Source organism: Streptomyces sp. NPDC015171 (assembly GCF_043079545.1).
Taxonomy (GTDB): domain Bacteria; phylum Actinomycetota; class Actinomycetes; order Streptomycetales; family Streptomycetaceae; genus Streptomyces.
Map to the genome: position 1 here is coordinate 905580 of NZ_JBIBUO010000001.1, position 55184 is coordinate 960763.

57 protein-coding genes and 3 pseudogenes (2 of these 60 cut by a window edge) are annotated in these 55184 nt (G+C 71.9%); 23 read left to right on the forward strand and 37 right to left on the reverse strand.

What is annotated here, in order from left to right:
- Nucleotides 1–298, forward strand: partial view of a class I SAM-dependent methyltransferase gene (locus ACF073_RS04150; protein ID WP_392066660.1) — the end only. The gene continues 335 nt to the left of window position 1, outside the view; 298 of the gene's 633 nt are visible here — the last part of the coding sequence; its start codon lies beyond the left edge, outside the window; the stop codon is at nucleotides 296–298.
- Here ACF073_RS04150 and ACF073_RS04155 read toward each other — a convergent pair.
- Together ACF073_RS04155 and ACF073_RS04160 are read right to left on the reverse strand one after the other, a co-directional pair.
- A complete protein-coding gene (locus ACF073_RS04155; protein ID WP_392066662.1) occupies nucleotides 254–511 on the reverse strand; it encodes a DUF397 domain-containing protein in 258 nt (85 codons plus the stop codon). The two genes, ACF073_RS04150 and ACF073_RS04155, sit on opposite strands and share 45 nt — an antisense overlap.
- Nucleotides 508–1365: a helix-turn-helix domain-containing protein gene (locus tag ACF073_RS04160; RefSeq protein ID WP_392066664.1), complete on the reverse strand. Its 858-nt coding sequence runs from the start codon at nucleotides 1363–1365 to the stop codon at nucleotides 508–510. Before ACF073_RS04160 ends, ACF073_RS04155 begins: the two co-directional genes overlap by 4 nt.
- A 107-nt stretch (nucleotides 1366–1472) precedes the next feature.
- Here ACF073_RS04160 and ACF073_RS04165 point away from each other — a divergent pair, with 107 nt between their 5' ends.
- On the forward strand, nucleotides 1473–1961 hold the full coding sequence (locus ACF073_RS04165) for an ATP-binding protein (protein ID WP_392066666.1): 489 nt from the start codon (nucleotides 1473–1475) through the stop codon (nucleotides 1959–1961).
- On the opposite strand, the gene ACF073_RS04170 is transcribed toward ACF073_RS04165, so the two are convergent.
- A complete protein-coding gene (locus tag ACF073_RS04170; RefSeq protein WP_392066668.1) occupies nucleotides 1888–2793 on the reverse strand; it encodes a LysR family transcriptional regulator in 906 nt (301 codons plus the stop codon). The genes ACF073_RS04165 and ACF073_RS04170 overlap by 74 nt on opposite strands.
- A 178-nt stretch (nucleotides 2794–2971) precedes the next feature.
- Entirely contained in the window at nucleotides 2972–4912 is a 1941-nt protein-coding gene (locus ACF073_RS04175; protein ID WP_392066670.1) for an AMP-dependent synthetase/ligase, read from the reverse strand.
- A gap of 355 nt (nucleotides 4913–5267) precedes the next feature.
- Between ACF073_RS04175 and ACF073_RS04180 the strand changes: the two are divergent.
- Both ACF073_RS04180 and ACF073_RS04185 read left to right on the forward strand, forming a co-directional pair.
- Nucleotides 5268–5780, forward strand: a pseudogene (locus ACF073_RS04180) (hypothetical protein); the annotation flags it as partial.
- A 405-nt stretch (nucleotides 5781–6185) separates the two neighbouring features.
- Nucleotides 6186–6533 (forward strand): annotated as a pseudogene (locus tag ACF073_RS04185) (MaoC family dehydratase); the annotation flags it as partial.
- Between the two features lie 12 nt (nucleotides 6534–6545).
- On the opposite strand, the gene ACF073_RS04190 reads toward ACF073_RS04185, so the two are convergent.
- The 8 genes from ACF073_RS04190 to ACF073_RS04225 all read right to left on the reverse strand — a co-directional run bounded on the left by ACF073_RS04190 (nucleotide 6546) and on the right by ACF073_RS04225 (nucleotide 13052).
- The gene (locus ACF073_RS04190; protein ID WP_392066672.1) at nucleotides 6546–7196 is read right to left on the reverse strand and encodes a TetR/AcrR family transcriptional regulator; all 651 of its coding nucleotides are present in this window, start codon (nucleotides 7194–7196) and stop codon (nucleotides 6546–6548) included.
- A 54-nt stretch (nucleotides 7197–7250) separates the two neighbouring features.
- On the reverse strand, nucleotides 7251–7559 hold the full coding sequence (locus ACF073_RS04195) for a DUF4229 domain-containing protein (protein ID WP_392066674.1): 309 nt from the start codon (nucleotides 7557–7559) through the stop codon (nucleotides 7251–7253).
- 75 nt (nucleotides 7560–7634) lie between these two features.
- On the reverse strand, nucleotides 7635–8159 hold the full coding sequence (locus ACF073_RS04200) for a GNAT family N-acetyltransferase (protein ID WP_392066676.1): 525 nt from the start codon (nucleotides 8157–8159) through the stop codon (nucleotides 7635–7637).
- Between the two features lie 56 nt (nucleotides 8160–8215).
- Nucleotides 8216–9379: an aminofutalosine synthase MqnE gene (gene mqnE / locus ACF073_RS04205; RefSeq protein WP_392066678.1), complete on the reverse strand. Its 1164-nt coding sequence runs from the start codon at nucleotides 9377–9379 to the stop codon at nucleotides 8216–8218.
- Nucleotides 9380–9461: 82 nt separating this feature from the next.
- Nucleotides 9462–9917 (reverse strand): Lrp/AsnC family transcriptional regulator, encoded by a 456-nt coding sequence (locus ACF073_RS04210; protein ID WP_392066680.1) that lies wholly within the window; start codon nucleotides 9915–9917, stop codon nucleotides 9462–9464.
- A 48-nt stretch (nucleotides 9918–9965) separates the two neighbouring features.
- Complete coding sequence (locus tag ACF073_RS04215; RefSeq protein WP_392066682.1) at nucleotides 9966–10622, reverse strand: UbiX family flavin prenyltransferase; 657 nt, start codon at nucleotides 10620–10622, stop codon at nucleotides 9966–9968.
- 79 nt (nucleotides 10623–10701) lie between these two features.
- A complete protein-coding gene (gene mqnP / locus ACF073_RS04220; RefSeq protein WP_392066684.1) occupies nucleotides 10702–11604 on the reverse strand; it encodes a menaquinone biosynthesis prenyltransferase MqnP in 903 nt (300 codons plus the stop codon).
- A complete protein-coding gene (locus tag ACF073_RS04225; RefSeq protein WP_392066686.1) occupies nucleotides 11601–13052 on the reverse strand; it encodes a menaquinone biosynthesis decarboxylase in 1452 nt (483 codons plus the stop codon). The genes mqnP and ACF073_RS04225 overlap by 4 nt, the downstream gene beginning before the upstream one ends.
- 76 nt (nucleotides 13053–13128) lie before the next feature.
- Between ACF073_RS04225 and ACF073_RS04230 the strand changes: the two genes are divergently transcribed.
- From ACF073_RS04230 to ACF073_RS04250, 5 genes are all read left to right on the forward strand, one after another.
- The gene (locus ACF073_RS04230) at nucleotides 13129–13464 is read left to right on the forward strand and encodes a PLD nuclease N-terminal domain-containing protein (RefSeq protein ID WP_392066688.1); all 336 of its coding nucleotides are present in this window, start codon (nucleotides 13129–13131) and stop codon (nucleotides 13462–13464) included.
- 93 nt (nucleotides 13465–13557) lie between these two features.
- A complete protein-coding gene (locus ACF073_RS04235) occupies nucleotides 13558–14523 on the forward strand; it encodes an isopenicillin N synthase family dioxygenase (protein WP_392066690.1) in 966 nt (321 codons plus the stop codon).
- Nucleotides 14524–14671: 148 nt separating this feature from the next.
- Nucleotides 14672–16078, forward strand: a complete 1407-nt coding sequence (locus ACF073_RS04240) for a condensation domain-containing protein (protein ID WP_392066692.1) — start codon at nucleotides 14672–14674, stop codon at nucleotides 16076–16078.
- A gap of 73 nt (nucleotides 16079–16151) precedes the next feature.
- Nucleotides 16152–18272: a hypothetical protein gene (locus tag ACF073_RS04245; RefSeq protein ID WP_392066694.1), complete on the forward strand. Its 2121-nt coding sequence runs from the start codon at nucleotides 16152–16154 to the stop codon at nucleotides 18270–18272.
- Complete coding sequence (locus ACF073_RS04250; protein ID WP_392066696.1) at nucleotides 18272–19819, forward strand: ABC transporter substrate-binding protein; 1548 nt, start codon at nucleotides 18272–18274, stop codon at nucleotides 19817–19819. The genes ACF073_RS04245 and ACF073_RS04250 overlap by 1 nt, the downstream gene beginning before the upstream one ends.
- Nucleotides 19820–19864: 45 nt before the next feature.
- On the opposite strand, the gene ACF073_RS04255 is transcribed toward ACF073_RS04250, so the two are convergent.
- The 8 genes from ACF073_RS04255 to hemL all read right to left on the reverse strand — a co-directional run bounded on the left by ACF073_RS04255 (nucleotide 19865) and on the right by hemL (nucleotide 28072).
- Entirely contained in the window at nucleotides 19865–20272 is a 408-nt protein-coding gene (locus tag ACF073_RS04255; RefSeq protein ID WP_392066698.1) for an SRPBCC domain-containing protein, read from the reverse strand.
- 43 nt (nucleotides 20273–20315) lie between these two features.
- Nucleotides 20316–21401 carry a c-type cytochrome biogenesis protein CcsB gene (ccsB, locus tag ACF073_RS04260; RefSeq protein ID WP_392066700.1) on the reverse strand — a complete coding sequence of 362 codons (1086 nt, stop codon included), beginning with the start codon at nucleotides 21399–21401 and terminating at the stop codon, nucleotides 20316–20318.
- A complete protein-coding gene (locus ACF073_RS04265) occupies nucleotides 21398–23107 on the reverse strand; it encodes a cytochrome c biogenesis protein ResB (RefSeq protein WP_392066702.1) in 1710 nt (569 codons plus the stop codon). The genes ccsB and ACF073_RS04265 overlap by 4 nt, the downstream gene beginning before the upstream one ends.
- Nucleotides 23108–23110: 3 nt before the next feature.
- A complete protein-coding gene (locus ACF073_RS04270; protein ID WP_392066704.1) occupies nucleotides 23111–23890 on the reverse strand; it encodes a cytochrome c biogenesis CcdA family protein in 780 nt (259 codons plus the stop codon).
- Nucleotide 23891: 1 nt separating this feature from the next.
- Complete coding sequence (locus ACF073_RS04275) at nucleotides 23892–24482, reverse strand: TlpA family protein disulfide reductase (protein ID WP_392066706.1); 591 nt, start codon at nucleotides 24480–24482, stop codon at nucleotides 23892–23894.
- Nucleotides 24483–24592: 110 nt separating this feature from the next.
- Nucleotides 24593–25885 (reverse strand): hypothetical protein, encoded by a 1293-nt coding sequence (locus tag ACF073_RS04280; RefSeq protein ID WP_392066708.1) that lies wholly within the window; start codon nucleotides 25883–25885, stop codon nucleotides 24593–24595.
- 187 nt (nucleotides 25886–26072) lie between these two features.
- A complete protein-coding gene (locus ACF073_RS04285; protein ID WP_392066710.1) occupies nucleotides 26073–26756 on the reverse strand; it encodes a histidine phosphatase family protein in 684 nt (227 codons plus the stop codon).
- Nucleotides 26753–28072 (reverse strand): glutamate-1-semialdehyde 2,1-aminomutase, encoded by a 1320-nt coding sequence (gene hemL, locus ACF073_RS04290; RefSeq protein WP_392066712.1) that lies wholly within the window; start codon nucleotides 28070–28072, stop codon nucleotides 26753–26755. Before hemL ends, ACF073_RS04285 begins: the two co-directional genes overlap by 4 nt.
- Before the next feature lie 623 nt (nucleotides 28073–28695).
- Here hemL and ACF073_RS04295 point away from each other — a divergent pair.
- A complete protein-coding gene (locus ACF073_RS04295; protein ID WP_003974483.1) occupies nucleotides 28696–29133 on the forward strand; it encodes a hypothetical protein in 438 nt (145 codons plus the stop codon).
- Nucleotides 29134–29632: 499 nt separating this feature from the next.
- Here the strand turns inward: ACF073_RS04295 and ACF073_RS04300 are convergent.
- The 6 genes and pseudogenes from ACF073_RS04300 to ACF073_RS04325 all read right to left on the reverse strand — a co-directional run.
- Nucleotides 29633–29991: pseudogene (locus ACF073_RS04300) on the reverse strand (mobilization protein); the annotation flags it as partial.
- Nucleotides 29992–30025: 34 nt separating this feature from the next.
- The gene (locus tag ACF073_RS04305; RefSeq protein WP_392066714.1) at nucleotides 30026–30469 is read right to left on the reverse strand and encodes an NUDIX domain-containing protein; all 444 of its coding nucleotides are present in this window, start codon (nucleotides 30467–30469) and stop codon (nucleotides 30026–30028) included.
- On the reverse strand, nucleotides 30466–31122 hold the full coding sequence (gene tmk, locus ACF073_RS04310; protein WP_392066716.1) for a dTMP kinase: 657 nt from the start codon (nucleotides 31120–31122) through the stop codon (nucleotides 30466–30468). The genes ACF073_RS04305 and tmk overlap by 4 nt, the downstream gene beginning before the upstream one ends.
- The gene (locus ACF073_RS04315) at nucleotides 31119–32600 is read right to left on the reverse strand and encodes a B12-binding domain-containing radical SAM protein (protein ID WP_392066718.1); all 1482 of its coding nucleotides are present in this window, start codon (nucleotides 32598–32600) and stop codon (nucleotides 31119–31121) included. The genes tmk and ACF073_RS04315 overlap by 4 nt, the downstream gene beginning before the upstream one ends.
- Before the next feature lie 72 nt (nucleotides 32601–32672).
- Nucleotides 32673–33476, reverse strand: coding sequence for a hypothetical protein (locus tag ACF073_RS04320; protein ID WP_392066720.1), 804 nt, complete (start codon nucleotides 33474–33476; stop codon nucleotides 32673–32675).
- Nucleotides 33477–34023: 547 nt separating this feature from the next.
- Nucleotides 34024–34470 (reverse strand): ATP-binding protein, encoded by a 447-nt coding sequence (locus ACF073_RS04325; RefSeq protein WP_392066722.1) that lies wholly within the window; start codon nucleotides 34468–34470, stop codon nucleotides 34024–34026.
- 242 nt (nucleotides 34471–34712) lie between these two features.
- Here ACF073_RS04325 and ACF073_RS04330 point away from each other — a divergent pair, with 242 nt between their 5' ends.
- The 3 genes from ACF073_RS04330 to ACF073_RS04340 all read left to right on the forward strand — a co-directional run bounded on the left by ACF073_RS04330 (nucleotide 34713) and on the right by ACF073_RS04340 (nucleotide 37430).
- Nucleotides 34713–35996, forward strand: a complete 1284-nt coding sequence (locus tag ACF073_RS04330) for an XRE family transcriptional regulator (protein WP_392066724.1) — start codon at nucleotides 34713–34715, stop codon at nucleotides 35994–35996.
- Nucleotides 35993–36532 (forward strand): GNAT family N-acetyltransferase, encoded by a 540-nt coding sequence (locus ACF073_RS04335; protein WP_392066726.1) that lies wholly within the window; start codon nucleotides 35993–35995, stop codon nucleotides 36530–36532. The genes ACF073_RS04330 and ACF073_RS04335 overlap by 4 nt, the downstream gene beginning before the upstream one ends.
- Before the next feature lie 328 nt (nucleotides 36533–36860).
- Nucleotides 36861–37430 (forward strand): GNAT family N-acetyltransferase, encoded by a 570-nt coding sequence (locus ACF073_RS04340; protein ID WP_392066728.1) that lies wholly within the window; start codon nucleotides 36861–36863, stop codon nucleotides 37428–37430.
- 145 nt (nucleotides 37431–37575) lie between these two features.
- Here the strand turns inward: ACF073_RS04340 and ACF073_RS04345 are convergent, their stop codons facing one another.
- Together ACF073_RS04345 and ACF073_RS04350 are read right to left on the reverse strand one after the other, a co-directional pair.
- Nucleotides 37576–38244, reverse strand: coding sequence for an NAD(P)-dependent oxidoreductase (locus tag ACF073_RS04345; protein ID WP_392066877.1), 669 nt, complete (start codon nucleotides 38242–38244; stop codon nucleotides 37576–37578).
- An 8-nt stretch (nucleotides 38245–38252) separates the two neighbouring features.
- Nucleotides 38253–39179 (reverse strand): EamA family transporter, encoded by a 927-nt coding sequence (locus tag ACF073_RS04350; protein WP_392066730.1) that lies wholly within the window; start codon nucleotides 39177–39179, stop codon nucleotides 38253–38255.
- A 78-nt stretch (nucleotides 39180–39257) separates the two neighbouring features.
- On the opposite strand from ACF073_RS04350, the gene ACF073_RS04355 reads away from it, so the two are divergent.
- Complete coding sequence (locus ACF073_RS04355) at nucleotides 39258–40148, forward strand: LysR family transcriptional regulator (RefSeq protein WP_392066732.1); 891 nt, start codon at nucleotides 39258–39260, stop codon at nucleotides 40146–40148.
- Nucleotides 40149–40227: 79 nt separating this feature from the next.
- Here the strand turns inward: ACF073_RS04355 and ACF073_RS04360 are convergent, their stop codons facing one another.
- Nucleotides 40228–41058 carry a M55 family metallopeptidase gene (locus ACF073_RS04360; RefSeq protein WP_392066733.1) on the reverse strand — a complete coding sequence of 277 codons (831 nt, stop codon included), beginning with the start codon at nucleotides 41056–41058 and terminating at the stop codon, nucleotides 40228–40230.
- Between the two features lie 88 nt (nucleotides 41059–41146).
- Between ACF073_RS04360 and ACF073_RS04365 the strand changes: the two genes are divergently transcribed.
- Nucleotides 41147–41419, forward strand: coding sequence for a hypothetical protein (locus tag ACF073_RS04365; protein ID WP_392066735.1), 273 nt, complete (start codon nucleotides 41147–41149; stop codon nucleotides 41417–41419).
- A gap of 124 nt (nucleotides 41420–41543) precedes the next feature.
- Nucleotides 41544–43328 carry a phosphatidylglycerol lysyltransferase domain-containing protein gene (locus tag ACF073_RS04370; RefSeq protein WP_392066737.1) on the forward strand — a complete coding sequence of 595 codons (1785 nt, stop codon included), beginning with the start codon at nucleotides 41544–41546 and terminating at the stop codon, nucleotides 43326–43328.
- A gap of 59 nt (nucleotides 43329–43387) precedes the next feature.
- On the opposite strand, the gene ACF073_RS04375 is transcribed toward ACF073_RS04370, so the two are convergent.
- The 5 genes from ACF073_RS04375 to ACF073_RS04395 all read right to left on the reverse strand — a co-directional run bounded on the left by ACF073_RS04375 (nucleotide 43388) and on the right by ACF073_RS04395 (nucleotide 48307).
- On the reverse strand, nucleotides 43388–44821 hold the full coding sequence (locus ACF073_RS04375; protein ID WP_392066739.1) for an ATP-binding protein: 1434 nt from the start codon (nucleotides 44819–44821) through the stop codon (nucleotides 43388–43390).
- A complete protein-coding gene (locus ACF073_RS04380; RefSeq protein ID WP_392066741.1) occupies nucleotides 44822–45547 on the reverse strand; it encodes a response regulator transcription factor in 726 nt (241 codons plus the stop codon).
- Between the two features lie 97 nt (nucleotides 45548–45644).
- Nucleotides 45645–46241: an FMN reductase gene (locus ACF073_RS04385; protein WP_392066743.1), complete on the reverse strand. Its 597-nt coding sequence runs from the start codon at nucleotides 46239–46241 to the stop codon at nucleotides 45645–45647.
- Nucleotides 46238–47326: an LLM class flavin-dependent oxidoreductase gene (locus ACF073_RS04390; protein ID WP_392066745.1), complete on the reverse strand. Its 1089-nt coding sequence runs from the start codon at nucleotides 47324–47326 to the stop codon at nucleotides 46238–46240. Before ACF073_RS04390 ends, ACF073_RS04385 begins: the two co-directional genes overlap by 4 nt.
- Before the next feature lie 90 nt (nucleotides 47327–47416).
- Nucleotides 47417–48307 carry an NADP-dependent oxidoreductase gene (locus ACF073_RS04395; protein WP_392066747.1) on the reverse strand — a complete coding sequence of 297 codons (891 nt, stop codon included), beginning with the start codon at nucleotides 48305–48307 and terminating at the stop codon, nucleotides 47417–47419.
- Nucleotides 48308–48441: 134 nt separating this feature from the next.
- On the opposite strand from ACF073_RS04395, the gene ACF073_RS04400 reads away from it, so the two are divergent.
- The gene (locus tag ACF073_RS04400; protein ID WP_392066749.1) at nucleotides 48442–48873 is read left to right on the forward strand and encodes a winged helix-turn-helix transcriptional regulator; all 432 of its coding nucleotides are present in this window, start codon (nucleotides 48442–48444) and stop codon (nucleotides 48871–48873) included.
- A gap of 28 nt (nucleotides 48874–48901) precedes the next feature.
- Here the strand turns inward: ACF073_RS04400 and ACF073_RS04405 are convergent, their stop codons facing one another.
- Nucleotides 48902–49375: a hypothetical protein gene (locus tag ACF073_RS04405; protein ID WP_392066751.1), complete on the reverse strand. Its 474-nt coding sequence runs from the start codon at nucleotides 49373–49375 to the stop codon at nucleotides 48902–48904.
- Between the two features lie 124 nt (nucleotides 49376–49499).
- Here ACF073_RS04405 and ACF073_RS04410 point away from each other — a divergent pair, with 124 nt between their 5' ends.
- From ACF073_RS04410 to ACF073_RS04420, 3 genes are read left to right on the forward strand one after another with little or no spacing between them, the layout of a single operon-like run.
- Nucleotides 49500–49838 carry a YnfA family protein gene (locus tag ACF073_RS04410; protein ID WP_392066753.1) on the forward strand — a complete coding sequence of 113 codons (339 nt, stop codon included), beginning with the start codon at nucleotides 49500–49502 and terminating at the stop codon, nucleotides 49836–49838.
- Between the two features lie 51 nt (nucleotides 49839–49889).
- Nucleotides 49890–50666: an SDR family NAD(P)-dependent oxidoreductase gene (locus ACF073_RS04415; protein ID WP_392066755.1), complete on the forward strand. Its 777-nt coding sequence runs from the start codon at nucleotides 49890–49892 to the stop codon at nucleotides 50664–50666.
- Nucleotides 50666–50866 carry a hypothetical protein gene (locus ACF073_RS04420; protein WP_392066757.1) on the forward strand — a complete coding sequence of 67 codons (201 nt, stop codon included), beginning with the start codon at nucleotides 50666–50668 and terminating at the stop codon, nucleotides 50864–50866. The genes ACF073_RS04415 and ACF073_RS04420 overlap by 1 nt, the downstream gene beginning before the upstream one ends.
- A gap of 15 nt (nucleotides 50867–50881) precedes the next feature.
- Here the strand turns inward: ACF073_RS04420 and ACF073_RS04425 are convergent, their stop codons facing one another.
- Nucleotides 50882–51727, reverse strand: a complete 846-nt coding sequence (locus ACF073_RS04425; RefSeq protein WP_392066759.1) for an SDR family oxidoreductase — start codon at nucleotides 51725–51727, stop codon at nucleotides 50882–50884.
- Between the two features lie 83 nt (nucleotides 51728–51810).
- Here ACF073_RS04425 and ACF073_RS04430 point away from each other — a divergent pair, with 83 nt between their 5' ends.
- Nucleotides 51811–52392 carry a TetR/AcrR family transcriptional regulator gene (locus ACF073_RS04430; protein WP_392066761.1) on the forward strand — a complete coding sequence of 194 codons (582 nt, stop codon included), beginning with the start codon at nucleotides 51811–51813 and terminating at the stop codon, nucleotides 52390–52392.
- A gap of 75 nt (nucleotides 52393–52467) precedes the next feature.
- Here the strand turns inward: ACF073_RS04430 and ACF073_RS04435 are convergent, their stop codons facing one another.
- The gene (locus ACF073_RS04435; RefSeq protein WP_392066763.1) at nucleotides 52468–53661 is read right to left on the reverse strand and encodes an RtcB family protein; all 1194 of its coding nucleotides are present in this window, start codon (nucleotides 53659–53661) and stop codon (nucleotides 52468–52470) included.
- A gap of 215 nt (nucleotides 53662–53876) precedes the next feature.
- On the opposite strand from ACF073_RS04435, the gene ACF073_RS04440 reads away from it, so the two are divergent.
- Entirely contained in the window at nucleotides 53877–54788 is a 912-nt protein-coding gene (locus tag ACF073_RS04440) for a DUF3558 domain-containing protein (RefSeq protein WP_392066765.1), read from the forward strand.
- A 126-nt stretch (nucleotides 54789–54914) separates the two neighbouring features.
- Nucleotides 54915–55184 carry the beginning of a DUF3558 family protein gene (locus tag ACF073_RS04445; RefSeq protein ID WP_392066767.1) on the forward strand. The gene runs 681 nt beyond the window's last position, so only the first 270 of its 951 coding nucleotides appear in the window; it begins with the start codon at nucleotides 54915–54917; the stop codon falls past the right edge of the window.

A 55184-nucleotide genomic window follows, 5' to 3' on the forward strand; every position in this document is an offset into this window, starting at 1 on the left:
CAGCATCCACACCCCTGTGGACCGGCTCCCGGACCTGTTCACCGAGTTCCACCGCGTCCTGGCCCCCGGCGGACGGCTCCTGCTCGCCTTCCAGGTCGGGGACGAGCCGCTCCGCCTCGACCGCCCCTGGGGCCGGGACGTGACGCTCGACTTCCACCGGCGCCGCCCCGAACAGATGGCGGAGCTGCTGTCCGGGGCGGGGTTCGTCGTTCGGTCCAGCACGGTGCGGGGGCCGGAGGAGGGGCGGGGCGAGTCACTCGTCCCGCAGGCGTTCCTGCTCGCCCAGAAGGAAGGCTGACCAGGCGGTGGGGCCGACGGTGAGGTGAGCGGCGGCCGGTCGCTTGGAGTCACGGATGTGGATGACGGCGGGGTGGGCGGCGACTTCCAGACACTGGCCGCCTTCGCCATCGCTGTAGCTGGACTTGCGCCAGTTGTAGGCGAGTTCGAGACACTGCCCGCCTTCGCCGCTGCTGTAGGTCGACTTGAACCAGCTCAGCTGCTCTATGTTCATCGTTCTTCCAGCACCTTCTCGATCAGGGCTAGGGACTCGTGCGGGTTGAGGGCCTGCGCCCGGATGATCCCATAGCGAGCAGCGAGGATGCGGACCTCTTCTCGGTCGGTGATCAACTTGGGGTGCCCCTGGACCTCCATGTACGCAACCTGCTCCTTGCCCTTCGGGATGAGCAAGGTGAAAGAGCCGCCAAGTGACGGGTGGATGTCACGCCCCGTGGGCATCACCTGTAGCTGGACATTCCGCATTCGACCGATGCGCAGTAACTGATCAAGTTGGTCCCGGTGCACCTTCGGCCCCCCGATGGGCCGTTCCAGTACGGCCTGTTCCATGACAAAGCTGAACTCCGGCGGAGGCCACTGTTCGAAGATCTGCTGGCGCGAGAGCCTGTCCGCCACTCGCTTCTCGATGGTCTCTTCGTCCAGAGGCGGGTGTCGCTGCGTGAATACCGCACGCGAGTAATCCTCGGTCTGCAGCAGTCCCAGCACACCCATGGTGCTGTAGTCGTGCAATGAGACCGCCTGCCCCTCCAGCTCGGCATACCCCCGGTACCACTCAGGATGCCTCGTCCGCGCCTTGGTCATCGCCTCCTCCACCTGCGGGATGACCGCCGTGAACAGCCCGTTCGCCGCCAGGAGTTCATCCGCCTTCTGCAGGAACTCCGGCCTCGGCGTCCGTACCCCCCGCTCCATGGCCGAGATCTGATCGGGGCCGTACCCCACCAGGTTGCCGAACTCCCTCTGGTTGAGCCCGGCCCGCTCCCGCAGCAACTTCAGCTGCCTCCCGAGGACGACGAAGACCGCCACCGCCCCGTTCTCCTCCGCCGGGGTCTCCGGCCGCCGCTCCTCCGTCACGCCACCCTCCGACTCTCTCGTACACACACCTGCCGCGCCCGTACGACTACGTACAGTCGCCAGGTCTCCCCTGGTCAGGGTAGGGAGGACTGGCCACGCTCGGTCACGTGAACGTAGAAATCTCCACCCCCGGAACCGAACTCGTCCAACGGTTGACCGCCACGCCCCACGGAGCCCGGCAGGCCCGGCGGCTCACCGGCAGCACGCTGGCCGCCTGGGGGCATCCGTACGACGGCGAGCTGAACCACACCGCCCAGCTCCTCGTGGCCGAACTCGCCGCCAACGCCGTCACCCACGGGCGCGTACCCGGGCGGGACTTCGAGCTGCGGCTCATCCTGCTGCGCGAGCGGGACACCCTGCGTATCGAGGTCAGCGACGCCCGGAAGGACCGCGCGCTGCGCTTCCTGGACGGGCGCCCCGAGGACGAGCACGGCCGGGGGCTCGTCATCGTCCAGGTGCTGGCGTCCCTGTGGGGCGTGTCCGAGCGGGACGTCGGCAAGACCGTCTGGGTGGAGCTGTCCCTCAGCCCGCGGCAGCGGCCCCCGCGGTCCGGCACTCCACGACCGTGTCCGCGAACGCCCGCGCCGGAGGGCTGAGCGCGTCCCAGCGGCGGACGGCCCAGCCGACGGGGAGGGGCCGCAGGCCCGGCAGCGGCACCAGCTTCAGCGGGCTCGCGCCGGGCAGCGGCAGCCCGGGTACGGCGGGCACGACCGCCCTGCCCAGCCCCAGCTCGGCCAGCTGCAACGCCGTGTCCCAGTCGGCCACGCTCGGCTCGTGGGCGAGCCGCACCCCGCGCTCCGCGCACGCCGCCTCCAGGTGGGCGGCGGAGGTGGAGTTCGGGGGGAGCCGGATGAGGCGGAGGCCGGCCAGCTCCCCGGGGTCGAGGTGCGGGCGGGCGGCCAGCGGGTCGTCCGCCCGGACGGCGAGCAGCCACGGCAGTTCCACGACCGTGCGCTGTTCGATGCCCCTCACCGGCGGGCCGACGGTGATCCAGGCGAGGTCGAGGGTGCCGTCGGCGAGGGCGTCGAAGGTGCCCCGGCCCGAACTGACCGTACGGAACTCCAGGTTGACCTCGGGGTGGCGGTGCCGGAACGTGACGACCGCGTCGGACATGAAGTGCCGTACGGTCGTGGCGCCGGTGGCCACCCTGACGTAGCCGCTGTGTCCGTCGACCAGGTCGCGCAGCCGCCGTACGGCGAGGTCGAGACCGGAGATGCCCTCGGCCGCCGCGGCCTCCAGGATCCGCCCGGCCTGGGTCGGGACGACACCGCGCGGCTGGCGTTCCAGCAGGGCCACCCCCGTCTCCCGCTCCAGGCGCTTGACGTGCTGGCTGACGGCGGACTGGGTGCAGCCGAGGTCGCGGGCGACCGAACTCAGGCTGCCCGCGCGGCACACGGCCACGAACACACGGAGGTCGTCCAAGGTCACAACACCCAAGTTAACACTTGGGTTTGGGGAGGAAACCCAAGGATTGACTGGCTGCTGGGGGCGTACGAGGATCGTGAGCGGGCCGCAACCGACCCAGGCGGCAACCCGCTCCCCGCTCCGCCGAGTCCGGACGACGTGGGGCAAGCGAGGAGCGGGTGCCGACCCCTCCCGGCTGCTGTCAGCCGGAGTACAGGTCCGCCACTTCCCGTGCGAAGTCCCGCATGATCTGGTCCCGGCGGAGTTTCATCGACGGGGTGAGGTGGCCCGCCTCCTCCGTGAAGTCGACGGGCAGGACGGCGAAGCGGCGGATGGACTCGGGGCGGGAGACCAGCCGGTTCGCCTCGTCCATCGCCCGCTGGAGGATCGCGTGCAACTCCTGGTCGTCCAGGAGGAGCTCCGGCGGCACCGGGTGCTTGCCGATCATCTGGCGCCAGTGGGTGATGCCGTCGGGGTCGAGGGTGACGAGGGCGCCGACGTAGGGGCGGCCGTCGCCCACCAGCATCACCTGGGAGATCAGCGGGTGCTGGCGCAGCCAGTTCTCCAGCGGGGCCGGGGCCACCGACTTGCCGCCCGCCGTGATCAGCAGCTCCTTCTTCCGGCCGGTGATGGTCAGATAGCCCTCGTCGTCCAGCTCGCCGATGTCGCCCGTCGGCAGCCAGCCGTCGCGGGTCGCGGGGACGACACCGCCCGCCTGCGGGTCCCAGTAGCCGCGCAGCACATGGTCGCCGGCGAGGAGGATCTCGCCGTCGGCCGCGATCCGCACCCGGGTGCCGGGCAGCGGCCAGCCGACCGTGCCGAGGCGGGGCTTGAGGGGCGGGGTGACCGTGGAGGCGCCGGTGGTCTCCGTGAGGCCGTAGCCCTCGAAGATCTCGATGCCCGCGCCCGCGTAGAACGCGGCCAGGCGGCGGCCGAGGGGGGAGCCGCCGCAGATGGCGTACCGGACCCGGCCGCCCATGGCGGCGCGGATGCGGCGGTAGACGAGGGGGTCGTAGAGGCCGCGCTGGGTCTTCAGGGCGCGGCCCGGGCCGTTCCCGGTGCCGGTCTGGCGGGCCTCCAGCGCCTCGCCGTAGCGCACGGCGATGCCCGCCGCCCGGTCGAAGGCCGCCACCCGGCCGCCCGTCTCCGCCTTGGCCCGCGCGGAGTTGTAGATCTTCTCCAGCATGTAGGGGATGGTCAGCAGGCAGGTCGGCCGGAAGGCGGCGAGGTCCGGGAGCAGGTCGTCGGGGGCGAGGCTGGGGGCGTGGCCGAGGCGGACCCGGGCGCGGACGCAGGCGATGGCCACCATCCGGCCGAAGACATGGGACATGGGCAGGAAGAGGAGGACCGAGGGCTCCTCGCCGCGCGCCTTGAAGACCGGGTGGAGCAGCTCGATCGCGTTGTCGACCTCGGCGAAGAAGTTGCCGTGCGAGAGGGCGCAGCCCTTGGGGCGTCCCGTGGTGCCCGAGGTGTAGATCAGGGTGGCGAGCGTGTCGGGGCCGAGCATGCCCCGGCGGACGCCCACCTCCCCGTCCGGCACCGGTGCGCCGGCCTCGGCCAGCAGGGCGATGTGGTCCTTGTCCATCACCCACAGGTGGCGCAGGTCGGGCAGGTGCGCGAGTTCGGGGCCGATGGCGGCGGCCTGCGCGGCGTCCTCGGTGACGAGGGCGACCGCGCCGGAGTCGTGCAGGATCCAGCGGGTCTGGAAGACGGAGGAGGTCGGATAGACCGGGACGGTGACCAGGCCGGCGGCCCAGGCCGCGAAGTCCAGCAGGGTCCAGTCGTACGTCGTACGGGCCATGACGGCGATCCGGTCGCCGGGCAGCAGGCCCTCGGCGATCAGGCCCCTGGCCACGGCCTGCACCTGGGCGGCGAACTCGGCGGCCGTCACGTCCGTCCAGCGGCCGTCGGGCAGCTTGCGGCTGAGCACGACCGCGCCGGGGGCCGCCTCCGCGTTGTCGTACGGGAGGTCGGCGAGGGATCCGTGGGTGACCGGCGGGGCGAACGGGGGGACCGACACCTCGCGCACCGCGCCGTCCAGCCGCTTCGTCTCGGGGGTGACGAGGACCGGGTGGCCGTCGTAGTCGGTGGCGGAGACCGGGGCGCCGGAGGAGACGGAGGTGTTCGGGTACGGGGTGGACACGGGCGGCTCCTCTGGCGTGCGTGCACCGGCGGCGGGTCCCGTGCGGGGGTTACCGCCGGTCAGGCGGCGATCGTACGGGTCCGCTGTGAGGGGGTTGTGCGGGTCCGGGGCGGGTCCGGGGCCGGGGATGTGCAGCCTCGGGGGTTATGTGACAGGCGCTCAACTTTGCTTGTACCGGGTGCGTCGGGGGTGCGGGGATCGCCGTCGTTCCTTGCCCGCCTGGGCCTTACCTCCGGTAACCTTACTCCAGAGTAGGCATTTCGGACCGAGTCGCGCGGGAGTTGCACATGGCCGATCGTCACCTGGGCTTCACCGGTACGGTGCGCGGGGGTCTCCCCGGTGGGCGGCCGGGCCGGTGAACGCCGTCACGCTCCGCGCGGCGCCGGCGCTGGGGCCGCTGCTGGCGCGGGGTGCGCTGCGGTCCCTCTTCAAACGGCCGTCGGCCGACGCGGACTTCCCCCGCACGCGGCTTGTGCTGCCCGGGCTGCGGATCGATCTCGCGCGGCTGGCGGCGTACGAGCGGGTGTGCGGGTTCGCCACCGGGGCGGCCGGTCTTCCGGTGACGTATCCGCACGTCCTCGGGTTTCCGCTGGCCATGCGGCTGATGAGCGGGCGGGACTTTCCGCTGCCGCTGCTGGGGCTTGTGCACACCTCGATCGAGATCGTGCGGGGTACGGCGCTGCCGGCCGACGGGGAGTACCAGCTCGCGGTGTGGATCGAGGGGCTGACGGCGCATCGGAGGGGGACCGAGGCGACGGTGGTGACGGAGTTGCGGCTGGGGGGTTCGCCGGCCTGGGAGTCCCGCAGCCGCTATCTCTCCCGCCATCCCGCCCACCCACCCACCCGACTCGCTCAGCCGGAAAGCGGCCCACACGGGGCTCCGCCCCGGACCCCGGGGGGCGGGGAGCGGCCAGCGGCCGGCGGGGAGCCGATGAACGCCGGAGGGGAGGGGGTGAGCGGCGGCGGGGAGACGGCAGCGGTCGGCGGGGCGCGGACGGCGGCCGGCGGACAGCCGACGAGCAGCGGCGGGCAGCCGACGAGCAGCGACGGGGAAACGGCAGCGGCCGACGGGGCGCGAATGACCGTCGGCGGACAGCCGACGAGCAGCGACGGGGAAACGGCAGCGGCCGACGGGGCGCGAATGACCGTCGGCGGACAGCCGATGAGCAGCGACGGGGAAACGGCAGCGGCCGGCGGGCAGCGGATGAGTGGCGGCAGGGAAACGGCAGCGGCCGACGGGGCGCGGATGAGTGGCGGTGGAAAGGCGATGAACGCCGGCGGGGAGTGGCGGATCGGGGAGGACGTGGGGCGGCGGTACGGGGTGGTGTCCGGGGACCGCAATCCCATTCACCTGTATCCCCTCACCGCCCGGCTCTTCGGGTTCCCGCGCGCCGTCGCGCACGGCATGTGGACCGTGGCCCGGTGCCTGGCCGCCCATGGCACCCCGGACGCGACCGAGGTCCGGGCCCGGTTCCGGGCGCCGGTGCTGCTGCCGGGGACGGTGGTCTACGGCGCGGACGGGGGCGGACGGTTCGAGCTGCGCGGGGCGGACGGGCGGCTGCACGTGGAGGGAGAGGTGCACGCCGGCCCGGGAGAGCGGGGCGGGGGCCGGACACCGTAGGGGGCCCGGGGGCTAGGGCTCTTCGGGGGGCGGGGTCCAGTTGCGGCCCGCCAGGAGGGTGCCCAGACCTGACCAGGCGAAGTTCATCAAGGTGGTCGCCGCCTGGCGGGCCGTGATGCCGGGGGTGGCGTTGGCCCACGCGGCGAGCGACTCGGCGGCGCCGACCAGGGCCTCGGCGAGGCCCGCCACCTCGTGCTCGGGCAGATCGGGATCCTGGTGGGCGTCCCGGGCCGCCACCGCGATCAGCCGGGTCACGAAGGCGACCAGCTCCGCGCGCATCGCGGCGATCTCCGCCGCGAACGGCTCCCCGTGCGTGCGGGCCTGCAGATGCAGCACCGACCAGCCGTCGGGATGCTCGGCGGTGTGCGCGAAGAACGCCCGCAGGCCGTCCCACAGCTGCCGGTCGGCCGGCAGTCCCGGAGCGGCCCCGGCGCGCACGGCCGCCGTGAGCGCGGCGGCCTCACGGCGGATGCACGCCGTGAACAGGTCTTCCTTCGAGTTCAGGTAGAGGTAGACCAACGGCTTGGACACACCGGCGAGTTCGGCGATCTCGTCCATCGAGGCGGCCATGTACCCGCGCTGCCCGAAGATCCGCACGGCGGCGTCGAGCATCTGCCGCTCCCGCACCGCCCTCGGCATCCGTTTGGTCTTGACGGCACCCATGGGGGCAAGCCTAGTTGGACCGCGCCCGGGGCCGGTGGGGCCGAACGGGCCGGATCAGCTGGACGCGGCGGCGCCGTCCTGCGTGCGGGAGGTGTCGTCGGCCAGGTCCTCCTGGCTGCGGTTGGCCTCCAGGTTGGCCTTCATCCGGTCCACCTTGTGCACGATCCGCACCGAGGCCCGCTCCCGCTCCTTGCGCAGCACCACCCAGCTGATCGGCGCCGAGAGGACCAGGGAGAGCAGCAGGACCCACAGGAGGTTGGAGTCGCCGAAGCCGCGCGGGAAGATGCCCGAGTAGACGGCTCCCCAGACGATCACGAGGCAGCCCGCGAAGATACCGAGGCGCATCAGCGTGTAGCGGAGCATCTCAATCCACTCGTCCGATTCCAAACAGGGTCATCGTCCAGTGAAGCACGCGCGCGGAGCGATCACACAGGGGGGTCAGCCGAGCGGCAGGAGCATGAAGATCTCGTCCCGGTCGTCACCGGGCGCGACCCGGATGGCGTCCGGGACGCGGCCGACCTCCTTGTAGCCGCAGGAGGCGTAGAACCGCTCCAGACCGTGGCCGCCCCGGCAGGTCAGCCGGATCGCCCCGATGCCCTCGGTCCCGCGCGCCGCGTCCGCCGCGGCGGCCAGCAGGTCGCGGCCGTAGCCCCGGCCCTGGTGCCGGGGATGGACCATCACCGTGTACAGCCACACCCAGTGGGTCATCAGCCGGTGGCTGTTGCGGGTGAGGAACGCGGCCGCTGCCACCCGGCCGTCCTCGTCGTGGCCGACGAGGAGCCGGGTGCGGCCCTCCGCCATCTGCACGAAGTGCCGCACCAGCTCCGGACGGATCTCCTCACGGCCCACCGGAGGCACGAAGCCGACGGCGCCGCCCGCGTTCGAGACGTCCGCCCACAGGTCGAGGATGCCGTCGCGCAGGGCCGGCGAGACGGCGGGGTCCAGGGTGAAGGTAAGAGGCACTCGGCCAGCTTATCCATTACCCGCAGGGCTCCGGAGAGGCTCCGGAGCGGCGCTGCTCACACCCGCATCGGCTGGGGGGACTCCCGGCGGCCCGGGTCCGAGCCCTCGTACTCGCGGATGATCTCGTAGCGCGTGTTGCGCTCCACCGGGCGGAATCCGGCGTCGCGGATCAGCTCCAGCAGGTCATCGCGGGTCAGCTTGTTCGGCGTGCCGTAGTTGTCCGCGTCGTGCGTGATCTTGTACTCGACGACCGAGCCGTCCATGTCGTCGGCGCCGTGCTGGAGGGCCAGCTGGGCGGTCTGCACACCGTGCATCACCCAGAAGACCTTCACGTGCGGCACGTTGTCGAAGAGGAGGCGGGACACGGCGAAGGTCTTCAGGGCCTCGGCGCCGGTCGCCATCTGGGTGCGCGCCTGGAGGCGGTTGCGGACCTTGCCGTCCTGCATGTCCACGAAGTCGTGCTGATAGCGCAGCGGGATGAAGACCTGGAAGCCGTTCGTCTCGTCCTGCAGCTCGCGCAGGCGCAGGACGTGGTCGACCCGGTGGCGCGGCTCCTCGATGTGGCCGTAGAGCATCGTGCAGGGGGTCTTGAGGCCCTTCTCGTGGGCCAGCCGGTGGATGCGGGACCAGTCTTCCCAGTGGGTCCGGTGGTCCACGATGTGCTGCCGGACCTCCCAGTCGAAGATCTCGGCGCCGCCGCCGGTCAGCGACTCCAGACCGGCGTCGATCAGCTCGTCCAGGATCTCCGACGCCGACAGGCCGGAGATCGTCTCGAAGTGGTGGATCTCCGTCGCCGTGAACGCCTTCAGCGAGACGTCCGGCAGGGCGGCCTTCAGCTCGCGCAGGGAACGCGGGTAGTAGCGCCACGGCAGGTTCGGGTGCAGGCCGTTGACGATGTGCAGCTCGGTGAGGTTCTCCGACTCCATCGCCTTGGCGAGCTTCACCGCCTCCTCGATGCGCATCGTGTACGCGTCCTTCTCGCCCGGCTTGCGCTGGAACGAGCAGTAGGCGCACGACGCGGTGCACACGTTCGTCATGTTGAGGTGCCGGTTCACGTTGAAGTGGACCACGTCACCGTTCTTGCGGGTGCGCACCTCGTGGGCGAGACCGCCCAGCCAGGCCAGGTCGTCCGACTCGTACAGCGCGATGCCGTCCTCGCGGGTCAGCCGCTCACCGGAACGGACCTTCTCCTCCAGCTCGCGCTTGAGCCCGACGTCCATGCCAACACCTTTCTCCGACAGCTCGACAACCGTAACTCCCCCGCCCGGCGGGCGGACGGCGCCCCCGTGCGCCGCAGCGCTCCTACACCTCTTCCGGCAGCTCCCCGACCCGGTTCTCCCACTTGGTGGAGAGCACGATCGTGGTCCGGGTCCGGGACACGCCCTTGGTCCCGCTGAGCCGGCGGATGGTCTTCTCCAGGCCGTCCACGTCACTGGAGCGCACCTTGAGCATGAAGGAGTCGTCGCCGGCGATGAACCAGCAGTCCTCGATCTCCGGCAGGTCCCGCAGCCGCTGCGCGACGTCCTCGTGGTCGGCCGCGTCGGACAGCGAGATGCCGATCAGCGCGGTGACACCGAGGCCGAGCGAGGCCGCGTCCACCGTCGCCCGGTACCCGGTGATGACACCGGCCGCCTCCAGCCGGTTGATGCGGTCGGTGACGCTCGGGCCCGACAGGCCGACAAGGCGTCCCAGCTCCGCGTACGAGGCCCGGCCGTTCTCCCTCAGGGCCTGGATGAGCTGCCTGTCCACCGCGTCCATGCGATCGAAGCCTTCCGGTGAAAGTTCCTGAAGTGATGAGAGGTACTGCTACTTGCCCGCCGAGCCGCTGCCGCCGCCCAGCTCGCCCCGCCACCGCCGGTACAGGCCGTGGCCGACGCCCGCCGCGTCCAGCACCCGGCCGGCCACGAAGTCCACCAGGTCCTGGATGTGGGTGGCGCCCGCGTAGAAGGCCGGCGAGGCCGGCACGACCGCGGCGCCGGCGTCGTCCAGGGCGACCAGATGCCGCAGCGTCTGCCCGTTCAGAGGGGCCTCCCGCACCGCCACGACCAGCGGCCTGCGCTCCTTCAGCGTGACACTCGCCGCGCGCTGCAGCAGATCCTTGGACAGCCCGAGCGCCACCCCCGCCACACAGGCGGTGGAGGCCGGCACGATCAGCATCCCCTTCGCCGCGTACGACCCCGAGGAGGGGCCCGCGGCGAGATCGCCCGCGTTCCAGTACCGCGTCGCGCCGAGGTCCACCTCGAAGGTGCCGGGCTTGCCGTCGGCCCCGCGGGCCAGCCATTCGCGCAGGTCGTCCTGCCAGTGGGCGTCCCGGAACGAGATCCCCGTCTCGTCCAGCAGCGTCAGCCGCGAGGCCCGGCTGACCACCAGGTCCACCGCTTCCCCGGCCGCCAGCAGCGCCCGCAGCACCGCAGCCGCGTACGGCGTTCCGGAGGCTCCGGACACCCCCACGATCCAAGGCACGCGCTGCGTTTCTCCTGCGTTCACACCTTGAGCGTACCGGCGGGTCGCCCAGGACTCAGGCCGGGTGGGGCCCGGCCCCTCAGACAGTCAGACCGCGCACGAGGAGATCGAGCAGCGCGCACACGAACAGGGCGATGCCGATGAACCCGTTGACACTGAAGAACGCCCTGTTCAGACGGGACAGGTCGTGCGGGCGCACGATGCGGTGCTCGTAGACGAAGGCGGCGGCCACGATCAGCAGGCCCAGCCAGAAGAACGCGCCGGCGTGGGTGGCCAGGGCGTACCAGACGAACAGGGCCGTCGTGATCGTGTGGCAGACGCGCGCGCCCCAGATCGCGGCCGGGATGCTGAAGCGGGCCGGGACCGACATGACGCCGATCTCGCGGTCGGTCTCGACGTCCTGGCAGGCGTAGATCAGGTCGAAGCCGCCGATCCAGACGCCCACGGCGAGCCCGAGGACCACCGCGTCCCAGGACCAGGAGCCCGAGACGGCGAGCCAGCCGCCGACCGGGCCCATCGCCTGGGCCAGGCCCAGGATGGCCTGCGGGAAGTTCGTGAACCGCTTGCCGTACGGATAGACCACCATCGGGATCACCGCGATGGGGGCCAGGGCCAGGCAGAGCGGGTTCAGCAGGGCCGCGGCGCCCAGGAAGACCACCAGGGCGATCAGGGCACCGGTCCAGGCGTGGCGTACCGACATCGCGCCGGTGACCAGCTCGCGGTGGGCCGTGCGGGGGTTGCGGGCGTCGATCTCGCGGTCGATGATCCGGTTGACCGCCATGGCGAACGTGCGCAGGCCGACCATGCAGACCGTGACCAGGAGCAGCCGGCCCCAGTGGATGTTCCGGTCCCACTCGTACATCGCCGTGAGGGCGGCGATGTAGGCGAAGGGGAGCGCGAAGACCGAGTGCTCGATCATCACCAGGCGCAGGAACGCCTTGGTGCGTCCCGGCCGCGGGAGTGCCGCGGAGGCGCTGCTCACAGGCCGTACTCCTTCCAGCGGCGGTCCACCAGGGCCGCCGTATCCGGGTCCGGCAGGACCATGTCCGGCCAGCCGCCGTCGCGGGTGTAGCCCTCCTCGGGCCACTTCTTCGTCGCGTCGATGCCCGCCTTGCCGCCCCAGAACTGCTGGTAGGAGGCGTGGTCGAGGTGGTCGACGGGGCCTTCCACGAGGGAGAGGTCGCGGGCGTAGTCGGTGTTGCCGAGGGCCCGCCAGGCGACCTCGTGCAGGTCGTGGACGTCGCAGTCGGAGTCCACGACCACGATCAGCTTGGTGAGGGACATCATGTGGGCCCCCCAGATCGCGTGCATGACCTTCTGCGCGTGCTTCGGGTACTTCTTGTCGATCGAGACGATCGCACAGTTGTGGAAGCCGCCGGCCTCCGGCAGGTGGTAGTCCACGATGTCCGGGACGATGATCTTGAGCAGCGGGAGGAAGAAGCGCTCCGTGGCGCGGCCGAGGGGGCCGTCCTCCGTGGGGGGCCTGCCCACCACGATCGACTGGAGCAGCGGGCGCTTGCGCATCGTCACGCAGTCGATCCGCAGGGCCGGGAACGGCTCCTGCGGGGTGTAGAAGCCGGTGTGGTCGCCGAAGGGGCCCTCGGGCAGCATCTCGCCCGGCTCCAGCCAGCCCTCCAGGACGACCTCCGCGTTCGCCGGGACCTGGAGCGGGACCGTCTTGCAGTCGACCATCTCGGTCCGCTTGCCGGCGAGGAAGCCGGCGAAGAGGTACTCGTCGATGTCACCGGGGAGCGGGGCCGTGGAGGCGTAGGTGACGGCCGGGGGGCAGCCGAAGGCGATGGCCACGGGCAGCCGCTCGCCGCGCCGCGCGGCCACCTGGTAGTGGTTCCGGCTGTCCTTGTGGATCTGCCAGTGCATGCCGATCGTGCGCTTGTCGTGGCGCTGGAGGCGGTAAAGGCCCAGGTTCCGGATGCCGGTCTCGGGGTCCTTGGTGTGGGTCAGGCCCAGGTTGAAGAAGGAGCCGCCGTCCTGCGGCCAGGTGAAGAGCGCCGGGAGCCGGTCGAGGTCGACGTCGTCACCGTGCAGGACGACCTCCTGCACCGGCGCCTCCTTGACCTTCTTCGGCGGGACGTGGGCCATCGCGCCCAGCTTGCCGAAGGCCTCGCGGACCCCGACGAAGCCGTGCGGCAGCTCGGGCCGCAGCAGACCGCCGATCTTCTCGGAGATCTCGCCGTACGACTTCAGGCCCAGCGCCTTCAGCAGGCGGCGGTCGGTGCCGAAGACGTTCATCGCGAGGGGCATCGCCGAGCCCTTCACGTTCTCGAAGAGCAGCGCGGGGCCCTGGGACTTCTGGACCCGGTCGACGATCTCCCCGACCTCCAGATACGGGTCGACCTCGGCCTTGATGCGCTTGAGGTCCCCCTCGCGCTCCAGTGCCCTGAGCAGGGAGCGAAGATCGTCGTAAGCCATGCGTCCCAGTATCGGCCACCCGCTAGTCTGGCCCGGTCACCGGGGCCGACTCACATCTCGGAGAGAGTGCGCGACGATGCTCAGGTATCTGCCGTTCCTGCTGGTCCTGGCGTTGTGGATCTACGCCTTCGTGGACTGCCTCAACACTCCCGAGGAAGAGGTGCGCCACCTGCCGAAGGTGGTGTGGGTGATCATCGTGCTGCTGTTCGGCGAGGTGCTGGTCGGGCCGGTCGCCTGGCTGGTCACCGGCAGGACGCGGCGGCGCCCGGCGGGCGGCGCCCCGGCCGGGCCCCAGCGCGGCGCCGGCGCGCACTGGGTCGCCCCGGACGACAACCCGGAGTTCCTGAAGTCCCTGGAGACCCAGGACGACCGGCGGGACGACGATCCCCGGCAGGACGGGCGCGGCAACTGAGGAGTCGCGCCCCGCGGTGCGTGGAAGCATGGCGGCAGAGGCCCTGACGCCCCGGCGCGAGGGGCGATCCGGCTCGGCGGCAGGAGACCAGCGGTGAGCGACGTACGGATCCCCACCATCGATCTGCGGCCCTGGACCGAGGGGGACGCGGCGACCCGCGCCGCCCTCGCCCGCACCGTCGACGAGGCCCTGAAGACCGCCGGGTTCCTGCTGGTCACCGGGCACGGCGTGGACCCCGGGCTGCGCGCCCGGATCCGGTCGGCCGCCCGGGAGTTCTTCCTGCTCCCCGCCGATGTCAAGCAGCGCTACGCGGCGAAGGTCGGCGGACGAGGCTGGCTCGGTCCGGGCGCCGAGGCCAACGGGTACGCGGAGGGCACCCAGACCCCGCCGGACCTGAAGGAGTCGCTCACCTTCGCGACCGACGAACCCTTCGAGGACCCGGTCGTCAACGCCGAGTGGTACGCGCCGAACGTGTGGCCGGCCGAGGTGCCCGCGCTGCGCGCGCCCTGCGAGGAGTACCTGGCCCGGATGGCCGCGCTGGAGAAGGAGCTGCTGGCCCTGCTGGGGTGCGCGCTCGGACCCGGACCCGGGTTCTTCGCCCGGCACATGGACCATCCCACCTACGGCTTCAACATCAACTGGTACCCCGGGACGGAGGTCGTCGGCCGGCCCCGGCCGGGCCAGTTCCGGATCGGGCCGCACACCGACTTCGGGACCGTGACCATCCTGGACCGGCAGACCGGCAAGGGCGGCCTCCAGGTCCACACGGACGAGGGCGGCTGGGCGGACGCGCCCTACGATCCGTCCGCCCTCACCGTCAACATCGGTGACCTGCTGGCCCGTTGGACCGGTGACCGGTGGCGGTCGGGGCGGCACCGGGTGCTGCCGCCGCCCGTGGACGCGCCCGCCGAGGAGCTGATGTCGCTCGTCTACTTCGGCGAGTGCACCCCGGGCACGCTGGTGGAGTCCGTACCGGCGCCGGTCGGCCGGGTGGCCTATCCGCCCGTCGACTCCCACGCCTACCTCCGCGGGAAACTCGACTCGATCACCGTCGGCTGACTCCCGGTCCCGGCGGGCGATCAACTTCGTGCGCGGGGGGCCACCCGATCCGTTGAATCGGCCCGGGTGGGCATGTCCCGGTCGCGTTCCACGGCATTGCCTTGCAGGGGGCCCGCCATCCAGGGGCCCCTTCTGCGAGGGGAGACGCGTGCGAATCACTGACATCCAGCGCTGCGAGGTCCGGCCGGGACGGCTCGTCGAGTGGACGCTGAGCCCGGCGACCGTCGCGGCGGCGACGGCGCTGCCGGAGGACTCCCGGCCACCCGCCTACATCCAGGAGTCGCACATCAGGACGGCCAAGGCGGTCCGGGAGCAGGGGCTGTCCGTGCCGACCTGGATCGGCATCGCCTTCGACCTGCCGGGACCGGTCGACCTGGACGCGCTGGAGCGGGCCCTGCACGCCTGGACGGTACGGCACGAGACGCTGCGCAGCGGCTTCCGCTGGGCCGGTGACGCACTGCGCCGCTTCACCCTCGACGCGGCCGAGGTGTCCCTGTGCCGCGCGGAGGTGGGCGACTTCCCCGAAGCGGACGGCCTGGTGCGCCACCTCCAGGACCGCTTCGACACGGTCGCCGACGCGCTGCGCTGGCCGAACCTCATCTACACGGCGGTCGTCCGGGACGACGGCGCCGGGGTGTACCTGGCCTTCGACCACAGCAACGTCGACGCCTACTCCGTGCAGCGCATCCCCGCCGAGATCCACGAGCTGTACACGGCGGCCCCGGCCGGCCCCGCACCCGGCGCCCGCACCCCGACCGCCAGTTACGTCGACTTCTGCGAGATCGAGCGGTCCCACGCGGACGGCATCGACGGCCGGCACGAGACCGTGGAGCGCTGGCGGGAGTTCATCCGCCGCTGCGACGGCACCCTGCCGGGCTTCCCGGCCGACCTGGGCCTGACGCCGGGCGGCCCGCTGCCCCGGCAGCGGATGCTGTGCGAACCGCTGGCGGACGCGGACGCGGCGGCGGCGTTCGAGGCGTACTGCCGGCCCTACGGCGGCAGCCTGGTCGGAATGCTCGCCGCGACCGGCCTCGTCCTGCACGAGCTGGGCGGGCAGCCGGTGTACCGGACGGTGGTGCCCTTCCACACCCGGGTGAAGTCGCGGTGGAGCGACTCGGTGGGCTGGTACGTGGGCGGCGCCCCGATCGAGGTGCCCGTGGGCCGCCTCCGCGGCTTCCCGGAGGTCCTGCGGGCGGTGCGGGCCGAGCTGGGCGCCAACCGGTCGCTGGCCCGGATGCCGCTGGCCCGGGTGCTCGAACTGCTCGGCACGGACTTCCGGCCGACCTCCCCCGACCTGCACTCGATCGTCTCCTACCTCGACACCCGCTCGCTCCCGGGCGCCGGGCGGTGGGCGGAGCTGAAGGCGTACGGGCTGCTCCGGGTGTCGTACGGGGACCAGGTGTGCGTCTGGGTGAACCGGCTGCCCGAGGGGCTGTGGCTGGCCAGCCGGTACCCGGACACGGACACCGCGGCGAAGACCATGCGGCTGTACACCGAGCGGCTGCGGGACCGGATCGCCTCGGTGGCCGGTGGCCGGCTCCCGGCGGTTTCGTGACCCAACGGGGACATCACGGACCCTGGTCCTGACCAACTCCCCCTTCTTACACTGCTGTTGAGGGGGAGATGCGGTGCACAGACGGTTGCACGGGCGCGGAGCGCTGTTCGACGTCGATCCGGCCGGCCTCGCGCCGCGGCTCGTGGGCCTGCGCCCGCACCAGCACCGCGCACATCCGTACGAGCATCCGGACGAACCACCGTTCGTGATCCTCAGCGGAGCGCGCGGTCTTGGCAAGAGCGCGGTCCTCGCCGAGCTGCGGGACGCCTATCGGGGACATACACCGGTCGCGCTGGCCGACTGCGCGGAGGACCAGTTCCGGGCGCCGCCCGCGGACCGGCCCGCCGACTCCTGGTCACCGCTCGGGCAGGCGCTGCTGGTGATCGCCGAGCAGCTCGCCGCGCCGGTGACGGGAGCCGGGCGGATCACCTTCCCGCGGCTGATGTCGGGCCTGGTCGCGGTGGCCGCCGGCGGCTGGGGCGACGCCGACTCGGAACGGATCCGCCGCGAGGTCGAACGGATCCTGCTGCTGAACGAGAGCGGCTCGTGGATCAGCGGTCTCGCCGGGCGCTGGGCCGGGAAGGTGGCGGCCAAGGTGGTCGCGGCGGCCACCGGCACCGGGCCGCTGGTGTCGGGCGCCATCGAGGCGACCCTGGAGTCCGTCGCCGAGGGGTTCACCAGCCGCCGGCACCAGAAGGCGTCGGTGTGGTACCGGACGTATCCGAACGCGGGCGGCAACGCCCAGCGCGGGCTGATCCTGCTGTCCCGGCACTTCCGCGACGGCGGCGGCTCCCGCGAGCACGCCGAACGCCATCTCGTACGGGCGCTGCTGGCCGATCTCGCCGAGGCGTACGCGGGGGTGCTGCCGCGGATGCAGCGCCTCGGCCGGCCGCTGGTGCTGCTGGACAACGCGCAGACGGCGCCGGGCCCGGGGCTGGTCGCGGCCGTGCTGCGGGACCGCGGCGAGGGCATCGCCGACCGGGTGGCGTTCGTCGCGGCCCGGCGCGGCGAGGGCCGCGAGGAGCTGCCGGGAGCGGTGCGGCGGGGGCTGCCGGAGGTGGCCAGGCGCTGCGACTGGGCGCCGGACACCACCCCCTCCTCGCGGGCGCTGCTGCTCTCGCTGCCGCCGCTGAGCGCGGACGACACCCTGCACATCGTCGGCGCGGTCTGCGAGGACACCGCCGTCCCGCCCCATCTGCCGCCCGCCGTGCACCGGTTGACCGGCGGGAACCCGATGGGCGTCGTGCTGCTCGCCGAATCGGCCGCGCGGGCCCTGCCCGGAGCCTGTTCGCTCGGCGAACTCCTCACGGCGGATCTGCGGCCCGCCGAGGACGGACCCGCCGTGCCCGCCCACGAGGCGCTGCTCGACCGGCTGGTGCCGGCCGAGCGGCTGGCGGAGCTGACCGTCCTGGCCGCCGCGCACGACCACGGCTCGGCCTGCGCACTGGCCGCCGCCCTGCTGCCGGACACCTTCGGCCCGGCGAGCGTGCGGGCGCTTCTGACGCTGCTCGCCGACGAGGGGCTGCCCGCCGTGCCGGGCCGGTTCGTCGGCGACCCGTTCGTGCGCACCCTGCTGCTGCTCCGGCTGCATCTGCGGGACGCCGACCACGCGTCCTGGCGTACCGCGCACGAGACCTTGATCGCGCACTACCCGGACGAGGCGCACGCCCGGTACCGGCTGCACCACGAACTCGCCCTCGGGGACACCGAGGCGGCGGTCGCCCATCTGCGCGACACCTTCTTCACGGCGGACCCCCGGGCCTGGCTGCGCACCCTGCGCTTCATCGCGTCCGCGCCCTACTTCCACGCGCACGACGCCGAGGGCCGCGACTTCACCGGCCGGGGCGACCGGCGGGAGGCGGTCGCACTCGGCCGCACGGACGCCGAGCACACCGTGCCCGAGGGCGCGGACGCCGTCCTGCACCTGCGGATACGCCGGCTGCTGCACGCGGTGTGGCTGCTGGCGGACCCGCTGGTGCTGCCCGACCCGCAGGTGTGCGACCGGCTCAGGTTCGAGCTGGAGCAGCTGTCCAACCTGCGGCCCGCGGGCAACGCGCTGCTGTGGCGGGCCTCCCGGGACTGGCCGGAGGCGGCGCTGGCCGGGCGTCCGATGGATGGTCCCGGCGACGCGGACGGCACCACCGGCGCCGGTGACAGCGACGACGGCCCGGACGACCACAGCGGGGAGACCTGATGGCGCGCAGGGGTGTGGGCACCTGGATACGCGAGGGCGTGTGGGAGATCCCGCTGCGCCGCTTCCTGGCCCTGCTGGTGACGGCGGCCCTGGTGGCCGGCGCGGTGTTCGCGGTCCGGGCCCTGCTGCACGAGGACCGCTCCTGCGCGCCCGGGGTGAGCCGGCCGGAGGGCAGCGACGAGTGCGTGGGCGTGGCGGCCGGCGCGTACGACTTCGGGCAGCCCCGGCTGCGGGACGTCGTCCGCGCGATCGGCCGGGAGAACGACCGCCTCGGACCCGGCGGCTTCGTGACGGTGGCGCTGATGCTGCCGTACTCCTCGACGTCGCCGACCAATCTGAACGACATCCGCCACCAGCTCCAGGGCGCCTATCTGGCCCAGTACCAGGCCAACCACGACGCCAACGGGGAGCGCCCGCAGATCCGGCTGGTGCTCGCCAATCCGGGGGCGACCGGGGCGCACTGGCGGCAGACGGTCGACCAGCTCACGGCGATGACGACGGGCGCGGACCGGCTGCGGGCGGTCGCGGGCATCGGGCAGAGCACCTACCCCAACAAACTGGCCGTCAGGGAGCTGACCCGGCGGGGCATCCCGGTGGTCGGCTCCACCATCACCGCCGACGACCTCGCCAACGGGCAGCGGGGCGAGGACCCCTTCCCCGGGCTCGCCCGGGTGGCGCCGACCAACACCGACGAGGCCCGCGCACTGGCCTCCTTCGCCAAGGTGGGCGCGGGCAAGGCGCTGCTGGTGTACGACAAGCCCGGCGACCCGTACACACGGACCCTCCAGGAGTCGTTCGCGGCGCTGATCAAGGGGTCGCCGTACGAGCCGCAGCCGTTCACGCCGCCCGACGACCGCAGCGAGGAGGGCACGACCGCGAACACCTTCCGGCAGATCACGCACCTGGTGTGCGACACCTCCCGGGAGACGGACACGATCCTGTTCGCCGGCCGGCACACCCAGCTGCGCCAGTTCATCAACGCCCTGGGCGGGCGCGGCTGCCAGGACCGGAAGTTCACGCTGCTGACCGGTGACGAGGCGTCGTACCTGACCCATGAGAAGGACCTGGACCGCGGCGCGCTGCGGCACAGCCTCTCGGTGCGCTACACCTCGCTGGCTCATCCGGACGCCTGGGCCCGTAACCCGGCCAGGACCGGTGGCTCGACGGCCGGCCTCGCGCAGCTGCGGCGGCTGCTGGCGGACGCGTCCCGGGCCCCGATGGGCCCGATCGGCCCGGCCGCCCTGGACGACGGGCAGCTGATCATCGGCTACGACGCGCTGCTGCTCGCGGTGCACGGCATCCGCGAGGCGGTGCCGGCCGGCCGGACCGTCCCGGCGCTCTCGGACGTCGGCCTGCAGTGGCCGCAGGTCAAGGGCTCGCTGCGGGTGGACGGGGCCAGCGGCTGGATCTGCCTGGACGTGCACGGCAACCCGTACGACAAGGCGGTGCCGATCGTGGAGCTGACCCCCGAGGGCGGCTCGCGCTTCGTACGGCTCGCCTGGCCGGAGGGAAAGCCCCCACGGGCGGAGTGCCTGCCGCCGTCATAGGCCGACGGGCGGGCCGGCGACGGGGTGGGCCAGCGACGGGGTGGGTCAGGGGCGGGGTGGCCCTATGTTTTCGATCAACCGTTCGAAGCGGGACCGCCAGCGCTGCTCCGTCTCCGTCTCGCCCTGGAACTCGTGCGTGAGGCGGAGCGCGCTGCCGTTCTCGCCGGCCCGTTCCAGGTGGAAGCGGATCCGTCCGCCGTCGGCCACCGTGTACTCGGCGACCCGGTCCACATCCCACGCGGTGACCTGCCCGCTGCCCAGGCCACGCAGGGTGACCGCGCCGCCTAGGCGCGGTTCGAGCACATCGGCGGGGGTGAACCAGGCCGCGAGGCCCTCGGGGGTGGCCACCGCGGGCCAGACGTCCTCCATGCGCCGCGGAAGCCGCACCACGAAGTGCAGGATGTGCATGTTCCCGTGCGTCTGGCTGGTGCCCTGTGCGATGGAACCGCTCATGACACCAGCCTGCCCCGGCCCCCGGGGAAACGCATGCGGTCCGCTACACGCCCGCGTAGGAGTGCTTGCCGGTGACGAAGATGTTGACGCCGTAGTAGTTGAAGAGCCAGCAGGCGAAGGCGATCATCGCCAGGTAGGCGGCCTTGCGGCCCTTCCAGCCGGCCGTGGCCCGCGCGTGCAGGTAGCAGGCGTAGGCGATCCAGGTGATGAAGGACCAGGTCTCCTTCGGGTCCCAGTTCCAGTAGCGGCCCCAGGCGTCGCCGGCCCAGATCGCGCCCGCGATGATCGTGAACGTCCACAGCGGGAAGACGGCCGCGTTGACCCGGTAGGCGAACTTGTCCAGCGAGGCGGAGGCGGGCAGCCGCTCCAGCACCGAGGTGGCGAACCTGCCGGGCTTGCCGCCGGTCTGCAGCTTGTTCTCGTACGAGTCCTTGAACAGGTACAGGATCGTGGCGACCGCGCCGACGTAGAACACCGCGCCGCAGAAGATCGCGGTGGAGACGTGGATGTACAGCCAGTACGAGTGCAGGGCCGGCACCAGCTGGTCGCTCGCCGTGTACAGGACGGTGACCGCGAGGCCCAGGTCGAGCAGGACCGTCGTGATCAGGAACAGGCCGAGCCAGCGCACGTTCTTCCGCAGCGCCAGCAGCCCCAGGTACACGCCGACGGCGACCGTGGAGAAGGTGATGTTGAACTCGTACATGTTGCCCCACGGCGCCCGCTGCACGGAGGCCGCGCGGGCGACGACACCGGCCAGTTCCACCAGGAACGCGAGCACGGTGAGGGAGACGGCGATCCGCCCGTACATGTCGCCCTGCGCGTCGCCGCCGTGGGCGCCGGGGCCGTCCGGCACGTCCCGCGCGCCGGAGGCCGAGCGGACGACGACCTTGGGACGCTCCAGCACGGTGGTGCCGCCGGCCCGCTGCACCGTGACGGCGGGGGCGCTCGCCTGCTGCCGCCCGGCGCCGGCGGTGAGCGCGGCGGCCGTACGGCCGACCTTGCTGCGGCTGCCGAACAGCCACTCGGCGATGTAGGCGAAGAAGGCGAGGGTGTAGACGGCCATCGACGAGTAGATCAGCGTGTTGCTGATGCTCGCGAGATGTTCGTTGGTGGCGGCGGCGAGAGTCACTTCTCAGCCCCTTCGGCAGGTACGACTGGGGGGTCGGGGACGGGTGCGGGAGGGTCGTCGGGGTCGGGGGCCCCGGGCGCCTGGTCGTAGAGGGTGCCGGCGAGATGACCCAGTTCCTCGGGCACCTTCGCGGATTCGCTGCGGCCGAGGCCGGCCATCTCGACCACCGTGACGCCGTCGGCGCCGCGCACCGCCCGCACCCACACGCGGCGGCGCTGGATGAACAGGGAGGCGGCGAGGCCGAAGATGGCGGAGAAGGCACCGCCGAGCGCCCAGACGCTGCCCGGCTCCTGGACGATCTCGAAGCCGGCCCACTCCTTGACCTCCTTCTCGAAGGTGAGGGACCCGGCGCCGTTCGGCAGGGTGAGCGTGTCGCCGGGCTGGAGCAGCTTCTTCAGCAGGCCGCCCTTGGAGTCCTTGAACGCCTTCATGTGCTTCTTGTCGAGCTGGTACACGCTCTGCGCGAAGCCCGCGTTCACCCCCAGGTCGCCGTGGTACGCGTTCACCGCGAGCAGCGGGTTCAGCAGCGCCGGGAACTGGGAGAGCATCGTGCCGCTCTTGGCGTCGAAGGTCGGCACGAAGAAGGCCTGGAAGCCGAGCTGGTCCTTCTTGCCCCGGGCGTCGCGGTAGTCGTCCATCACCTTGATCACGCCGTTGGAGGTGACGTTGCCGTCGAGCGGCAGCAGCGGCACGGCGTCGTGGAAGACGACCTTGCCCTTGCCGTCCCGGACGGTGATGACAGGCGCGTAGCCGTGGCTGACGAGGTAGACCTTGGCGTCGTCGATCTTCAGCGGCTCGTTGACCTTGACGGTGGTCGACTTCTCCTTGCCGTACGCGCCCTGGCTGTACCTGAGCTTCGCCTCGAAGGTGCGCGGCGTGCCCTTGTTCGGGCCGCTGGCCTCGTAGGTGCCCTCGAAGTCCTTGAGGTCGAAGCTGAACGGGGCCAGGTCGTCGGTGCGGAAGAGGCTGCCGGACTTGAAGTCGTCGTACTGCGGCAGCGCGTTCGCGAAGCCGTCGCCCTCCACCACCAGCTTGGTGCCGTCCGACTTGTACAGCTGGCCGGAGGCGAAGGCGACCAGCAGCACGATCAGGGCGATGTGGAAGACCAGGTTGCCCACCTCGCGCAGATAGCCCTTCTCGGCGGCGACGGCGTCACCGGCGACATGGGCGCGGAAGCGGCGCTTCTTCAGCAGCGCGAGCGCGGCCTCGCGGACCTCCTCCGGATCGGCCTCGGTGCGCCAGGTCGTGTAGGCGGGCAGCCGGGTCAGCCGCTTGGGCGCACCCGGCGGACGGCCGCGCAGCTGGCCGACGAACTGCCAGGTGCGCGGGATGATGCAGCCGATGAGGGAGACGAACAGCAGGATGTAGATCGCGGAGAACCACACCGAGCTGTAGACGTGGAACAGGCCGAGCTTGTCGTAGACGGGCGCCAGCGTCCGGTGGGCGGCGCGGAAGTCCTCGACCTTGCTCGCGTCCGCGCCGGTCTGCGGGATCAGCGAGCCGGGGATCGCGCCGAGCGAGAGCAGCAGGAGCAGCAGCAGCGCGACCCGCATGGAGGTCAGCTGCCGCCAGAACCAGCGCACCCAGCCGATGACACCGAGGCCCGGCAGGCTCGCCGGTTCCTCCTGGGGCGCGGTGGACAGCTGGGAGCCGGCCGCCCCCAGCTCCTCCTGGTCCCGGCTGTTGTCGGTGTCGGTCTTGCTCATCGGTCAGATCCCCACATTGAAACCGTCGGACCAGGTCTGCATCTGCTGGATCAGCGCGCTCCAGGCGCCCGTCAGCAGCAGCACACCGGTCACGATCATCATCGAGCCGCCGATGCGCATCACCCACACATAGTGGCGCTTGACCCACGCGAAGGCACCGAGCGCCTTGCGGAAGGCGAGCGCGGTGATGACGAAGGGGACACCGAGCCCCACGCAGTACACGAGCATCAGCAGCGAGCCGCGCGCGGCGCTCGACTCCTGGAAGGAGAGGAAGTTCACCGAGGAGAGCGTCGGGCCCATGCAGGGCGTCCAGCCGACGCCGAACAGGGCGCCGAGGAGCGGCGCCCCCGCCAGGCCGCCCGTCGGCCGCTTGTGGAAGCGGAACTCCCGCATGGTGAACCAGGGCATCAGCCCCATGAAGAACACGCCCATGGCGATCATGACCAGGCCGAGCACCTTGGACAGGGTGTCCTGGTACTCCAGCAGGTTGGAGCCGAAGTAGCCGAACAGGGCCCCGCTGGAGACGAACACGGCGCTGAAGCCGAGGACGAACAGGGAGGCGCCGGCGATCATCCGTCCCCGTCTGGCCTCGGCCAGGTCGGTGCCCGCGACGCCCGTCACATAGGAGAGGTAGCCGGGGACCAGGGGCAGCACGCAGGGCGAGAAGAAGGAGACGAGCCCGGCGAGCAGCGCGATCGGCAGGGCGACCAGCAGGGCGCCGTGCAGGACGGTCTGGTTGCGCCCCGGTCCCGCCTCCGCGGCCAGCGTCAGCAGTGCGCTCACGTCACTTCTCCGCGACGACCGGCTTGAGCATCTTCAGCAGGGTGGTGTCGTCGAGCGCCTCCAGGGCGCGCGCGGCCACCTTCCCCTTCCGGTCGATGATGAGCGTGGAGGGGACCAGCTGCGGGTTGAGGGTGCCCTTCTTGAAGCGGAGCATGAGCTTGCCCGTGGGGTCGTACAGGCTCGGGTAGGTGACGCCGTGCTCCTTCTCGAAGGCGACCGCGGGCGTGGTGCTGGTGTCCCGGGTGTTGATGCCGACGAACTGGACGCCCTTGCCCTCGTACTGCCGGGAGACCTTGGCGAAGTACTGCGCCTCTTCCCGGCAGGGCCCGCACCACGAGCCCCACACGTTGAGGACGACGACCTGCCCCTTGTAGGCGGCGACATCGAGGGACTTGCCGTCGATGGTCTTGCCCGACAGGTCCGGGGCGGCGGCGCGCTTGCCGTCCGGGACCGTGTCGATGCCGTTGTTGCCGGTGACGAAGTTGGTGTCGCCACCGCCACCGGAGATGCCGCCCTTTCCGCACGCGGACAGGGTCAGGGCCGCGGCGGCGGCCGCGGCGGCGAGCAGGACGGCGCGGCTACGGGTACTCATGTGAAAAGTTTCGCATGCCTGTTCCGGGGATTTCGCGCGCCCCCCTGCCGGGCGGAAAACCGCATTTCAGGGCGTACTTACACGGGACATTTCGGGTGCCCCGGGGCGGCTCAGGCGGCGTCGGAGGAGGCCGACTTGGTGTCCCGCAGGAACTCCTTCCAGCCCCCGGCGGGCTGCTGCCCGACGCCCAGCGTGCGCAGCTTGGCGAGCACCTCGGGCTTCTGTACGTCCATCCAGTCCACGTACTGCCGGAAGGAGACGAGGCGCACGTCGGCACCCTTCTCCTTCTCGCGCGCGATGTGCGTGAAGGCCTCCTCGACGGAGTCCATGTAGATGCCGCCGTTCCACTGCTCGAAGTGGTTGCCGACGAAGAAGGGCGCCCGGTTCGTCTCGTATGCCCGCTTGAAGCCCTGAATGTACGCCTGCGCGGACTGCTTGCGCCAGCCCGGGTAGTTGTGGGCGGGGGCCTTGGTCGAGTTCAGGGACTGGTTGGCGAGCATGTTGTAGTCCATGGAGAGGACCTCGAACGAACGTCCGGGGAAAGGTATCTGCTGCAAGGGCAGGTCCCAGATCCCCAGCTTCTTCTCCGGCCACACCTGCCGGCCGCCCGGCGAGGAGGCGTCGTAGCGCCAGCCCAGCTTCTTGGCGGTGGGCAGCAGGTTGTTCTGGCCGAGCAGGCAGGGCGTACGGCCGCCGACCAGCTCCTTGTCGTAGTCGAACGGCAGCGACGGCAGATCGGTCCAGCCGGTGTTGGTCCGCCACTCCTTCACGAACGCCTTCGCCTGCCGGATCTCGCTGTCCCACTGCTGCGGGGTCCAGTTGCCGACCGTGCCGGAGCCGGCGCAGAAGTGCCCGTTGAAGTGGGTGCCTATCTCGTGGCCCTCCAGCCAGGCCCGGCGCACGTTCTTCAGGGTGGCCTTGATGTGGTCGTCCGTGAGGTAGCCGATGTCGGAGGCACCGCGCGGGTTGTTCGGCGGCTCGTACATCCGCTTCTTCGACTCGGGCAGCAGATACAGCCCCGAGAGGAAGAAGGTCATGCTCGCGCCGTGCTCCTTGGCCAGATCGAGGAAGCGCGGGAAGAGGCCGTTGCCGACCTCGCCGGCGCCGTCCCAGGAGAAGATCACGAACTGCGGCGGGGTCTGCCCCGGCTCCAGCGGCTCGGGCTTGGCCGGCTGGTGCGGCTGCTTGCCGGTGAAGGAGGTGGAGCCGTCACCGATGGGCCGCGCCGGATGCGCGCCGCTCCCGGTGCCGCGCCCCTGCTCGTCCCGGCCGGAACCGTTCCGCTCCCCCTTGCCGTCCGAGGAGGTGTGGCTCCCGCAGCCGACGAGCGTGGCGGCGGCCGCCGCGCCCGCGCCGAGGCCGAGGGCCCCCCGCCGGGAGAGGGTCCGGGAGAAGGTGGGCATGGAAATCCCCGATCGTCGCTGCCTGCTGGTTCACCCAGTCAGAGGGCAGGATGATCGGGGAGGTTCCGATACTTTTTATGAATTTCGTAACGGATCTGGCAAAGGTGCGTGAAGCCCGGCCAAACGGACCATCAGGCGCGGCGGCCCGTCAGAAGCGGCGGCCCGTGCGGCGCGCGGCCCGGCGGCGTCAGGCGCCGAAGGCCTTGCCCTTCCCCTTCACCGGCTTGGCACCGGCACGGAGATGGGCCGGCACCAGATCGATGGCGGGCTCGCTGTAGCCCACGGACACCAGCTTGTCGCCCTGGTATGTGAAAGTCGTCAGGGAGGCGAGGGTGCACTGCCGCTTGCGCGGGTCGTGCCACAGCCGCCGCCGCTCGATGTACGAGCGCACGATCCAGATCGGCAGCTGATGGCTGACCAGCACCGCCTCGTGCCCGCGCGCCGCGTCCCTGGCCGCGTTCAGCGCGCCCGTCATCCGGACGACCTGGTCCACGTACGGCTCGCCCCAGGACGGCCGGAACGGGTTGACGAGGTACTTCCAGTTGTCCGGCTTGCGCAGCGCGCCGTCGCCGACGCCGAACGTCTTGCCCTGGAAGATGTTCTCGGCCTCGATCAGCCGCTCGTCGGTGCCGAGGTCGAGCCCGTGCGCCTTGGCGATCGGCGTGGCCGTCTCCTGCGCCCGCTCCAGCGGGGAGGCGCAGACGTGGGTCACGTCCCGCGAGGCGAGGTGCTCGGCGACCCGCTCGGCCATCTGCCGGCCCAGCTCGGACAGGTGGTAGCCGGGCAGCCGCCCGTACAGGATCCCGTCCGGGTTCTCCACCTCGCCGTGGCGCATGAGGTGGACGACGGTGATGTCCTTGGTGTCGCTCATTCCGCAGTGGCCTCCGCAGCCGCCCGGGCCGCCGCCGGAAGGGCGTCGGCGATCTTCTGGATGGCCCGCTCGTCGTGGGCCGTGGACACGAACCAGGACTCGAAGGACGACGGCGGCAGGTAGACGCCGTTCGCCAGCAGCGAGTGGAAGAACGCGGTGTAGCGGAACGACTCCTGCCGCTTGGCGTCCTCGTAGGTGCGTACCCTCCGGTCCGTGAAGAACACGGAGAACATGTTGGAGGCGGTCTGCACCCGGTGCGCGACGCCCTCCTTCGACAGCGCCTCGCCGACCAGGCCCTGGATCCGCGCCGAGACGGCGTCGACCTTCTCGTAGGCCGCGTCGTCGAGCAACCGCAGCTGGGCGAGGCCGGCCGCGGTGGCGACCGGGTTCCCGGAGAGGGTGCCGGCCTGGTAGACGGGCCCGGCGGGCGCGAGGTGCGCCATGACGTCGGCCCGGCCGCCGAAGGCCGCGGCCGGGAAGCCGCCGCCCATGACCTTGCCGAAGGTCATGAGGTCCGGCGTGACGCCGTCCACACCGAACCAGCCGGCGCGGCTGGTGCGGAAGCCGGTCATGACCTCGTCGGAGATGAAGAGGGCGCCGTTCTTCCGGCAGGCGTCCTTGAGGCCCTGGTTGAACCCGGGGTCCGGCGGCACGACGCCCATGTTGCCGGGCGAGGCCTCGGTGATCACGCACGCGATCTCACCCGGGTGCCGGTGGAAGGCCTCCTGCACGGCCTCCAGGTCGTTGTACGGCAGCACGATCGTGTCGCCCGCCTGCGCGCCGGTGACGCCCGGGGTGTCGGGCAGCGCGAAGGTCGCGACGCCGCTGCCCGCGGCGGCGAGCAGCGAGTCGACATGGCCGTGGTAGCACCCGGCGAACTTGATCACCTTCGTCCGCCGGGTGAAGCCGCGGGCGAGCCGGATGGCGGACATGGTCGCCTCGGTGCCGCTGCTGACGAGCCGCACCTGCTCCACGGGCCCGACCCGGGCGACGATCTCCTCGGCCAGCTCCACCTCGCCCTCGCCGGGCGTGCCGAAGGACGTACCGCGGGCGACGGCCGCCTGGACGGCGGCGATGACCTCGGGGTGGGAGTGCCCGAGGATCATGGGACCCCAGGAGCAGACCAGGTCGACGTACTCGCGCCCGTCGGCGTCGGTGAGGTAGGGCCCCTGGCCCGACACCATGAACCGGGGCGTGCCGCCGACGGCGCGGAAGGCGCGCACCGGGGAGTTCACTCCGCCCGGCGTGACGACGGAGGCGCGGTCGAAGAGCGCCTGTGAGGCGGGCGCGTCGTAGGGATAGGGCGTTTCGCTCATGACACTCATGACGTGCGGCTTCTCCGGCTTCTCGGACTCCGGTTGCGGGGTGACCCCCTCAGGGTAGGCCGCGCCCCGGCCGGACCGCGGTCCGCCTCAAGATCGAGGCGCCGCCATCCGCCGGGCATCTGCGAGACTGAGACCTGATACACAAAGCCCATACGCACGTAATCATCAAGACCGGATGATCAGGGGCCGGAAGTTCCTCGTGGACTGTTGTTCCACCGCACGTTTCGGCGGGCGGACGTGGGGGAGGTCACTGACACGATGATCGGGTTGCGCGGCGGGGGCCACGCGTCCTAGAAAAGCAGTCGGGTGGAGATATGCATCGCGGTGGCGGACTGGGCGAGGGGACTGATGACCTGGGTCCTCGACGTGCCCGGCGGGGAAGGCACCGGCGCGACGCGGAGGAAGCGACCGAGGCACGGCAGGAAGCACGGCAGTCCGACGCCCGTCAGACACAAGGTGTACCGAGTGAGCCCGAGCGGTACGACCGGCAGATCGACCGGGAGCTCGACCGCGAGCTCGACCAGCGGCGCGAGAGCAGGCTGGACCGGCCGGCCGAGCGCCGGCTCGACCAGCGGGCCGACCGCCTCCGGGCGGGGAGCAGGAATGGTGGTCGGGTGGGGGTGACGTACAAATACTTCGGTGCGCCGGACGGCGCGACCGCGGCACGCGTTCCCATCTCGATGCGCCCCGAGGAACTCGGCGGCGACGAACTGGGCATGAACGGCATGTTCACCAAGATCAAGCCGGAGACCATGGCCGCGATGGTGCTGACCGGCATCGAGGGCGTCCCCCTGCACAAGGTGCCGCCGCTGGAACTGGTCGTCCTGCACCCCGACTACGCCGTGGTGAAGCTCCCCATGACGGTCGTCGACCCCCTGCGCGGCATCGGCGAGGAAGCGGTCGGCGCGGCGGCCTTCATCTGGTCGACGGTCCCGGACCGCGGGGGTCCGCGGGACGCGTTCAACGTGTACCAGTTGCTCCACGAATGGCAGGACTTCAGCCACCGGCTGCACGAGGCCGGGCACCAGCCTTACTGCTTGGTGTGGCCCTGAACCTGGGGTTTGGGCGGGGCCGGGCGGGGCTTTCGGGCCTCGCCCTTTTGGGTGCTGGGAGGGGCCGTCAGGCGGCCCGGGCACATTGAGGGCACATTGATCGCGTTGCGGGTGCTGATGTGCCCTGAGCGGCGGGCGGGTCGCCGTCGTCTTTCGCCTCGGCTCCCGTTCCCCTTTGTGAAAGCGTCGTCGATCGCCTTGCGGGTGCGGGTCTCGTTCGACGGCAGTAGATGCGTGTACGACCCACCTGCTCAGCCACCTCGACGGCGTGCATGTCGAGCTCGTGTACTTCCGTTCCGGCGATGTCCGCGGCTACAAGGTCGCAGCCGAAGACACCACCGCCGGCAAGGAGCCCGTCTGATTCTCCGGCTCCGAACTCGCCTCGGACCTGTCCTTCCCCAAGATCCGAAAGTGCCTGGAGGCCATCGACCGGCTACCCGACGACCAGCCGGACCGGCGCAGGCCCAACCCACCACGCCCGCGCACTGCGCGGCGCGCGTCATCCGTAGCTCGGATCCCTGTTGTCCGCCTCCCCCCATGGAGGATGTTCGGGGCCCTCGCACAAGGCAGCGGCCTCGGCTTCGGCGAGGGCAGTGGTGAGAGCGTCGAAAGCGGGGTCTTCGAGCACCTGCTCCACATGATCGGGCACGGCCTGGCGGATGTGCCGGTCTACCTCTGCTGGGGTGGCCGGCCCTGGGCGAGGGCGGCCAGGGGTGCGGCTGCGGCTTGCTCGTAGGCGGCCTGGAGGTGGAGCAGGGTCTGCTGGGCGGCGGCGATCACGACGAGGGATCGCGGCGTCCAGGAACTTCGCCAGGACGGCGCCGTCCTTAGGGTCGGTGCGCGGACCATCGCCCGCATGCCACGAGGGGTGGAAAAGGCGGCCGGTCTATGTCTACTGCCAACCGTGTTCTGTGAGAGGACCGCTGTCGTCGAGGTAGCCACGCAGGCCGGCTTCCGGGTACTCGATGATGTCGTCGGGCAGGTCGTGCACGGTGAACCACTCAAGGGCGAGGCACTTCTCAGGCTCCTTGTTGATGGGCTGCCCTTCCCATTCGGTGGCCTCGAAGAAGAACCCGATCCGCTCCACCTGCGCGTCCTGCCGGTGGTGCACGGTCTGGACCAGGCGAAGGTGAACCGGGTCGACGGTGATGCCGGTCTCCTCGTACAACTCCCGGGCGGCGCCATCGGGAAGGGGCTCGCCTTGGTCGAGTTTGCCCGACGGCATGTGCCATCGGCCGTGACCATAAGGGCCGCCACGTTGCGAGAAGAGGATTTTGTCGCCATCGCGGAGGATGACGTGAGTGTCGATGACGGGCTGTGCCGGTTGTCCGCTCATGTTCCCTGGGGGGTTGGATGGTTGGGTGGGGTGACCGACGCTATCGGCAGAGCCGGGATGGCGTCGGCGATTCGGCGTGCTACGTCCGATGGGGTGGCATTGTTGGTTTCGAGAAGCAGCACCTTTACCCCCTGCCTCATCAGCTGCAATGCGGCATCGGCGTAGAGCTCGACTTCCCGGCCGGGCGCCGAGGGGTCGAGATGGAATCGGTGGGTGACGCCGCGCGTTGCGATGCGGTCGGCGATGAGTCCCGGTTCCGCGGTGAGGATCACAGCGAGGTCCGGCAGCAGCACGTGACGGTTGATGTCGAGCAGGAATTCCAAGGGCACCCCGTCGAGCCGTTGCAGGACCAGCGTCGAGGGCAGGTAGCGGTCACTGATAATCAGTTCACCGGCCACCAGGGCGGGTTGGACCTCGCTCGCGATGTGCTCGTAGCGGTTGGCGGCCACCAGGCAAGCGAGGGCCAGGCCGTGGATGTGGTTGGCGTGGCTGCGGATGAACTGGCCCAGTTCGCTGGTGGTCGGCTCGACCGTCTTCCGTGCGGGACGCCCCTGGGCAGTGAGATGGTCGTGGAGCGCCTTTACCGTCGTGGACTTGCCGACCCCGCTGGGACCGTCGATCGTCACGAACCATCCTGTGCGCTTGTCCGTCACGCGGCGACCTCCTTGGCCCCCTGGTTCCGGTCGTGTTGCTCCCTCGTGAGCATCGCCAGCGTCGACCGGATCCGCTGGAGCGGCACGTCACCGAACTGGATGCCGACGGAGAAGTTGAACTCGTCGCGCTGTCGCATCGACTCGTCGGCGCCGTCACCCGTGAGATCGACGTCGCCGTATGCGAGGAGGGCGTCCGGGTCGTGACCGGTCTGGATGAGGGTCTGCCAGATGGGCGTGCCCGGATAGGGGCGGAACTCGAAGACACTGGCTCGCACGTCACCCGGGTGCTGGCTGGAAATCTCCCACAGGTTGCGGATGTGGCGGACGGTCGCGTCGAGGTCTTCCTGGCTTTCACCGGGAAAGCCCAGGATGAAGTAGCCCTTGACGCCGATGCCGTGCTCGACCAGGCGGCTGGCGACGCGCTCGGTCATCTCGGCGTTGATCCGCTTGTCCATCGCCTTCAGGATGCGGTCACTGCCGGATTCGATACCGAGGGCCACTTCGCGCAGGCCGTTGCAGACGAGGCGTTCGAGCTCGCTGTCGGAGACCCGGTCGAGGACGTTGATGCGGCCGGTGGCATCCCACACGTACCGCTCGCCGATACGGTGCCGGGTGAACGCTTGCATCTGCTCCTCAACAACGTTGCGCACGCCCAGAAACAGGTCGTCGACGAACCGGAAGGCAGTCACACCGTACTTGTCGTGCAGCTGGTCGAGTTCGCCGATGATGTTCTCCGGGCTGCGAACCCGGATCGTGAGGTCGGGGTTGGCGCTCCAGGCGGCACCGCAGAAGGTGCAGTTGTAGGGGCAGCCACGGCTGCCGACGATGTTGGCCTCCATGTGCCCGCTGCGGGCGGCGGCCTGGATCCAGTCGGCGGGGTGGCGGGCAGCGACGCGCCGGTCGGTTGCAGTGGGCGCGGCCTGGTAGGGGTCCTGGGGGAGGAAGGCGCGGTTGACGTACGGCAGGGCGTTGATATCCGGGCCGAGCATCTGGGCGCTCGTCTTCGAATCTGCGATGCCCGCGGCCCGGGTGCCGAGCAGCGGGTCACGCCAGAGCACGCCGGGCAGCTCCCGCCGACGCGTTCCGTCCTCCAGGAGCGCAGCGACGCGCAGTTCCCCTTCGCCGAGGATGAGTGCCCGCAGGTTGACCATGCGTGGGTCGGCCAGGACCCGGTCCGGCATGGCCTTGGCGTGGTGCCCGCCGACCATGAGAGCAATGGCGGGGTCGAGTTGGGCAGCGATCCGGGCGGACATCTCGTAAGTGGGTGCGAGAAGGTTCATCGCGGCCCACCGGGGCCTGGCTCCGTTCACGATCTTCGCGGTCTCGTCGCTGCCCAGACCGTGCGCCTCAGCGTCGAGGACGCCGACGTTGAAGCCGGCCTGCTGGGCGTAGGTGGCGATATAGGCCATGCCCAGAACGGGAAGTGTGTAGTCGTTGGTGCGCGGCCGCAGGGTGTAGTCGCGCAGCGGCGCGTTCACGAACAGAGCGTCGAGCTCGCGGCTGGTGTCGGCGCCCGTGATCAGCTCTAGCTGCCGCATAGATCCTCCAGGTCATGGAGCATGTGAGCCCCAGGTGAGGGTGGAGAGAGTCAGGGTGTGCAGGGCAGTGCGGTCGGTTCCGGCCCATCCGGTCCACAGCGGACCGAACGCCTTGTCTTTCTTGTCAGGCCACGGGTGATCGGGTGCGATCTGAGCGGCCCAGGTGCGCACGGCGAGGTCGTCGTACGGGTAGATGCTGAAGTCGCCGGTGAAGTCGGCGGAGGCCGCAGCGGCGGTCCACGGACCGATGCGGGGGATACCCGTCAGCGCGGTGACCAAATCGGCGGCCTCCAGGTGTTCCCACTCGGTGTGTTGCTGCTGGTAGTCGGCCGCCGCGGCCTGCAGGGCGGTGCGGTGGAACTTTGCTCCGACGCCGGTGAACTCTTCGTCGGCCAAGGCCAGGACGTCGGCGGGCGCAGGTGACACGGCGAACTCACCGAACGGACCCTGGACAGTCGTACCGAACGTGCGGCACCAGGCGCGGTACAGCTTGCGAGCCTGGCCGGCGCGTACCACCTGCCGCAGGATCGCGGTGCTGATCGCGTCCCACAGCCATGGGTTCGCCAGACGCTGGGTGACGCCGAGCTCGTCGAGTCCGGCCCGCAGCGCAGCGGGGACTGTGGCGGGCAGGCAGGCGGGGTCTGTCGGGACGAACGTGGGCTTCGCGTCTTCGGTGCCCTGCACACACTGCATGTGCAGGCCCTCCCTGTCGTGGGACAGGACCCAGATACCGGAAGCCGTACGGACGGCACGCGCGACTGTGCCGTTCTCCTGCGAATGCCAGGCCGGGTGATCGGTCGTCAGCACGCCGGTCATCGGTTGCTCCTCGTGTTGTGCTGTGTTTCGCCGTAGCCTCTCGCGTTACGGGGGCCAGGGGTGCCACAACCAGCACAGCCCTGGTTCTGCTGCTCGCCGGATCCGCTCTCGTCTGCCATATGGTGTTTCCTTCGTCAGAGGCGGTCGGCTACCGCCCCCTGAAGTAACCGAGCGCCTGCAACTTGAGGCGGTTGAGGCTCCGCTCGCACGCGTAGAGCAGCACGTGTTGCCCACCCCACTGCACTGGTCCGAGCCAGATCACCGGGACGCCGGTACGCCCGCAGCCGAGCCAGCAATCACCGGTGATCCACGGCCACTCCATGGGAGGACATCCCCTTTCTCAGCTGGTCGGGATGGTCGATCTGGCCGCCTGGCAGTTGGGCGCAGGCCCAGAGCTGGAACGGCAGGCCCCGGTGGCGTATCTCGCCCGGCCGTCGACCGCTCGCTCCCAGTGGCCGGGCGCAGAGGGCGCAGTCCATGGCCATCTGCTGACGGGGCCGGAGTCGGGCCAGATCCGGAAGGGGCGAGGGTGCCGTGGACGGGATGCTCACTTGCCGCCCTCGGTACGGAGTTCCGCCCAGACCTCTTTGCCCCAGGGGCGTCTGTCCGAGCCGTGCAGGTCGTAGCCCCACCAGTCGGCGACAGCATCGACGAGGAGCAGCCCGCGCCCCGACTCGTCTTCGTAGGTCGCCTGGCTGAGGCTGGGAAGACGCGATGGTTCCCGGTCCACGACCCCGACTCGCAGTCGAGTCGCGCTCGGCCGCCCAACCGTGAGGCGAATCTCGGGACACGGAGTGTGCCTGGAGGCGTTCGCGATGAGCTCCGTGATGATCAGCGCGGCACGGTCGGCGAGGCCGTCGAGGTGCCACACGCCGAGGACGTCTCGGACGAGTGCGCGGCCAAGCTCGGCCGTGGACGGCTCGCACGGGAAGGTCTGGCTGTACACGGGGCGGCCGCCGGAGAGGGGCTCAACATGTGTTCTCGAACTCGTCATTGGGGTGGGGCACCTTCGACTCGTCTGGGCGCCCGGCCCACCCTGGCAGGGAACCTCAGGGGTGGGCCGGGCCGTCAACAGCCGCCCGCACAGCGGGGCGCAGCGGGCGACCAGTGCCCAGACAACTCCTCTCTCCAGTGCGCCGGTTAGGACGTTCAGGCGTTCAGCCAACGGACCCGCCTAGGCTGTTTTGACCTCTCCTTTACCTGGCGGGTAGGGGTCAGGCGGACTACCGTGCCCGCATGGACGCCACCCGCAACACCGTTCTTGAGGCGTGGATGACCGAACACGGCCACAGCTCCAACAGCCTCGCCGAGGCCGCGAACAGCGCCATTGAACGGTTGACCGGACGTCCTGGAGGACTCGACGGCTCATCGGTCCGGGCATGGAAGGCGGGTCGGGTTGCGTGGCCAAAGTCGACTGCTCGCAAGGCGCTTGAGGACGTCACCGGACTACCCGCCGTCGCTTTAGGATTCGTGCCACGGGACCGGCCTTCGTCCGCCCTCGCCTCACCGCAGCAGGAGGACCCCGACATGAAGCGCCGCACCCTCGTCGGCAGCATCGCAGCGGCTGCCGCCGCCGCAGCAGCTCCCGGCACCACATCGCCGCGCCGTATCGGCATGAGTGATGTCAACCGCCTGAACAGGCGTTTCGCCGAGATCATCGCCAGCGACCACCGTTACGGCGGGCAACTCGGCATCGAGCAGCGGGCCGCCGCTCCCGCCGACGAGGCGCTCAACCTACAGAACGCCGGCAGCACCACCCAGCGCGTTCGGAGCAACCTCTACGCCTCCGCAGCCGCCTTCCGCTCCTCCGCGATGTGGGCCGCCATCGACGGCCGCCGCTACAGCGACGCCAAGGCACACATGCGCGAGGCCCAAGCCCTCGCCGAAATGTCCGGCGACCAGGCGATCAAATTCCGCATCTGGAGCCACGCAGGCACCATGTACCGCCACATGGGACGCCCCTCCGACGCGTTCGCCGCCAACGACGTCGCCCGCAACCTCCACCTCACACGCCGCGACCCCCTGTTCGCGTCTCTCGGCCTGGCCCGCCAGGGCGCCATCCACGGCGCGGCACGAGACCTCACCGGTACCCGCCGCGCATTCGAGCAGGCGCAGGACGCCATGCTGCGCGCCGACCCCGCCGACTACCGCCCGGTGTGGATGCTCGCCTTCTACGACCAGGCTGAACTGGACCACTTGGCGCTATCGGCATACCTGGCGCTCGGCGACTACCCGACCGCCGAGTTCCATGCCCACCGCTGCCTGTCCGCCCTCCGGCCCCACATGGCCCGGTCCCGCGCCATCACCACGACCCGACTCGCCCACGCCCAGCTCGCCCAGGGCGCCCCCGAAGCCGCCACGGCCACCGCGATGAAGGTCCCAGCCGACGCCGCCACCCAGCACGCCCGGGTCACGCGCATGCTGCAGGAGTTCGGGGCCGCACTGCGCGCCACCGCGCCGGGCAGCGCCACTGTGCAGGCCTGGACCGAGTACAGCGCCGCATGGAGGATGGCCGCATGACCACGGCGCCCGCCATCGAACTACGCACCTTCACCACCCTCGACGCCGCCCGCGGCGACCTCCTCGACGTGTACGCCGACGTGCGCGCCCCGCTCCTCCACCTGCCGAACTACGCGGTCACCGTGTTCGGCGAGCGCCTGGACCGGCACGGCAGCGAGCCGGGGTTCACCGCAGTCCTCGCGTACGCGGACGGGCATCCGGTCGGCTACGCCTACGGCAACACCATCGAGCACGGCGACCGGTACTGGCAGCGCACCAGTCCGACGCCGGCGGAGAAGTACACCGTGCGCCCGGCCGTGGCCCTGAAGGAAATCGGCGTCCGACCGGCCTGGAGGAAGACCGGCACCGCACACCGCATCCATGACGCCCTCCTCGCCACACGCGATGAGCCCTACGTCACGCTCATGGTCAACCCGGCCGCCGGCGACGGAAAGGTCCACGCGCTCTACAAGTCGTGGGGTTATCAGGACATCGGGCAGAGCCAGCCATCATCGGCGTCACCAGTCCTCGCCGTGATGATCCGCGGCACTCGCTGACCCAAGAGGCAGGCAGCGCAGGAACTGGCCCTTGGGGCCCAGTCGCGGAGCACGCCCAGCAGGGCCTCGTTGAACATGGTGGGCGCACCGACGTGACGACCGGGCAGGGTGCTCGTCGTAACAGGTCGCTGTGCTGTTCGGCCCCTAGTCGGTGTGCTGTTCGACCGCCGAGGCCAGGCCCGCCGTCCATTTCTCCTCGCTTCTCCCCGATGCGGGCGCGGGACATCGAGGTGCGCGGATGCGGCACTGGTTCGACGGGTACACAACACCCCCCTCTTATTGCACACTGGTCGCAATAACTCAGCCGATGCGGGAAGGGGGGCGTCCGATGGCGGTCGTCCGGATCCTCACGGGTGACGCGGTGCTCGCCCACACCGTCGCCCTGCGCTCCGTCTACGTCGACGCCTTCTGCGCGCCGCCCTGGAACGAGGACGAGGAGAGGGCCGCCGAGTTCATCGAGCGGCTGCGCGCGGACGTCCGGCGGCCCGGCTTCACCGCCGCGCTCGCCCTCGACGGCGAGGAGGCGGCCGGGTTCGCGACCGCGTGGACCACGCCCGCCCCCTTCCCCACGGACCGCTGCCATCCGCAGGCCGCCGCCGGCCTCGGCCCCGGCCGCACGGCGGAGTGGCTGTGCGGGGCCCGCGAGATCGACGAGCTGGCCGTCCGGCCGGCGGCCCGGGGCGCCGGGCTCGCCGGAGCGCTGCTGGACGCGGTCACCGCCGACGCCCCCGAGGGCCGCTCCTGGCTGCTCACCTCCGTCCGGTCGGACCAGGCCCTGTCCTTCTACCGGCGCCGGGGCTGGACCCAGGCCACCCGCCCCTCCCCCGACGGCAACGGCGTGGTCGTCTTCCTCGGCCCCCGCCACCCCGCCGCGGCCCTCGCCTCCCAGTCCCTGTGAGCATCCGGAGCCCCTCTCGCGCACCGGCGGGGTCCGCCGCCGCTTCCTCGGCTTCCCCGCCGGGCGCGGCCACACCGCCGTCCCCGCCGCCCGCGCCCGGCCCGACGGCGCTGTCCGTCGACGCGGGCACGGTCCCGTTCGAGCCCTACCTGGCCGGGGTGTCCTCGGTGGGCCGGGCGACCGTGATGTGGCGGTCCGGGCCGGGGGTCTCCAGCTCGTCGAGGACCGCGACCGCCAGGTCCTCCGCGCTGATCCACGAACGGCCGTCGGGAGCCGTGAGCAGGGTGTCCGTGCCGCGCCGGTAGCGGCCGGTGCGGGTGCCGGGTTCGAGCTGGGCCGGGGGGCTCAGATAGACCCAGTCGGGGTGCGGATGGGCCCGGCAGACCTGGAGCTGGGCGACCCCGGCGGCGGCGACCGGCCGCAGCTCGCGCGGTACGAAGGCGGGGTCGTCGGCCACCAGCAGGCCGGGGCTGCCCGGGCTGCGCAGGGCGCCGGCCCCGCCCACCACCAGGACGCGGATGCCGAGGCGGGCCGCGGCGTCCAGGACCGTGCCCGTCACGGACGTCAGGAAGTCCGCGTCCACCGGGTACGTCCGTACGGCCAGCACCACCGCGTCCGCGTCCGACCGCGCCAGCGCCTCGTACACGGCGTCCGGGGCGCCCGGGGCGTCCGCGTCGAGCGGCACCGGTGTCACGCCGGGATGCTCGGCCGCCGGCTTGCGGGACAGGGCCAGCACCCGGTGTCCGCGTGCGGTGGCCTCGGTGATCACCCGGCCGCCGACCATTCCGGTGGCGCCGAGCACCGCGATCGTCATGCCCGTCCTCATCGCAGCTTTTCCTTTCGCAGAATCTTCGGGGGATCGAGCTGGGCGGTCAGCAGCGCCGCCAGGGCCACGGCGAAGCCGAGCGCCTGGAGCGGGCTCAGGGATTCGCCCCTGGCCATGCCGATGACGGTGGCGACCAGCGGGGAGAGCAGGATCAGTGGGGCGGAGGCGCCGACCGGGAGGCGGCCTATGCCGCGGAACCAGAGGGTGTAGGCGATCAGCCCGCCCATGCTGCCGAGCCAGAGGTAGCCGCCGGCCGCGCCGGCGTCGATCCGGGGCGGCGGCCCCTCGACCGCCAGGGTCAGCGGGAGCAGCAGCAGACCGCCGGCCGTGAGCTGCCAGGCCGCGATGGTGAGCGGGCCGGCGCCCGCCGGGCGGCCCCAGCGCTTGGTGAGGACGACGCCCGCGGCCATGGCGGCCGTACCGCCGAGCCCCGCGAGTACGCCGACGGTGTCCAGCCGGGCCTGCGGGCCGAGGACGACGAGTCCGACGCCGGCCACGCCGAGCACGCCCCAGGTCCAGCGCCAGGCGGTGGGCCGGTCGTGGAGCACCGGGATGGCCAGGGCCGCGACCAGCAGCGGCTGGGTGGCGCCGAGGGTGGCGGCGACGCCGCCGGGGAGGCGTTCGGCGGCGAGGAAGAGCAGCGGGAACAGGGTGGCGATGTTGAGCGCGCCGAGCACGGCCGTCTTCCACCACCAGTCGCCGCGCGGCAGGGCGCGCGTGATCGCCAGGCCGAGCAGCCCGGCGGGCAGGGCGCGCATGAGTCCGGCGAAGAGCGGGTGCCCGGGCGGCAGGAGTTCGGTCGTGACGACGTAGGTCGTGCCCCAGGAGACGGGGGCGAGGGCGGTCAGTGCGACCGTGACCGCCCGCTGTGCGGACGGGGCCCGCGGCGGGGCCGGGGTGAGCTGGGTCGCGGTGGGATGCATGTACGGAAGTCTCGGCCCGACCGGCGATGAAACCAACGCATGCTTGTCATCGCAGCGATGAATGGAAAGCATGATCGCGTGGATCTCCAGCAGATGCGGTACGTCGTCGCCGTCGCCGAAACCCGTAACTTCACCCGGGCCGCCGAGCGCTGCCTGGTGGTGCAGTCCTCGCTCAGCCACCGGATCGCCGGTCTGGAGCGGGAGCTGGGGGTGCGGCTGTTCGCGCGCTCCAGCCGCCGCGTCGAACTGACCAGCGCCGGGGCCGCGTTCGTGGCGCGGGCGCGCGAGTGCCTGGCCGCCGCCGACCGCGCGGTGGCCGACGCCTTGGCCGCGACCGGGGTGGTGCGCGGCCGGCTCGCCGTCGGCGTGATCGTGACCACCGCCGCCGTGGACGTCCCGGAGGTGCTGCGGCGCTACCGCGCCCGGCATCCGGAGGTCCGCGTCATGCTCCGGTCCGGGCGCAGCGACGATCTGGCGGCGGCGATCCGCGACGGCGACCTGGACATCGCCTTCCTCGGGCTGCCGGAGGGGGAGCGGCCCTCCGGGGTGGAGAGCGTGGTGCTCGACCATGACGAGCATGTGCTGGTCGTGGCGGCCGGGCACCGGCTCGCGGGGGCCTCCCGGGTCTCGCTGCGGGAGATCGCGCGGGAGACGTTCGTGGACTTCGTGACCGGGACGCCCGCCCGGGCCCAGTCCGACCAGGCGTTCGCCGCCGCGGGCCTGGCACGGGACGTCGCGTACGAGGCCGGTGTCGTGGAGCTGATCACCCGGCTGGTCGCGCGCGGGCTCGGCGTCGCGCTGCTGCCCTCGGCGTTCATCCGGCCGCTGGCCGCCGAGGACCCCGCGCTCGCGCTGGTCCGGGTGACCGACGGGCCGCACCGCGCCGAGTATCTGGCGTGGAGCCGCTTCAACCCCAGCCCGGCCACCCGGGCGCTGCTCGACGTCCTCGGGGTGCGGCAGCCGGGCTAGCCACCCCGCGCGGTACGCGGCCGGCGCGGTCACGGGCGCAGCGCGGCCACGGGCACCGGCAGCGCCCCGGGCCGGGTCGTCAGCAGTACGGCGGCTGGTTGGTCAGCGAGGCCGCCACCCGCATCCACACCCCGAACTGCCGGTACAGCGCGGGCAGCGGGCCGGCCGCCCGGACCGTCCTGGCGTCCTCGGCCGTCACACCGGGGATGCCGAGCAGGGTGGCGGCGACCGAGGCGGACTGCCAGCGGACGGCGAGGGTCGCCGTCTCGGCGGGCGGCGCGGGCCGGCGCGGGGCGGGGGCCAGCGCCCGCGCGACGGCCTCCTCGATCGCCTCGCGCGCCTCCGCCTCCGGCCGCAGCTCGGCCGCGAACCGGTCGCGGGCGTACTTCACCGGGACGGTGGCGACCGACGCGTCCCACTCCGTCATCTCCGCGCACGCCGCGTCGTCACCCGTGAGGGCCACCACGGGCACCCCGAGGGCCGCCGCCGTGGCATGGGCGAGACCGATCTCGCCGACCGGGCGGCCGTCCAGCCACATGTCCTCGATCTCATGGCCCATGAAGCTGTGGCTGAGCACGCCGAGCGCACCGGCCCTGGAGTGGTAGCCGACGCACAGCGCGGCGTCGTACTCCCCGGTCAGGCCCTCCAGCATGCCCAGCTGCTTGGGCCTGCCGCGCACCAGACGGGCCGCCGGGTGCAGCGCCTCGGGGAGGATGTTGCGCATCGGGCCGTGCGCGTCGTTGACCAGGATGGCGGTCGCGCCGGCCCTCAGCGCGCCCCGTACCGCGGCGTTCACGTCCTCGGCCGTCATGGCGCGGCCCCGCTCGTAGTCCCGGCCGCCGGGCTGGACGTCCTCGGCGTCGACGAGCCCCGTGATGCCTTCCATGTCCACGCTGATGTAGATCCGCACGGCATCGACCCTAACCGACCCTACGTATTGTAGGTTCCCAACCGCCAGCAGCCACCGGGCTGTTCGGACGTCGTTCAACGGGGGACCCATGCAGGACACCACGGAAGCGGAGCCCGGTACGGAGGTCTGCGCGCGCAGCCTCGCGCCGACAGTGGCCCTCCTGGCCGTCAGCCTGTTCATCGCCGCCGTCGGTGTGTACGAGCTGTGCGGCTTCGGCCTGCACAGCCTGGACCGGCGCCCGCATCTGTTCAGCGACGGCCTCGCGACGGGCGGGGTGATCGCCGCCACGGTGGCCGCCGGCGCGGCGGTGGGCAACCTGGCCTGGATACTGACGGCGGCCCGGCGCCACCGCGGCGACTGAGCGCCCGCGCGGTCCCCGTACCCCCGGGGTTCCCCTTGTGTCCCCCGGATCCTTGCCCTCCCCTTACCCTACAAACTGTAGGGTCTGCATGCCCCGTCCCCGTCCCCAAGGGTGACCCGTCACCATGCCCACACCACAGACGGCCCTGATCCCGTCGCAGGTTCCCGCGCCGCGCGCGCCCCGGCGCCGCATCCCTCTCCTGCCGCCTCCCTTCCGTGCCGCCGCCGGAGACGGACCGCCGCGCGCCCGCGCCGCCACGGCCACCGTCTGGTACCTGCGCCTGCTGGCCGTGCTGAACATCGCGGCCGTGCTCTCGCTCCCCTTCCGCGAGGAGGTGCACGAGCACAACGCGGGCGAGTACTTCACCCCGTACCTGGCCACCGCCGGTCTGGTCTCGGCGGCCCTCGCGCTGTTCCTCGCGGTGGTGATGCGCCGCCGCAAACGCGCCGCGTGGCTCTTCAACCTCCTCCTGGCCGGACCGCTCTTCGGCCTCTACGTCCTCGCCCTCACCCGCGCCCCCTACCGCGAACACCCGTTCAACTGGGTCTCCACGGCCCTCACCGGCCTGTTCGTCGCCGCCCTGCTGCTCGGCCGGCGCGAGTTCGACGCCGTGGGCGACCGCTCCAACCCGCGCCTCGCCCTCGCCGTCGGCGTGGGCGGCACCCTGGTCTGCGGCGGCCTCGGCACGCTTCTGGTGCACGCCACGAACAAGGTCGCCGGCGCCGGGCTCCGGGACGAGATCGCCTACACCCTGCTGCGCGGCATCAGCGTCGGCCCGCTCGCCGACCGCTTCGCCGTCGTGCAGGCCCCCCGCTGGGCGGACATGGTCATCAACACCCTGATGGCCGCCACCTTCCTGCTGGTCCTCTACGCCTGCTTCCGCGCCCCGCGCGGGGCCTGCCTGCTGGCACCGGAGGACGAGGCCCGGCTGCGCGCCCTGCTGGACCGGCACGGCGAACGCGACTCCCTCGGGTACTTCGCCCTGCGCCGCGACAAGGCGGTCGTCTTCTCCCCCAGCGGCAAGGCGGCCGTCGCCTACCGCGTCGTCGGCGGGGTCAGCCTCGCCTCCGGCGATCCGCTCGGCGACCCGGAGGCCTGGCCCGGCGCCATCGACGCCTGGCTCGCCGAGGCCCGCCGGCACGCCTGGACCCCGGCGGTGATGGGGGCGAGCGAGGAGGCCGGCACCGTCTACGCCCGGCACGGCCTCGACGCCCTGGAACTCGGCGACGAGGCGATCGTGGACCTCGCCGACTTCACCCTCGACGGCCGCGCCATGCGGGTCGTGCGCCAGGCCCACAACCGGGTGCGCCGGGCCGGGTACACCGTCCGCGTCCGCCGCCACGAGGACATCCCCGCCGAGGAGATGGCCGTCCTGGTGGAGCGCGCCGACCAGTGGCGCGACGGTGCCACCGAGCGCGGCTTCTCCATGGCCCTCGGCCGGCTCGGCGATCCCTCCGACGGCCGCTGCGTGATGCTGGAGTGCCGGGACGCCGACGGCACACCGCGCGCCCTGCTCAGCTTCGTCCCCTGGGGGGAGCGCGGCCTCTCCCTCGACCTGATGCGCCGCGACCGGGCCTGCGAGAACGGCCTGATGGAGTACATGGTGGTCGAACTCCTGCTGCGCGCGCCGGAGTCGGGCATCGACCGGGTCTCCCTCAACTTCGCGATGTTCCGCTCGGTCTTCGAACGCGGCGCCCGGCTCGGCGCGGGCCCCGTCCTGCGGCTGTGGCGCTCGACCCTCACCTTCTTCTCCCGCTGGTGGCAGATCGAGTCGCTGTACCGGGCCAACGCCAAGTACCGCCCCGTGTGGGAGCCCCGCTTCCTGCTCTTCGCCAAGAGCAGCGACATCCCGAGGATCGGTCTCGCCAGCGCCCGCGCGGAGGGCTTCCTCACCCTGCCGGGGCGCTAGGGGCGCCCGGGACCGCCCGCCAGGGGCGCCGGGCCGCTCCCAGGCACCCCGGGCCGCGCTCAGCCGTCCGCGCCGCCCGCGGTCCCGCCGCCGGCCGTGAAGCCGATGACCGAGCCGCCGCCCTCGCGCCGGAAGGCGAACGGCGCCCCGCCGTGGGCCGTCGCGACCTCCCGGACGATGGACAGGCCGAGGCCCGAGCCGGGCAGCGAGCGGGCGTCGGCGGCGCGGTAGAAGCGGTCGAAGATCCGGTCGAGGTCGCCGTCGGCGATCCCGGGCCCCCGGTCCAGGACCTCCACGCGCACCGTGCCCGGCCGGGCGGGCCCGGTGACGGCGACCTGGATCGGCGCCTTGCCGCCCCGGTCGAACTTGGCGGCGTTCTCGACCAGGTTGGAGATGGCCCGCTGGAGCATCCCGGGCCGCCCGTCGGCCGTGGTGTCACCGCTCGACCGCAGCTCGACGTCCCGGCCGGTGCGGCGCCGGGCCAGGGCGACGACCTCCTCGGCGAGTTCGGCGAGGTCCACCCGCTGGAGCGGCTCGGCGTCGGACTGCCCGGCGGCGAGGTCGACCAGCTCGTTGACCAGGTCGGTCAGCTCCCTGGCCTCCTGGGAGAGGTCGGCGACCAGCTCGTCGCGGGTGGCGGGCGGGAGTTCGTCGATCCGGCGCAGCAGCGAGATGTTGGTGCGCAGCGAGGTGAGCGGGGTGCGCAGCTCGTGGCCCGCGTCCTGGACCAGGCGGCGCTGGTCCTCCTCCGACTGCGCGAGCCGCCCCAGCATCCGGTCGAAGGCGCGGCCCAGCCGTCCCACCTCGTCGAGACCGGCCACCGGGACCTGGATGCCCAGCCGCCGGGTGCGGGCGACGTTCTCGGCGGCGGACGTGAGGATCACCAGGCGGCGGGTGATCCGCCGGGCCAGCCACCAGCCGAAGAGCCCGGCCGCCACCACCACCGCGGCCATCAGGATCAGCGTCCGCTGCTGGAGCGCGCGCAGCAGGTCCTCGGTGTCGCTGAACTCCTGGGCGACCTGGACCGCGCCCCGTCCCTCGCCGAGCGAGACGGTGGCGATGCGGAACAGGTCCTCGTCCACCCGTACGTCCTTGTGCTCGACGACCTTCCCGGCCGGGCGCGCGACGGCCACCGTCCGGTCGCGGGCGGTGACGGGCAGCACCGGGCTGCCGTGGTCCACGATCTGCCCCCGGGCGCCGAGCACCTGCACATCGGTGCGGGCGGGGCGCACCAGGTCGTGCCCGGGGCGGGAGGAGGAGAAGTCCTCGGGGCCCATGGCCTGCTGCCGTACCTCGCCCTGGACGTCCTGGACGACCTGGGTGAACACCGACTGCTGGTCGACGCGGACGAGCCGGGCGGCGGAGCCGTACGACAGGATGCCGACCAGGATGGTGACGGCGGCGGTGACGGCGGCGAAGGAGACCGCGAACGTGGTGCGCAGCGAGACCAGCTTCGGCCGGGACCGGGCCGGCAGCCGCCAGCGGCGGCCCACTCAGTCCTCCCGCAGCACGTAACCCACGCCCCGCACCGTGTGGATCAGCTGCGGGGCGCCGGGCTCGTCCAGCTTGCGGCGCAGGTAGCCGACGTAGACGGCGAGGTTCTTGGAGCCGGGGCCGAAGTCGTACCCCCAGATGCGGTCGTAGATGGTGGCGTGGTCGAGGACGATGCCCGCGTTGCGCACCAGCAGTTCCAGCAGCTCGAACTCGGTGCGGGTCAGCTCCAGCTCGCGCCGGCCGCGCCAGGCCCGGCGGGCCTGGAGGTCCATCCTCAGGCCCGCGGCGCCCATCTGCCGGTCGGAGACCGGTGCCTCGCGCACCGGGCTCTCCGCGCCCGCCCCGTTCGCCGCCACCGGGCTGGTGCGGCGCAGCAGCGCGCGCAGCCGGGCGAAGACCTCCTCGACGTCGAACGGCTTGACGACGTAGTCGTCGGCGCCGGCGTCCAGGCCCGCGATCCGGTCGGCGGTCTCCACCAGGGCGGTCAGCATGAGGATCGGGGTGCGGTCGCCCTCGGCGCGCAGCACGCGGCAGACCTGGAGGCCGTCGATGCCGGGCATCATCACGTCGAGGACGAGGACGTCCGGCGGGTTCTTGTGGGCCTGTGCCAGGGCTTCCACGCCGTCGGCGACCGCCGTCACCGCGTACCCCTCCAGCGTCAGGGCACGCTCCAGGGCATGACGGATGGCACGGTCGTCTTCGGCGAGCAGCACAGTCTGGGGCACCTTCCCAGTCTGCCAAGGCCACCGGCCCTCCGGCCGGGCCCGGTGGGCCTGCGATCACCCTTTTTACCGGGCTCTCACCGTCCGCCGGGACCCGTCCTCAGACGCCGGAGGGGCTGAGCTTCGCCAGCTGGTGCGCGAAGGGCACGACCTGGAAGCCGTCCGGGGCGTCCGTCTTCGCCGCGGACAGCCCGGTCATCAGCCGGGCCAGCTCCCCCGCCGCCCGCTCGATCCGCTCCGGCAGCCCCTCGGCACCCCAGTCCTCCGAGGCGGCGTACACGCCCGTGGGCACGACCACGGCCCGCAGGTAGGAGAAGAGCGGGCGCAGCGCGTGCTCCAGCACCAGCGAGTGCCGGGCCGTACCGCCGGTGGCGGCGATCAGCACCGGCTTCCCCGCCAGCGCATCCTTGTCCAGCACGTCGAAGAACGACTTGAACAGGCCGCTGTACGAGGCGCTGAACACCGGTGTGACGACGATCAGGCCGTCGGCCCCCGCCACCGCGTCCTGCGCGGCGGCCAGGGCCTTGCCCGGGAACCCGTTGGTGAAGGTGTGCGCGATCTCCACGGCGAGGTCGCGCACCTCGACCACCTGGATGTCCACCGGGGTCCGCCGGTCCACCGCGGCGGCCAGCCGGTCGGCCAGCAGCCGGGCGGAGGAGGGGACGCTCAGTCCCGCCGAGACGACGACGAGCTTCATGCGACGGCCTCCTTCTCCGCGGCGGTCAGCAGCGACCGGTGGGTCGGCGCCTCAGGCACGTCGGCCGGGCGCCCCTTCGCGAACTCCTGGCGCAGCACCGGCACGACCTCCTCGCCGAGCATGTCGAGCTGCTCCAGTACGGTCTTGAGCGGCAGCCCGGCGTGGTCCATCAGGAACAGCTGGCGCTGGTAGTCGCCGGCGTACTCGCGGAAGGCCAGGGTCTTCTCGATCACCTGCTGCGGCGAGCCCACGGTCAGCGGGGTCTGCTCGGTGAAGTCCTCCAGCGAGGGCCCGTGCCCGTAGACCGGCGCGTTGTCGAAGTACGGCCGGAACTCGCGGACCGCGTCCTGCGAGTTCTTCCGCATGAACACCTGGCCGCCGAGCCCGACGATCGCCTGCTCGGGCGTGCCGTGCCCGTAGTGGGCGTACCGCTTCCGGTAGAACTCCACCATCCGCTTGGTGTGGTCGGCGGGCCAGAAGATGTTGTTGTGGAAGAACCCGTCGCCGTAGTACGCGGCCTGCTCGGCGATCTCCGGCGAGCGGATGGAGCCGTGCCAGACGAACGGCGGTACGCCGTCCAGCGGGCGGGGCGTCGAGGTGAAGCCCTGGAGCGGCGTGCGGAACTTGCCCTCCCAGTCGACGACGTCCTCGCGCCACAGGCGGCGCAGCAGGGCGTAGTTCTCGACGGCGAGGTCGATCCCGTCCCGGATGTCCTTGCCGAACCAGGGGTAGACCGGCCCGGTGTTGCCGCGGCCCATCATCAGGTCCACGCGCCCGTCGGCCAGGTGCTGGAGCATCGCGTAGTCCTCGGCGATCTTCACCGGGTCGTTGGTGGTGATCAGGGTGGTGGAGGTGGAGAGGACCAGCTTCTCGGTGCGCGCCGCTATGTAGCCGAGCATCGTGGTCGGGGACGACGGGACGAACGGCGGGTTGTGGTGCTCGCCGGTCGCGAAGACGTCCAGGCCGACCTCCTCGGCCTTCAGCGCGATGGCGACCATGGCCTTGATCCGCTCGCGCTCGGTCGGGTTCCGTCCCGTGGTGGGGTCCGGCGTGACGTCGCCGACCGTGAAGATCCCGAACTGCATGGTCGCTCACCCTCCAAGTTGTTGACCGTTCAACTATACCCCTCCAACGGTCACCCCCCGGGGGATATTCCGGCCCCCCTCCCCCGCCCCCTACGGCACCAGCACCAGCCGCCCCCGCACCCCGCCCGCGGCCAGCCGGGCGTGCGCCTTCGCGGCCTCGTCCAGGCCGTAGGTGGCGGCCACCCGGAGGGTCAGCACCCCCTCGTCCACCAGCCGGACCAGCTCAGCGAGCCGCGCCCCGTCGGCGCTCACCTGCACGGCCGTGGTCCGCACCCCGCGCACCGGGGCGGGCTGCCGACCGGGCTGGGCACTGACGAAGACACCCCCGTCCCGCACCCACTCCAGCGCCGGCTCCCCGAGCATCGCCGCGTCCAGCACCGCGTCCACACCGCCCGGCGCGACCCCGCCGGCCGTGAAGTCCGCGGCCCCCAGCGAACGCACCAGCTCCTCGTCGGCCGCCCGCGCCTGCCCGGTCACCTCGAACCCCCGCCGCACCGCCAGCTGGACGGCGAACCCGCCGACCGCGCCCGCGGCGCCGGTCACCAGCAGCGAGCCGCCCGGCGGCAGCTCCAGCAGGTCGAGGGCCTGGGCGGCGGTCAGCGCGTTCAGCGGCAGACTGCCCGCGTGCACCGCGTCCACCGTGGCCGGCGCCGCGGCCACCGCGTCCGCCGGCACGACGGCGTACTCGGCGTGCGCGCCCAGCGGACCGGCCACGCCCGCCGCCAGGGCCACCACCGCGTCGCCGACCCGCCAGGCCGCGGCCGGCCCCACCGCGTCCACCGTCCCGGCGATGTCCCAGCCGAGCCCCAGCGTCCGGCCCGCCCCGCCGAAGACACCGGCCCGCACGGCCAGGTCCACGGGGTTCACCGCGCTGGCCGCCACCTTGATCCGCACCTGTCCGGCCCCCGGCTCCGGCACCGTCACGTCCGCGATCTCCACGGCCTCCGGACCGCCGAACGTCGTCACCACAGCAGCACGCATGTCAACTCTCCATGATTTCAAGGCAGATGATGTGTTTCGCGGCAATTTCCCGGCCGCAGCACCAACCCTAGGAGAGGTACTATCTATTGGTAAGTAGTTACCTGGGAGTGCGTAGGAGTTCCGGAGGAGAGCCCATGGCGACCACGACCGCCGCCCAGCGACGCGAGCAGGCCCGTATCGACTACGACGCCTTCCTGCGCAGCTGCCCCACCAACCAGCTCCTCGGCAGGCTCAGCGACAAATGGGTGGGCCTCGTCGTCTCCGCCCTCCGCACCGGCCCCCGGCGCTACAGCGACCTCGGCCGCAGGATCGCCGGCGTCAGCCCCAAGATGCTCACCCAGACCCTGCGCGCGCTGGAGCGGGACGGCATCATCAGCCGCACGGTCACCCCGTCCGTCCCGGTCCGCGTCGACTACGCGCTCACCCCGCTCGGCACCAGCCTCGCCGGCCTGCTCAGCGCCGTGAAGGACTGGGCGGAGACCCACTTCGACGAGGTCCGCGACGCCCGCGAACGCTACGACACGGAGAACGCCGGCACCGCGGACGGCACGGACAGCGGCGCCTGACCCCCGCCAAGGGGCGTGCGGGGGGGCGTCAGAACGTGTACGGGTCCCCGGTGGCCAGCAGGAGCACCGTCATCCGGTCGTTCGACCGGTCACCGTCCACCATGCCCGCGCTCCACGCGGTGTCGATCTCCAGCGTCACCTCCGACGCCCCCTCACTCAGCCGCACCGGGAACCGCAGCTGCTCCCCCGTCACCGCCGCCGCCAGCGGACCCGTCCCGCACAGCACCGTCCGCTCGTCCTCCCGGGCACACCGGGCCGGCAGCTCCTGCCGGTCCGCGAGCGGCACCGACCAGCGCAGCCGGACCGTGGCGTCCGACACGGCCGCCGGCCCGTCGTTGCGCGGCGCCAGCCGGACATCCACCTGGTCCCCGTCCAGCACCGCGGCCCCGTGAAAGGACAGGTCGGCCTCCGGGGCCGGAGCGGCCACCGCGATCCCCGGCACCAGGACGGCACCGGCACACACCCCGGACAACACCCACGCCCGCATCCGCACGGCCCTCACCACTCCTCGCTCGCAGTACCGCTGCCGTAGCGATGTATGCCACGCGAGCCGCCCGGCAGGCGCCCTCCAACAGGTGACAAGCCCGCCCCGCCCGGACGCCCGCCCCGCATGCGAAGCTGCCGCCATGCCGATCCTGCGCTCCGCCGCCCTCTTCGCCGTCGCCGCCCTGTTCGAGATCGGCGGCGCCTGGCTGGTCTGGCAGGGCGTACGGGAGCACCGGGGCTGGCTGTGGGCCGGCGGCGGCGTCCTCGCCCTCGGCGCCTACGGCTTCGTCGCCACCTTCCAGCCGGACGCCCACTTCGGGCGCATCCTCGCCGCCTACGGCGGGATCTTCGTGGCCGGCTCCATCCTGTGGGGCGTCGTCGCCGACGGGTTCCGCCCCGACCGCTGGGACATCGCCGGCGCGCTGATCTGCCTCGCCGGAATGGCCGTCATCATGTGGGCGCCGCGGAACGGCGCCTGAGCCTCACTTAGGCTGGACGGAACCGCCCACGACGCAGTCCCTGGAGCAGCCATGGCCACCGCCGCCCCGTCCGCCGCCTCCCGCATCGCCGTCGTCACCGGAGCGAGCAGCGGCATCGGCGCCGCCACGGCCCGCCGGCTCGCCGCCGCCGGCTACCGCGTCGTCCTCACCGCCCGCCGCAAGGACCGGATCGAGGCCCTCGCCGAGGAGCTGACCGCGGCCGGCCACTCCGCGGTGGCCTACCAGCTGGACGTGACCGACCGCGCGGCCGTGGACGAGTTCGCCACCGCCTTCCAGACCATCGGCGTCCTGGTCAACAACGCGGGCGGCGCCCTCGGCGCGGACCCGGTGGCCACCGCCGACCCCGCCGACTGGCGCACGATGTACGAGACGAACGTCCTCGGCACCCTGAACCTGACCCAGGCCCTGCTGCCCAGGCTGGAGGCGAGCGGCGACGGCGTGGTCGTGGTCGTCTCCTCCACCGCCGGCCACGGCACCTACGAGGGCGGCGGCGGCTACGTGGCCGCCAAGCACGGCGCCCATGTCCTCGCCGAGACCCTCCGCCTGGAGATCGTCGGCCGGCCGGTCCGGGTCATCGAGATCGCCCCCGGCATGGTCCGGACCGAGGAGTTCGCGCTGACCCGCTTCGGCGGGGACGAGGAGAAGGCGGCGAAGGTCTACCAGGGCGTCGCCGAACCCCTCACCGCGGACGACGTGGCCGAGACCATCACCTGGGCGGTGACCCGCCCCAGCCACGTCAACGTCGACCTGCTGGTGCTGCGCCCGCGCGCCCAGGCGTCCAACACCAAGGTGCACCGGGAACTGTGATGAGCGAGGACGCCGGCCCGGAGCACGGCGCCCCGCCCGGCCGCGGCGGCGCACCGGCGTACGACGCGTCCCTGGAGAAGCGCCGCCTGGCCCAGGAGACGAGGAACGAACGCCAGGTCTGGTACTTCCTGGCCTACTTCCTCTTCGGCATCCACTTCCTCGCCTTCGTCATGATCTACGCGGTCCGGCACGCGAAGTAGCGCGCCGGGCCCCCGCTAGGCGAACGCCGGCAGGCCGCGCGCGACCCACTGCGCGAAGGGCGCGGCCGGGCGGCGCAGGACCGCCGCCACATCGGGACTCACCCGCCGCTCGGCCGGCAGCGGCGCACCGAGGACGTCCAGCGTTCCGGCGACGACCCGCTCCGGCATGAACCGCGCCATCACCGCGTGCGCCTGCTCCCGGGACAGCTCCACGAACGCCACCTCCTCGCCCAGGGCCGCGGAGAGCACCGCCGCCTGCTCGCGCGGGCTGATCGGCTCGGGGCCGGTCAGCTCGTACACCCGCCCCGCGTGTCCGTCCTCGCACAGCGCGGCGGCGGCCACGGCGGCGATGTCCGCCGGGTCGACCACCGGCAGCGCCACATCGCCGAAGGGGGCGAAGACCGTGCGCCGGGTGCGGACCGACTCGGCCCAGGCGAGGGCGTTGGAGGCGAAGCCGCTCGGGCGCAGCAGGGTGAAGTCCCGCCCGGACGCCCGTACCGCGGCCTCGAAGGCGCGCAGCCTCGCATGTGAGGGCGCCTCCGGGCGGACGGCGCTGACCTGCGAGGACACCAGCACGACCCGTTCGACCCCGGCGTCCGCGACGGCGTCGAGCAGCACCTCGGGGCGCTCGCCCGCGAAGTTCAGCTCGCCGCCCAGCACGAGGAACAGGGCGCGGGCGCCCTCGAGGGCGGGCCGCAGGCTCGCGGCGTCCCCGGCCCCGCCCCGGACCCAGCGGACACCCGGCTCAGGACGCTCGGGCCCGGGCCGCCGCGACACGGCCGCCACCTCCTCGCCCGCCCCGGCCAGCAGCTCCACCAGCGTCCGCCCGATGGTCCCGGTCGCACCCGTCACAGTGATCACGACATCCCCCAACTAAGTGAGTCAACTAACTAACTAGCTGCACACTAGCAAGCCCCCACCCCCGCCTGTCTATAGTCAGTCAGGTGACAAACTCAGCGAATCGGCAGACGCGGGCATCCCAGAAGCGCCAACGGCTCACCGCGGCGGCGGCCCGGGTCCTGCACGAGCAAGGCGTCGAACGGACCACCCTCGCCGACATCGCACGCGAGGCAGACGTCCCGGTCGGGAACGTCTACTACTACTTCAAGACCAAGGACGAACTGGTCCGGGCCGCACTGACCGAGCACACCGCGCACCTGGACGAACTCACCGGCGCCCTGGACGAGTTGCCGGACCCCCGCGACCGCCTCAAGGGCCTGATCGCGGCCTGGGTCGCCGGACGCGAGACCGCCGCCCGCCGCGGCTGCCCCACCGGCACCCTCGCCGTCGAACTCGGCAAACGCGCCGACGGCACCCTGGACGCGGAGGCCGGCGCGGTGATCCGGCGCCTGCTGGACTGGACGGCCGCCCAGTTCCGCACCCTGAACCTGCCCGCCCCGGACGACCTCGCCCTCACCCTGGTCTCCGCCTACCAGGGCATGTCCTTGCTGGCCAACGCCCTCCGCGACCCGACCGTCATGACCCGCGAGGGCGACCGCCTGCTGCACTGGCTGGACTCGCTGTAGCGGGGGCGGGCCCCGGGCCGGGCGGACGGCAGAACGGCAAGGCCCCCGGCACCGGCCGGGGGCCCCTCACTCGCGTCAGCCCTTCACACAGACGACCTGCTTCAGCTTCGCGACGACCTCCACCAGGTCCCGCTGCTGGTCGATGACCTGGTCGATGGACTTGTAGGCGGCCGGGATCTCGTCCACGACACCGGAGTCCTTGCGGCACTCCACGCCCCGCGTCTGATCCTCCAGGTCCTTCGTCGAGAAGCGCCGCTTGGCCGCGTTGCGGCTCATCCGCCGGCCGGCGCCGTGCGACGCCGAGTTGAAGGCCTTCTCGTTGCCGAGGCCCTTCACGATGTACGAACCCGTGCCCATGGAGCCCGGGATGATCCCGAACTCGCCGGAGCCGGCCCGGATCGCGCCCTTGCGGGTCACCAGCAGGTCCATGCCGTCGTACCGCTCCTCCGCCACGTAGTTGTGGTGAGCGGAGATCTCCGGCTCGAAGACCGGCTTCGCCTTCTTGAACTCCTTGCGGACCACGTCCTTCAGGAGCGCCATCATCAGCGTGCGGTTGTACTTCGCGTACTCCTGGGCCCAGAACAGGTCGTTGCGGTACGCCGCCATCTGCGGGGTGTCCGCGACGAAGACGGCGAGGTCGCGGTCGACCAGGCCCTGGTTGTGCGGGAGCTTCTGGGCGACCCCGATGTGGAACTCGGCCAGTTCCTTGCCGATGTTCCGGGAACCGGAGTGCAGCATCAGCCAGACAGAACCTTCCGTATCGGTACATACCTCGACAAAGTGGTTGCCCGACCCGAGCGTTCCCATCTGCTTGGTGGCGCGTTCCTGGCGGAACTTCACCGCGTCCGCGATCCCGTCGAAGCGCCCCCAGAAGTCGTCCCACCCCGCGGTCGCCAGTCCGTGGAAGCCGCCCGGGTCCACGGGGTCGTCGTGCATCCCCCGCCCCACCGGGATCGCCTGCTCGATCTTCGACCGGAGCCGGGACAGGTCGCCGGGAAGATCGTTCGCCGTCAGCGAGGTCTTCACCGCCGACATGCCGCACCCGATGTCGACCCCCACCGCCGCGGGGCAGACGGCGCCCGCCATCGCGATGACCGACCCGACCGTCGCGCCCTTGCCGTAGTGCACGTCCGGCATCACGGCCAGGCCCTTGATCCACGGCAGGGTCGCCACGTTCTGGAGCTGGCGCAGGGCCACGTCCTCGACCGTCGCCGGGTCCGTCCACATCCGGATCGGGACCTTGGCGCCCGGCATCTCCACGTACGACATATGTTCCTCGTTCCCCCGGAAGCAACAACAAAAGGCTTAAAAACAGCAAAACGCAAAAACAGCGCCAAGGTCTACGAAAGGGATAAGGGACCGGCGTCCACGGCAGTGCGTGCGATACACATTGTCCCCAGGGGACGCCCCGCTGCGGCAAGCGAATATCCAGCGGGGACACTGGAGCACCGAGCGCGCGACACACTGTCTGAGAGGAGCCCGACGTGCAGCGGAAGGCCTACGTAACCGGCATCGCCGCCCTCCTCGCGGCACTGCTGGCCGGCTGCACGAGCGGCTCCGGGGACGACGGTCCGACGGACAACGCCAATCCCGGCGACGCCGGCACGGCGACCGCCGTCGCCCAGCCCGGCAAGTACCGCACGCTCCCCGAGCCCTGCGGCGCCGTCGGCCGGGACAGCCTGGACACGCTGCTGCCCGGCATCAGGCAGCTCGCCGACCCGGACCAGCGGGACAAGGCCTACCAGGGCGAGGCCGCGCTCACCTACGACACCGACCGCAAGGTCGGCTGCCACAGGAAGGTCGAGTCGGCGGACGCCACGGACCGCCTCTCGGTCGACTTCGAGCGCGTGGTGTCGTACGACAACGCGGTGAGCGACGACGACCAGGCGCAGAAGCTGTTCCTGGAGAAGCAGACGGCGGCGGACCTTCCGGCGCCGAGCGGTTCCTCGGGCCCGCCGCAGTCCCCGTCCCCCACCCCGTCGTCCTCATCGGCCTCATCGGCCTCGTCGTCGGCGTCCTCGGCGTCCTCGGCGTCGAAGGGCTCCCCGCACGGCACGGCCTCCTCGTCCGCGCAGGATCCCTCGTCGTCCTCCTCGGCGTCCTCGGACGCGGCGGACGGCGCCCCGGGGTCCTCCTCCGGGGCCGCGCCCGCCGATCTCCAGCCCCGGGCACTCACCGACCTCGCCGACGAGGCGTACCTGGACGACCAGCTCAGTACGTCCGGTTCGACGGCCGAACAGCGGACGGTGACTGTGGTGTTCCGCACGTCCAATGTCGTCGTCACCCTCCAGTACGAGGAGCAGCCGACGGCCACCGGAACGGTGCCCGACAGCAAGGAAATGCAGGACAGGGCCCGTGATCTGGCCGCTCAACTGGCCGACGCCCTGGGCGGCTGAGGGCCGCACAGGACCCAGCCGCCCGCGCGGGCAAAGGGCGCGAACGGAAACCGCACAGCTCCTTCACCGCGTACGGTGGCCCCGCAGGAACCCGCACGAACACCAAGCGTCATGAGTGAAGGAACCATGCAGCGAGCAGCCCAGCGAGACGACCGTGCCACGGGGGAACTTCCCACGCCGTTCCGGCGGCAGGGGACGGACCAGCGAGCCAAGCGCCTGCGCCGCGCTCTTGTCTGCGCGGCAGCCGTTCCCGCGGTGCTGATCACCGCCGCCTGCTCCTCGGACTCGGACGACTCCAAGGGCAAGTCCGGCGGCCAGAGCACCGAGCAGGCGGCGGGCGGCGGTTCGTCGCCCTCGGCGAGCGCGTCCCCGACCGTGCGGGCCGCCGCGTACCAG

Excerpts from the sequence above, each read along its gene's own strand:
- ACF073_RS04250 (WP_392066696.1), top strand. The coding sequence starts at position 18,272 with ATGGCGCGCAGGGGTGTGGGCACCTGGATACGCGAGGGCGTGTGGGAG.
- ACF073_RS04210 (WP_392066680.1), bottom strand. The coding sequence starts at position 9,917 with ATGGACGCGGTGGACAGGCAGCTCATCCAGGCCCTGAGGGAGAACGGC.
- hemL (WP_392066712.1), bottom strand. The coding sequence starts at position 28,072 with ATGAGCGAAACGCCCTATCCCTACGACGCGCCCGCCTCACAGGCGCTC.
- ACF073_RS04155 (WP_392066662.1), bottom strand. The coding sequence starts at position 511 with ATGAACATAGAGCAGCTGAGCTGGTTCAAGTCGACCTACAGCAGCGGC.
- ACF073_RS04265 (WP_392066702.1), bottom strand. The coding sequence starts at position 23,107 with ATGAGCAAGACCGACACCGACAACAGCCGGGACCAGGAGGAGCTGGGG.
- ACF073_RS04365 (WP_392066735.1), top strand. The coding sequence starts at position 41,147 with ATGCAGGACACCACGGAAGCGGAGCCCGGTACGGAGGTCTGCGCGCGC.
- ACF073_RS04420 (WP_392066757.1), top strand. The coding sequence starts at position 50,666 with ATGAGCGAGGACGCCGGCCCGGAGCACGGCGCCCCGCCCGGCCGCGGC.
- ACF073_RS04390 (WP_392066745.1), bottom strand. The coding sequence starts at position 47,326 with ATGCAGTTCGGGATCTTCACGGTCGGCGACGTCACGCCGGACCCCACC.
- ACF073_RS04225 (WP_392066686.1), bottom strand. The coding sequence starts at position 13,052 with ATGGCTTACGACGATCTTCGCTCCCTGCTCAGGGCACTGGAGCGCGAG.
- ACF073_RS04320 (WP_392066720.1), bottom strand. The coding sequence starts at position 33,476 with ATGACCGGCGTGCTGACGACCGATCACCCGGCCTGGCATTCGCAGGAG.
- ACF073_RS04335 (WP_392066726.1), top strand. The coding sequence starts at position 35,993 with ATGACCACGGCGCCCGCCATCGAACTACGCACCTTCACCACCCTCGAC.
- ACF073_RS04285 (WP_392066710.1), bottom strand. The coding sequence starts at position 26,756 with ATGAGCGACACCAAGGACATCACCGTCGTCCACCTCATGCGCCACGGC.
- ACF073_RS04370 (WP_392066737.1), top strand. The coding sequence starts at position 41,544 with ATGCCCACACCACAGACGGCCCTGATCCCGTCGCAGGTTCCCGCGCCG.
- ACF073_RS04385 (WP_392066743.1), bottom strand. The coding sequence starts at position 46,241 with ATGAAGCTCGTCGTCGTCTCGGCGGGACTGAGCGTCCCCTCCTCCGCC.
- ACF073_RS04330 (WP_392066724.1), top strand. The coding sequence starts at position 34,713 with ATGGACGCCACCCGCAACACCGTTCTTGAGGCGTGGATGACCGAACAC.
- ACF073_RS04280 (WP_392066708.1), bottom strand. The coding sequence starts at position 25,885 with ATGCCCACCTTCTCCCGGACCCTCTCCCGGCGGGGGGCCCTCGGCCTC.
- ACF073_RS04230 (WP_392066688.1), top strand. The coding sequence starts at position 13,129 with ATGCTCAGGTATCTGCCGTTCCTGCTGGTCCTGGCGTTGTGGATCTAC.
- ACF073_RS04345 (WP_392066877.1), bottom strand. The coding sequence starts at position 38,244 with ATGACGATCGCGGTGCTCGGCGCCACCGGAATGGTCGGCGGCCGGGTG.
- ACF073_RS04340 (WP_392066728.1), top strand. The coding sequence starts at position 36,861 with ATGGCGGTCGTCCGGATCCTCACGGGTGACGCGGTGCTCGCCCACACC.
- ACF073_RS04325 (WP_392066722.1), bottom strand. The coding sequence starts at position 34,470 with ATGACGAGTTCGAGAACACATGTTGAGCCCCTCTCCGGCGGCCGCCCC.
- ACF073_RS04400 (WP_392066749.1), top strand. The coding sequence starts at position 48,442 with ATGGCGACCACGACCGCCGCCCAGCGACGCGAGCAGGCCCGTATCGAC.
- ACF073_RS04395 (WP_392066747.1), bottom strand. The coding sequence starts at position 48,307 with ATGCGTGCTGCTGTGGTGACGACGTTCGGCGGTCCGGAGGCCGTGGAG.
- ACF073_RS04350 (WP_392066730.1), bottom strand. The coding sequence starts at position 39,179 with ATGCATCCCACCGCGACCCAGCTCACCCCGGCCCCGCCGCGGGCCCCG.
- ACF073_RS04415 (WP_392066755.1), top strand. The coding sequence starts at position 49,890 with ATGGCCACCGCCGCCCCGTCCGCCGCCTCCCGCATCGCCGTCGTCACC.
- ACF073_RS04190 (WP_392066672.1), bottom strand. The coding sequence starts at position 7,196 with ATGGGTGCCGTCAAGACCAAACGGATGCCGAGGGCGGTGCGGGAGCGG.
- ACF073_RS04255 (WP_392066698.1), bottom strand. The coding sequence starts at position 20,272 with ATGAGCGGTTCCATCGCACAGGGCACCAGCCAGACGCACGGGAACATG.
- ACF073_RS04305 (WP_392066714.1), bottom strand. The coding sequence starts at position 30,469 with ATGAGCGGACAACCGGCACAGCCCGTCATCGACACTCACGTCATCCTC.
- ACF073_RS04435 (WP_392066763.1), bottom strand. The coding sequence starts at position 53,661 with ATGTCGTACGTGGAGATGCCGGGCGCCAAGGTCCCGATCCGGATGTGG.
- ACF073_RS04275 (WP_392066706.1), bottom strand. The coding sequence starts at position 24,482 with ATGAGTACCCGTAGCCGCGCCGTCCTGCTCGCCGCCGCGGCCGCCGCC.
- mqnE (WP_392066678.1), bottom strand. The coding sequence starts at position 9,379 with ATGGACGTCGGGCTCAAGCGCGAGCTGGAGGAGAAGGTCCGTTCCGGT.
- ACF073_RS04410 (WP_392066753.1), top strand. The coding sequence starts at position 49,500 with ATGCCGATCCTGCGCTCCGCCGCCCTCTTCGCCGTCGCCGCCCTGTTC.
- ACF073_RS04195 (WP_392066674.1), bottom strand. The coding sequence starts at position 7,559 with ATGCTCCGCTACACGCTGATGCGCCTCGGTATCTTCGCGGGCTGCCTC.